The sequence below is a fragment of the Streptomyces sp. BF23-19 genome (assembly GCF_041106355.1).
GTDB lineage: Bacteria > Actinomycetota > Actinomycetes > Streptomycetales > Streptomycetaceae > Streptomyces > Streptomyces virginiae_A.
Map to the genome: position 1 here is coordinate 1 of NZ_JBGBPT010000018.1, position 55,820 is coordinate 55,820.

Annotated in this window: 54 protein-coding genes, 1 pseudogene and 1 riboswitch; of the genes and pseudogenes, 31 read left to right on the top strand and 24 right to left on the bottom strand. The window is 69.9% G+C overall.

Features of this window, described 5'->3' with window-relative positions; translation table 11 throughout:
* Nucleotides 1-120: 120 nt before the first annotated feature.
* The 10 genes from AB8A24_RS12925 to AB8A24_RS12970 all read left to right on the top strand — a co-directional run bounded on the left by AB8A24_RS12925 (nt 121) and on the right by AB8A24_RS12970 (nt 10,267).
* On the top strand, nt 121-711 hold the full coding sequence (locus AB8A24_RS12925; protein ID WP_030718774.1) for a CDP-alcohol phosphatidyltransferase family protein: 591 nt from the start codon (nt 121-123) through the stop codon (nt 709-711).
* Between the two features lie 100 nt (nt 712-811).
* A complete protein-coding gene (locus tag AB8A24_RS12930; RefSeq protein WP_328964163.1) occupies nt 812-3,307 on the top strand; it encodes a mannose-1-phosphate guanyltransferase in 2,496 nt (831 codons plus the stop codon).
* A gap of 110 nt (nt 3,308-3,417) precedes the next feature.
* Nucleotides 3,418-4,326, top strand: coding sequence for a DUF881 domain-containing protein (locus tag AB8A24_RS12935; RefSeq protein ID WP_030718779.1), 909 nt, complete (start codon nt 3,418-3,420; stop codon nt 4,324-4,326).
* Nucleotides 4,323-4,655: a small basic family protein gene (locus tag AB8A24_RS12940; RefSeq protein WP_030010496.1), complete on the top strand. Its 333-nt coding sequence runs from the start codon at nt 4,323-4,325 to the stop codon at nt 4,653-4,655. Before AB8A24_RS12935 ends, AB8A24_RS12940 begins: the two co-directional genes overlap by 4 nt.
* Before the next feature lie 5 nt (nt 4,656-4,660).
* Nucleotides 4,661-5,599 (top strand): DUF881 domain-containing protein, encoded by a 939-nt coding sequence (locus AB8A24_RS12945; protein WP_369475653.1) that lies wholly within the window; start codon nt 4,661-4,663, stop codon nt 5,597-5,599.
* A gap of 82 nt (nt 5,600-5,681) precedes the next feature.
* A complete protein-coding gene (locus AB8A24_RS12950) occupies nt 5,682-6,629 on the top strand; it encodes an FHA domain-containing protein (RefSeq protein WP_328966056.1) in 948 nt (315 codons plus the stop codon).
* A 19-nt stretch (nt 6,630-6,648) separates the two neighbouring features.
* The gene (locus AB8A24_RS12955; RefSeq protein WP_030718784.1) at nt 6,649-7,422 is read left to right on the top strand and encodes a MerR family transcriptional regulator; all 774 of its coding nucleotides are present in this window, start codon (nt 6,649-6,651) and stop codon (nt 7,420-7,422) included.
* Between the two features lie 51 nt (nt 7,423-7,473).
* On the top strand, nt 7,474-7,947 hold the full coding sequence (locus tag AB8A24_RS12960) for a bifunctional nuclease family protein (RefSeq protein ID WP_030009777.1): 474 nt from the start codon (nt 7,474-7,476) through the stop codon (nt 7,945-7,947).
* Between the two features lie 180 nt (nt 7,948-8,127).
* Nucleotides 8,128-8,766, top strand: a complete 639-nt coding sequence (locus tag AB8A24_RS12965; RefSeq protein WP_369475657.1) for a MerR family transcriptional regulator — start codon at nt 8,128-8,130, stop codon at nt 8,764-8,766.
* 43 nt (nt 8,767-8,809) lie between these two features.
* Entirely contained in the window at nt 8,810-10,267 is a 1,458-nt protein-coding gene (locus AB8A24_RS12970) for a DNA polymerase IV (RefSeq protein WP_369475659.1), read from the top strand.
* Between the two features lie 57 nt (nt 10,268-10,324).
* Here AB8A24_RS12970 and AB8A24_RS12975 read toward each other — a convergent pair whose 3' ends face one another.
* Nucleotides 10,325-10,690: a PRC-barrel domain-containing protein gene (locus AB8A24_RS12975; RefSeq protein ID WP_328964167.1), complete on the bottom strand. Its 366-nt coding sequence runs from the start codon at nt 10,688-10,690 to the stop codon at nt 10,325-10,327.
* Between the two features lie 112 nt (nt 10,691-10,802).
* Nucleotides 10,803-10,901, top strand: a riboswitch (glycine riboswitch).
* A 192-nt stretch (nt 10,902-11,093) separates the two neighbouring features.
* Between AB8A24_RS12975 and gcvP the strand changes: the two genes are divergently transcribed.
* Nucleotides 11,094-13,979, top strand: coding sequence for an aminomethyl-transferring glycine dehydrogenase (gene gcvP / locus AB8A24_RS12980; RefSeq protein WP_369475661.1), 2,886 nt, complete (start codon nt 11,094-11,096; stop codon nt 13,977-13,979).
* Nucleotides 13,980-14,060: 81 nt separating this feature from the next.
* Here gcvP and AB8A24_RS12985 read toward each other — a convergent pair whose 3' ends face one another.
* Together AB8A24_RS12985 and AB8A24_RS12990 are read right to left on the bottom strand one after the other, a co-directional pair.
* Nucleotides 14,061-14,249, bottom strand: coding sequence for a DUF5999 family protein (locus tag AB8A24_RS12985; RefSeq protein WP_030009772.1), 189 nt, complete (start codon nt 14,247-14,249; stop codon nt 14,061-14,063).
* Nucleotides 14,250-14,510: 261 nt separating this feature from the next.
* The gene (locus AB8A24_RS12990; protein ID WP_328964169.1) at nt 14,511-15,131 is read right to left on the bottom strand and encodes a hypothetical protein; all 621 of its coding nucleotides are present in this window, start codon (nt 15,129-15,131) and stop codon (nt 14,511-14,513) included.
* 487 nt (nt 15,132-15,618) lie between these two features.
* Between AB8A24_RS12990 and AB8A24_RS12995 the strand changes: the two genes are divergently transcribed.
* The 3 genes from AB8A24_RS12995 (at nt 15,619) to AB8A24_RS13005 (ending at nt 18,914) form a co-directional block, all read left to right on the top strand.
* Entirely contained in the window at nt 15,619-17,151 is a 1,533-nt protein-coding gene (locus AB8A24_RS12995) for a glutamate-cysteine ligase family protein (RefSeq protein WP_328964170.1), read from the top strand.
* A gap of 144 nt (nt 17,152-17,295) precedes the next feature.
* Nucleotides 17,296-18,096, top strand: a complete 801-nt coding sequence (locus AB8A24_RS13000; RefSeq protein ID WP_328964171.1) for a CPBP family intramembrane glutamic endopeptidase — start codon at nt 17,296-17,298, stop codon at nt 18,094-18,096.
* Between the two features lie 89 nt (nt 18,097-18,185).
* On the top strand, nt 18,186-18,914 hold the full coding sequence (locus AB8A24_RS13005) for a hypothetical protein (protein ID WP_328964172.1): 729 nt from the start codon (nt 18,186-18,188) through the stop codon (nt 18,912-18,914).
* A 47-nt stretch (nt 18,915-18,961) separates the two neighbouring features.
* Here AB8A24_RS13005 and AB8A24_RS13010 read toward each other — a convergent pair whose 3' ends face one another.
* Nucleotides 18,962-19,792 (bottom strand): PhzF family phenazine biosynthesis protein, encoded by an 831-nt coding sequence (locus tag AB8A24_RS13010; protein WP_369475665.1) that lies wholly within the window; start codon nt 19,790-19,792, stop codon nt 18,962-18,964.
* Between the two features lie 277 nt (nt 19,793-20,069).
* Between AB8A24_RS13010 and AB8A24_RS13015 the strand changes: the two genes are divergently transcribed.
* Nucleotides 20,070-20,690, top strand: a complete 621-nt coding sequence (locus tag AB8A24_RS13015) for a PadR family transcriptional regulator (RefSeq protein WP_369475667.1) — start codon at nt 20,070-20,072, stop codon at nt 20,688-20,690.
* Between the two features lie 97 nt (nt 20,691-20,787).
* Here the strand turns inward: AB8A24_RS13015 and AB8A24_RS13020 are convergent, their stop codons facing one another.
* A complete protein-coding gene (locus AB8A24_RS13020) occupies nt 20,788-21,216 on the bottom strand; it encodes an SRPBCC family protein (protein ID WP_328964175.1) in 429 nt (142 codons plus the stop codon).
* A 172-nt stretch (nt 21,217-21,388) separates the two neighbouring features.
* Here AB8A24_RS13020 and AB8A24_RS13025 point away from each other — a divergent pair, with 172 nt between their 5' ends.
* Both AB8A24_RS13025 and AB8A24_RS13030 read left to right on the top strand, forming a co-directional pair.
* Entirely contained in the window at nt 21,389-22,375 is a 987-nt protein-coding gene (locus tag AB8A24_RS13025) for an EamA family transporter (RefSeq protein ID WP_328964176.1), read from the top strand.
* 161 nt (nt 22,376-22,536) lie between these two features.
* On the top strand, nt 22,537-23,499 hold the full coding sequence (locus AB8A24_RS13030) for an EamA family transporter (RefSeq protein ID WP_328964177.1): 963 nt from the start codon (nt 22,537-22,539) through the stop codon (nt 23,497-23,499).
* On the opposite strand, the gene AB8A24_RS13035 is transcribed toward AB8A24_RS13030, so the two are convergent.
* Nucleotides 23,481-24,200, bottom strand: a complete 720-nt coding sequence (locus AB8A24_RS13035) for a pyridoxamine 5'-phosphate oxidase family protein (protein ID WP_328964178.1) — start codon at nt 24,198-24,200, stop codon at nt 23,481-23,483. The two genes, AB8A24_RS13030 and AB8A24_RS13035, sit on opposite strands and share 19 nt — an antisense overlap.
* A gap of 28 nt (nt 24,201-24,228) precedes the next feature.
* Here AB8A24_RS13035 and AB8A24_RS13040 point away from each other — a divergent pair, with 28 nt between their 5' ends.
* Nucleotides 24,229-25,572, top strand: coding sequence for an aminotransferase class I/II-fold pyridoxal phosphate-dependent enzyme (locus AB8A24_RS13040; RefSeq protein ID WP_369475670.1), 1,344 nt, complete (start codon nt 24,229-24,231; stop codon nt 25,570-25,572).
* Nucleotides 25,573-25,595: 23 nt separating this feature from the next.
* On the opposite strand, the gene AB8A24_RS13045 is transcribed toward AB8A24_RS13040, so the two are convergent.
* Nucleotides 25,596-26,603 carry a DMT family transporter gene (locus AB8A24_RS13045; RefSeq protein WP_328964180.1) on the bottom strand — a complete coding sequence of 336 codons (1,008 nt, stop codon included), beginning with the start codon at nt 26,601-26,603 and terminating at the stop codon, nt 25,596-25,598.
* 74 nt (nt 26,604-26,677) lie between these two features.
* Here AB8A24_RS13045 and AB8A24_RS13050 point away from each other — a divergent pair, with 74 nt between their 5' ends.
* Nucleotides 26,678-27,607 (top strand): LysR substrate-binding domain-containing protein, encoded by a 930-nt coding sequence (locus AB8A24_RS13050; RefSeq protein ID WP_369475672.1) that lies wholly within the window; start codon nt 26,678-26,680, stop codon nt 27,605-27,607.
* Between the two features lie 9 nt (nt 27,608-27,616).
* Here AB8A24_RS13050 and AB8A24_RS13055 read toward each other — a convergent pair whose 3' ends face one another.
* Nucleotides 27,617-28,042: a pyridoxamine 5'-phosphate oxidase family protein gene (locus AB8A24_RS13055; RefSeq protein WP_369475748.1), complete on the bottom strand. Its 426-nt coding sequence runs from the start codon at nt 28,040-28,042 to the stop codon at nt 27,617-27,619.
* A gap of 130 nt (nt 28,043-28,172) precedes the next feature.
* On the opposite strand from AB8A24_RS13055, the gene AB8A24_RS13060 reads away from it, so the two are divergent.
* From AB8A24_RS13060 to AB8A24_RS13095, 8 genes are all read left to right on the top strand, one after another.
* Nucleotides 28,173-28,787 carry a cysteine hydrolase gene (locus tag AB8A24_RS13060; RefSeq protein ID WP_369475674.1) on the top strand — a complete coding sequence of 205 codons (615 nt, stop codon included), beginning with the start codon at nt 28,173-28,175 and terminating at the stop codon, nt 28,785-28,787.
* Nucleotides 28,788-28,805: 18 nt separating this feature from the next.
* Nucleotides 28,806-29,654, top strand: coding sequence for a HipA family kinase (locus tag AB8A24_RS13065; protein ID WP_030009795.1), 849 nt, complete (start codon nt 28,806-28,808; stop codon nt 29,652-29,654).
* Nucleotides 29,651-30,034 carry a DUF3037 domain-containing protein gene (locus tag AB8A24_RS13070; RefSeq protein WP_328964183.1) on the top strand — a complete coding sequence of 128 codons (384 nt, stop codon included), beginning with the start codon at nt 29,651-29,653 and terminating at the stop codon, nt 30,032-30,034. The genes AB8A24_RS13065 and AB8A24_RS13070 overlap by 4 nt, the downstream gene beginning before the upstream one ends.
* A 207-nt stretch (nt 30,035-30,241) precedes the next feature.
* Nucleotides 30,242-31,003 carry a 3-oxoacyl-ACP reductase FabG gene (fabG, locus tag AB8A24_RS13075; protein WP_328964184.1) on the top strand — a complete coding sequence of 254 codons (762 nt, stop codon included), beginning with the start codon at nt 30,242-30,244 and terminating at the stop codon, nt 31,001-31,003.
* 28 nt (nt 31,004-31,031) lie between these two features.
* A complete protein-coding gene (locus AB8A24_RS13080; RefSeq protein WP_030770413.1) occupies nt 31,032-31,793 on the top strand; it encodes an SDR family oxidoreductase in 762 nt (253 codons plus the stop codon).
* A gap of 152 nt (nt 31,794-31,945) precedes the next feature.
* Entirely contained in the window at nt 31,946-33,529 is a 1,584-nt protein-coding gene (locus tag AB8A24_RS13085) for an ABC transporter substrate-binding protein (protein ID WP_328964185.1), read from the top strand.
* Between the two features lie 112 nt (nt 33,530-33,641).
* On the top strand, nt 33,642-34,310 hold the full coding sequence (locus AB8A24_RS13090; RefSeq protein WP_328966058.1) for a uracil-DNA glycosylase: 669 nt from the start codon (nt 33,642-33,644) through the stop codon (nt 34,308-34,310).
* A 95-nt stretch (nt 34,311-34,405) separates the two neighbouring features.
* On the top strand, nt 34,406-34,993 hold the full coding sequence (locus tag AB8A24_RS13095; RefSeq protein WP_369475751.1) for a hypothetical protein: 588 nt from the start codon (nt 34,406-34,408) through the stop codon (nt 34,991-34,993).
* A 23-nt stretch (nt 34,994-35,016) separates the two neighbouring features.
* Here AB8A24_RS13095 and AB8A24_RS13100 read toward each other — a convergent pair whose 3' ends face one another.
* Both AB8A24_RS13100 and AB8A24_RS13105 read right to left on the bottom strand, forming a co-directional pair.
* Nucleotides 35,017-35,556, bottom strand: coding sequence for a hypothetical protein (locus tag AB8A24_RS13100; RefSeq protein ID WP_328964186.1), 540 nt, complete (start codon nt 35,554-35,556; stop codon nt 35,017-35,019).
* A gap of 119 nt (nt 35,557-35,675) precedes the next feature.
* On the bottom strand, nt 35,676-36,200 hold the full coding sequence (locus tag AB8A24_RS13105; RefSeq protein WP_369475677.1) for a DinB family protein: 525 nt from the start codon (nt 36,198-36,200) through the stop codon (nt 35,676-35,678).
* Nucleotides 36,201-36,283: 83 nt separating this feature from the next.
* Here AB8A24_RS13105 and AB8A24_RS13110 point away from each other — a divergent pair, with 83 nt between their 5' ends.
* Nucleotides 36,284-37,189 (top strand): Gfo/Idh/MocA family oxidoreductase, encoded by a 906-nt coding sequence (locus tag AB8A24_RS13110; protein ID WP_328964188.1) that lies wholly within the window; start codon nt 36,284-36,286, stop codon nt 37,187-37,189.
* On the opposite strand, the gene lnt is transcribed toward AB8A24_RS13110, so the two are convergent.
* The 4 genes from lnt to AB8A24_RS13130 form a co-directional block, all read right to left on the bottom strand.
* Nucleotides 37,113-38,702 (bottom strand): apolipoprotein N-acyltransferase, encoded by a 1,590-nt coding sequence (gene lnt, locus AB8A24_RS13115; RefSeq protein ID WP_369475679.1) that lies wholly within the window; start codon nt 38,700-38,702, stop codon nt 37,113-37,115. The genes AB8A24_RS13110 and lnt overlap by 77 nt on opposite strands.
* Nucleotides 38,703-38,768: 66 nt before the next feature.
* Nucleotides 38,769-39,236 (bottom strand): nuclear transport factor 2 family protein, encoded by a 468-nt coding sequence (locus AB8A24_RS13120; protein WP_328964190.1) that lies wholly within the window; start codon nt 39,234-39,236, stop codon nt 38,769-38,771.
* A 69-nt stretch (nt 39,237-39,305) separates the two neighbouring features.
* A complete protein-coding gene (locus AB8A24_RS13125) occupies nt 39,306-39,482 on the bottom strand; it encodes a hypothetical protein (protein ID WP_181382610.1) in 177 nt (58 codons plus the stop codon).
* Between the two features lie 113 nt (nt 39,483-39,595).
* Entirely contained in the window at nt 39,596-40,042 is a 447-nt protein-coding gene (locus AB8A24_RS13130) for a hypothetical protein (RefSeq protein ID WP_369475682.1), read from the bottom strand.
* A 243-nt stretch (nt 40,043-40,285) separates the two neighbouring features.
* Here AB8A24_RS13130 and AB8A24_RS13135 point away from each other — a divergent pair, with 243 nt between their 5' ends.
* A complete protein-coding gene (locus tag AB8A24_RS13135; RefSeq protein WP_369475683.1) occupies nt 40,286-40,840 on the top strand; it encodes a DNA-binding protein in 555 nt (184 codons plus the stop codon).
* A 106-nt stretch (nt 40,841-40,946) separates the two neighbouring features.
* Nucleotides 40,947-41,393 (top strand): hypothetical protein, encoded by a 447-nt coding sequence (locus tag AB8A24_RS13140; RefSeq protein WP_328964193.1) that lies wholly within the window; start codon nt 40,947-40,949, stop codon nt 41,391-41,393.
* Nucleotides 41,394-41,490: 97 nt separating this feature from the next.
* Here AB8A24_RS13140 and AB8A24_RS13145 read toward each other — a convergent pair whose 3' ends face one another.
* From AB8A24_RS13145 to AB8A24_RS13185, 9 genes are all read right to left on the bottom strand, one after another.
* Nucleotides 41,491-41,970 carry a hypothetical protein gene (locus AB8A24_RS13145; protein WP_369475685.1) on the bottom strand — a complete coding sequence of 160 codons (480 nt, stop codon included), beginning with the start codon at nt 41,968-41,970 and terminating at the stop codon, nt 41,491-41,493.
* Nucleotides 41,971-42,073: 103 nt separating this feature from the next.
* Nucleotides 42,074-45,673, bottom strand: a complete 3,600-nt coding sequence (locus AB8A24_RS13150; RefSeq protein WP_369475687.1) for a hypothetical protein — start codon at nt 45,671-45,673, stop codon at nt 42,074-42,076.
* Between the two features lie 44 nt (nt 45,674-45,717).
* Entirely contained in the window at nt 45,718-48,009 is a 2,292-nt protein-coding gene (locus AB8A24_RS13155; protein ID WP_369475689.1) for a hypothetical protein, read from the bottom strand.
* 54 nt (nt 48,010-48,063) lie between these two features.
* On the bottom strand, nt 48,064-48,963 hold the full coding sequence (locus AB8A24_RS13160; RefSeq protein WP_369475691.1) for a hypothetical protein: 900 nt from the start codon (nt 48,961-48,963) through the stop codon (nt 48,064-48,066).
* Between the two features lie 222 nt (nt 48,964-49,185).
* The gene (locus AB8A24_RS13165) at nt 49,186-49,383 is read right to left on the bottom strand and encodes a hypothetical protein (protein WP_369475693.1); all 198 of its coding nucleotides are present in this window, start codon (nt 49,381-49,383) and stop codon (nt 49,186-49,188) included.
* 321 nt (nt 49,384-49,704) lie between these two features.
* A complete protein-coding gene (locus AB8A24_RS13170; protein ID WP_369475695.1) occupies nt 49,705-50,658 on the bottom strand; it encodes a DUF3945 domain-containing protein in 954 nt (317 codons plus the stop codon).
* Nucleotides 50,659-51,015: 357 nt separating this feature from the next.
* Complete coding sequence (locus AB8A24_RS13175) at nt 51,016-52,185, bottom strand: hypothetical protein (RefSeq protein WP_369475697.1); 1,170 nt, start codon at nt 52,183-52,185, stop codon at nt 51,016-51,018.
* Nucleotides 52,182-52,589 carry a hypothetical protein gene (locus AB8A24_RS13180; RefSeq protein ID WP_328964201.1) on the bottom strand — a complete coding sequence of 136 codons (408 nt, stop codon included), beginning with the start codon at nt 52,587-52,589 and terminating at the stop codon, nt 52,182-52,184. The genes AB8A24_RS13175 and AB8A24_RS13180 overlap by 4 nt, the downstream gene beginning before the upstream one ends.
* A gap of 176 nt (nt 52,590-52,765) precedes the next feature.
* Complete coding sequence (locus AB8A24_RS13185; RefSeq protein WP_369475698.1) at nt 52,766-53,341, bottom strand: hypothetical protein; 576 nt, start codon at nt 53,339-53,341, stop codon at nt 52,766-52,768.
* A gap of 978 nt (nt 53,342-54,319) precedes the next feature.
* Between AB8A24_RS13185 and AB8A24_RS13190 the strand changes: the two genes are divergently transcribed.
* Nucleotides 54,320-54,604, top strand: coding sequence for a hypothetical protein (locus AB8A24_RS13190; protein WP_328964203.1), 285 nt, complete (start codon nt 54,320-54,322; stop codon nt 54,602-54,604).
* Nucleotides 54,605-54,983: 379 nt separating this feature from the next.
* On the opposite strand, the pseudogene AB8A24_RS13195 reads toward AB8A24_RS13190, so the two are convergent.
* A pseudogene (locus AB8A24_RS13195) lies at nt 54,984-55,623 on the bottom strand (IS5 family transposase); the annotation flags it as partial.
* Nucleotides 55,624-55,820 lie beyond the last annotated feature (197 nt).

Genomic DNA, 55,820 nt, shown 5'->3' on the forward strand with positions numbered 1-55,820 from the left:
AGCACCAGCCCTTATGGGGTCGGTGCGGGGCTTTTCTGCGTTCAGGACACGTGTGCGGTCTCCTGTAGGGTCAGGGGGCATCGAACGACCGATTTCTACAGTCACAGTGGAGGCCCCCGGGTGGAGGTCCAGGAGACTCGGGTTCAGACTGACCGAATTTTCACCATTCCGAACATCCTGAGCATGGCTCGCCTGGCCGGCGTGCCCCTGTTCTTGTGGCTGATCCTCGCGGAGTACGACGGGTGGGCTCTTGCCGTCCTCATGCTCAGCGGGATCAGCGACTACCTCGACGGGAAGCTCGCACGGCGCTGGAATCAGATCAGCAAGCTCGGCCGGCTGCTCGATCCCGCCGCCGACCGGCTCTACATCCTGTCGACCCTCTTCGGTCTGACTTATCGCGAGATCCTGCCGCTGTGGCTCACCGGAGCGTTGCTGGCGCGCGAGCTGATGTTGCTGGTCATGGTGTGGATCCTGCGCCGTCACGGATATCCGCCGCCGCAGGTCAACTTCCTCGGCAAGGCCGCCACCTTCAACCTGATGTACGCGTTTCCCTTGCTCCTGCTCAGTGACGGAAGCGGCTGGTTGGCCTGGTTGGCCGCAGTTTTCGGATGGGCGTTCGCCGTATGGGGTACAACCCTCTATTGGTGGGCAGGAATCCTTTACGTGGTTCAAGTCCGCCGTCTGGTGAAGGCTGACTCCACGGCCGATTGAGCCCGCCCGGCGCCGGATGACGCGGAGGAGTTGCGAAGTCACCGACCGAGACGGGTGAGGGTCGGTACGACTGTCGTCTCTCAAGGAGGACTCTTCCGACATGAAGGCCGTCGTGATGGCCGGTGGCGAGGGCACGCGTCTTCGCCCCATGACTTCGAGCATGCCCAAGCCGCTCCTGCCGGTGGCCAACCGGCCGATCATGGAGCATGTGCTCAGGCTGCTCAAGCGGCATGGGCTCAGCGAGACCGTGGTCACCGTGCAGTTCCTGGCGTCACTCGTCAAGAACTATTTCGGGGATGGCGAAGAGCTCGGAATGGAGCTCACCTATGCCCACGAGGAGAAGCCACTCGGCACTGCCGGCAGCGTGAAGAATGCCGAGGAGGCCCTGAAGGACGATGCCTTCGTCGTCATTTCCGGCGATGCGCTCACCGACTTCGACCTCACCGATCTGATCCGCTTCCACAAGGAGAAGGGCGCCCTCGTCACGGTGTGCCTGACCCGGGTGCCGAACCCACTGGAATTCGGCATCACGATCGTGGACGAGCAGGGCAAGGTCGAGCGGTTCCTGGAGAAGCCGACCTGGGGACAGGTCTTCTCGGACACCGTCAACACGGGCATCTACGTCATGGAGCCCGAGGTCTTCGACTACGTGGACCCGGATGTCTCCGTCGACTGGTCCGGCGATGTCTTCCCCCAGCTGATGAAGGAAGGCCGGCCCATCTACGGCTATGTCGCCGAGGGCTACTGGGAGGACGTCGGTACGCACGAGAGCTACCTCAAGGCGCAGGCCGACGTGCTCGAGGGCAAGGTTCAGATCGAGATGGACGGCTTCGAGATCTCCCCCGGGGTCTGGATCGCCGAAGGGGCCGAGGTGAGTCCCGACGCCGTGCTGCGCGGGCCGCTGTACATCGGGGACTACGCCAAGGTCGAGGCCGGCGCCGAGATCCGCGAGCACACCGTCATCGGGTCGAACGTCGTCGTCAAGGGCGGAGCCTTCCTGCACCGGGCCGTCGTCCACGACAACGTGTACATCGGGCCCCACAGCAATCTCCGCGGCTGCGTCATCGGCAAGAACACCGACATCATGCGGGCTGCGCGGATCGAGGACGGCGCCGTCATCGGTGACGAGTGCCTCATCGGTGAGGAATCGATCGTTCAGGGGAACGTGCGGGTCTACCCCTTCAAGACGATCGAGGCCGGCGCCTTCGTCAACGAGTCGGTGATCTGGGAGTCCCGCGGCCAGGCGCATCTGTTCGGGGCGCGTGGGGTCTCCGGAATCCTGAACGTGGAGATCACCCCCGAGGTGGTGGTCCGGCTCGCCGGCGCCTACGCCACGACCCTGAAGAAGGGGGCGACCGTCACCACGGCCCGTGACCACTCCCGAGGAGCCCGAGCGCTCAAGCGGGCCGTGATCTCGGCGCTCCAGGCCAGCGCCATCAACGTACGGGACCTGGAGAACGTACCGCTGCCGGTGGCGCGGCAGCAGACCGCGCGCGGCAGCGCCGGCGGGATCGTCCTACGGACCTCGCCGGGTGTGCCGGACTCCGTGGACATCATGTTCCTGGACGAGCGGGGAGCGGACCTCTCGCTCCAGGGGCAGCGCAAGCTGGACCGGGTGTACGCGCGCCAGGAGTACCGGCGGGCGTTCCCCGGAGAGATCGGAGACCTGCAGTTCCCGGGCAGTGTCTTCGACGCCTACACCGGCTCGCTGCTGCGGCGGGTGGACACCACCGGCATCGCCGATGCCGGGCTCAAGGTGGTCGTGGACGCCTCGAACGGAAGCGCCGGACTGGTTCTGCCCAGCTTGCTGGGTCGGCTCGGTGTGGACGCGCTGACGATCAATCCGGGGCTCGACGAGTCCCGGCCGACCGAGACCAGGGATTCCCGGCGGGCCGGGCTGGTGCGGCTGGGGGAGATCGTGGCCTCGGCGAGGGCCGCCTTCGGGGTGCGGTTCGACCCGGTGGGCGAGCGGATCTCGCTGGTGGACGAGCGCGGGCGGATCATCGAGGACGACCGGGCGCTGCTGGTGATGCTCGACCTGGTGGCCGCGGAGAAGCGCAGCGGCAAGGTCGCGCTGCCGGTGACCACGACGCGAGTGGCCGAGCAGGTGGCGGCCTACCACGGTACGCAGGTCGAGTGGACGACGACCTCGCCCGACGACCTGACCCGGGTGGGCCGGGCGGAGAACACCATCTTCGGTGGCGACGGCCAGGGCGGCTTCATCGTTCCCGAGTTCAGCAGTGTCTTCGACGGCTCGGCCGCGTTCGTCCAGCTGCTCGGGCTGGTGGCGCGTACGCAGCTCACGCTGAGCCAGATCGACGCACGGATTCCGCGGGCCCACGTGCTCAGGCGGGACGTGGCGACACCCTGGGCGGTGAAGGGGCTCGTCATGCGGCGGGTCGTGGAGGTGGCCGGAGACCGTCAGGTGGACACCACCGACGGGGTGCGGGTGGTCGAGGCCGACGGACGGTGGGCGCTGGTCCTGCCGGACCCGGCGGAAGCGGTCACCCACCTGTGGGCCGAGGGCCCCGACGACGGCACCGCACAGGCCCTCCTCGACGAGTGGGCGGGCGTGGTGGAGGGCGCCGGGCACTGAGGTGCCGGGCGTGCGATGACGTAGGGCGGACGTCCGGGGGCCGGGTACGGGAGTGCCGGCCCGGCCCACCGGATGGACGCATTGGGTGACTGCGCTGCCGACATGCGACGATGTGCGGCATGTCGCAGCCGCCCCACAACCGGACTCCGGCGTCGCCGGCCCCTGCGCGCCCGGACGCCTCCATGTCGCTGCTGACGCACGTGATGGACCACAGTCTCGACGAGGGCTACGCGGAGGCCGCGGCCCGGCGCGAGGCGGAGGGCACGGCGGGCCTGCCACGCACCCTCAAGGCGAAACTGGGGCTCGCCGCCGGGCTCGTCGTCACCGCCATGGTCGTCACGCTCGGTGCGGCCGAGGCACGGATAGCGGCGCCGGTGCTGGCCAAGGAGCGTCAGGAACTGATCGACCGGGTGGAGCGGGCGGACGACCGCACGCACGGCCTGGAGCGTGACATCGACCGCCTCAGGACCGATGTCGCGGCCCGCCAGCGCGCGGCGCTGAAGCAGCCCGGCGGGGGCCAGGGCGAGCTCGTGGCCCTGCTGGCGGGTGCCACGGAGGTCCGCGGGCCGGGGATCAAGCTGGTGGTGGACGACGCGAAGGGCGCCTCGTCGGGCGGCGGTGGCAAACCGCGCGAGAGCTCGGGCTTCTCGGACACCGGCCGGCTCCGTGACCGGGACATGCAGAAGATCGTCAACGGGCTGTGGCAGTCCGGGGCGGAGGCCATCTCCATCAACGGCCAGCGGCTGACCGAACTGTCGGCGATCAGGGCCGCGGGTGACGCGATACTGGTCGACAACAGGCCGCTGGTGCCGCCGTACGAAGTACTGGCGGTGGGGGACAAGAAGCGGCTCGGCACGGCCTTCCAGGACTCGGCGGACGGACAGTACCTGCACGTGCTGCAGGAGAGCTACGGGATCCGTTCCGCCCTGTCCCCGGCGGACGACCTGCGGCTGCCGGCCGCGTCGAGCCTGACCGTACGTACAGCTACACCGGCAGAGCAGCAGAAGGGTGCATCGTGATCGCGGTACTGGGCCTCTTGGCCGGAGTGGTGGCCGGACTTCTGGTCCGGCCCGAAGTGCCGGCCGTGGTGGAGCCATATCTGCCGATCGCCGTCGTGGCGGCGCTGGACGCGGTGTTCGGCGGCCTCCGCGCGATGCTGGACGGCATCTTCGTGGACAAGGTCTTCGTGGTGTCGTTCCTGTCGAACGTGGTCGTGGCCGCGCTGATCGTCTTCCTCGGTGACAAGCTCGGGGTCGGTTCGCAGCTGTCCACGGGTGTGGTCGTGGTCCTCGGCATCCGCATCTTCTCCAACGCCGCGGCCATCCGCCGGCACGTGTTCCGGGCGTGAGGCCGATGAGTACGAACGACAACCCGGAGGAGCCGGAGGGCACGGGCCGGCCGCCGGAGCCCCCGAAGTCCCCGGAGCCCCAGAAGTCTCCTGAGCCGCCGCAGTCCGCGCAGCCGCCGCAGACCCCGCAGCCGCCGCGGTCTTCGGAGCCCGGGCAGCCCCCGCAGCCCCCGCAGGCACCGGAGCCCTCGGAGGCTTCCGCGGAGGCGCCGGCGCAGCCCGAGGAGACCGGTCGGCAGCGGCTCGCGGCCGGGCTGTGGCCCCCGCGGGTGAGCCGGGCCCAACTGATCGTCGCGCTGCTCCTGTTCGTCCTGGGCCTCGGTCTGGCGATCCAGGTCCGGTCCAACAGCGACTCCAGCGCGCTGCGCGGGGCCCGCCAGGAGGACCTCGTGCGGATCCTCGACGAGCTCGACGGGCGGACCAAGCGCCTGGAGGACGAGAAGCAGCGACTGGAGGACCAGCGCAAGGAGCTGGAGAGCAGCTCCGACCAGGCCGAGGAGGCTCGCAGACAGACCGTCGAGAAGGAACGCCAACTCGGCATCCTGGCCGGTACCGTGGCAGCCCAGGGGCCGGGCATCACGCTGAAGATCACGGATCCCACGGGTCAGGTGCAGTCCGACCAGCTGTTGGACACGCTGCAGGAGCTGCGGGCGGCCGGGGCGGAGGCGATCCAGATCAACGGGGTGCGCATCGTGGCAAGCTCGTACTTCTCGGACGAGGACGGCGGGGTCGCCATCGACGGTAAGAAGATCACACAACCCTATGAGTTCAAGGTGATCGGCAAGCCCCAGGATCTGGAGCCCGCGCTGAACATCCCCGGCGGTGTCGTCCAGACGCTGGAGAAGGAGCAGGCCACCGTCGCCGTCACACGGTCGGCGAAGATCGTTGTGGATGCCTTGCGGGCTGCGAAGCAGCCTGACTACGCTCGGTCGTCATCGTCATGATGCGGAGTGAAGAGTGGAGCGGCCCACGCGGGCGGACGCCTGCGGGGGGTCGGCGCACCGAAGTCGCGGTGCGTGGTGGAAACTGTCTGGTGGTTACGGACGTTGTGAGAATGTCCGGGTCGGCAGGTGTCTGCATTCGGAGTTCGTCCTGCCCCACGGGCGGGTCTATTTCGGTCAAGGGGAATCGCCCGTGAAGTTGTTTGAGAAGTTGTTCGGCAAGAAGAACCGCGAGGAAGGCGGCGCGGCACGGCACCGCGCCGGGCAGGGGGACGTGGAAGGGCAGGGCGACCGGCCGCTCTTCCGCGACGAAGTCGCCGGCGCGGGTGATGTTCCGGGTGCCCCCGGCGCGTCGTCTGTTGACCCTGCTGGTACCGGACGCATAGGTTTCGGTGAACCATCAACCTCAAGTGCGGGTGGAGGGTTTACCCCCGACCCGTATGCCACCAATGCATCCGCGGGGTACCCGCGGCGCGAGGAGCCGTCCATGTCGGCCGAGCAGATTTGCAGCAGGTGCGGACACCGCAGCGATGCGGCCAGTCGGTTCTGCTCGAACTGCGGTGCGCCGCTGCGGGCGGGTCTGACGCCGGAGCGTGCCTCGGAGACCACGTCCACGATCTCGATCTCGGGCCTCGAGGCCTACGAGGCCGAGGTGTCGGGACAACCGCACGTGTCGTCCTCCTCGCTGTCCCCCGAGGCCCAGGCCGCGGTGGAAGCGCTGCCCCCCGGTTCCGCTCTGCTCATCGTGCGGCGCGGCCCCAACTCCGGGAGTCGTTTCCTGCTGGACGGTGAGCTGACCACGGCCGGCCGCCACCCGCAGAGCGACATCTTCCTGGACGACGTCACCGTCTCCCGGCGCCATGTCGAATTCCGCCGGAGCCAGGAGGGCGGCTTCACCGTCGCCGATGTCGGCAGCCTCAACGGCACGTACGTGAACCGTGAACCGATCGACTCCGTCGCTCTGCAGAACGGCGACGAGGTGCAGATCGGCAAGTACCGGCTGGTCTTCTACGCGAGCCTGCGGGGCATCTGACCCTTTTAGGGAAGGTTCCATGCTGCGTACCCCGACCGGCGGTGCCCCGCGAAGTGGCACCGCCGGCACCGCCGGCCCGGCCGGGCGGCTGGTGAGCATCGGCACGGTGCTCACCACGCTGCGTGACGAGTTTCCCGAAGTCACCATCTCGAAGATCCGTTTCCTGGAGGCGGAGGGACTCGTCGAGCCCCGACGCACACCTTCGGGATACCGCAAGTTCAGCACCGAGGACGTGGAGCGGCTCGCGCGCATCCTGCGTCTGCAGCGCGACCACTACCTGCCGCTGAAGGTCATCCGTGAGCAGCTCGACGCGCTCGCCCGTGGGGAACAGATCCGCATCCCGGCGCCCACCGCGCACGGGGACTCCGCCGACCCGTCCGGACCGGCGGCCGTCTACGGCGAAGTGGGGCGGGAGCGCCCCACCGTGGCCCGGGTGGGCCGGGCTGAGCTCCTCGCGGCCGCCGGGGTGGACGAGGTGCAGCTGGTCGAGTGGGAGTCGTACGGGCTGCTCGCCGAGGGCGCGGACGGTGGATTCGACGCCGAAGCGGTCACCGTGGCCAGGCTGGTGGCCGACCTCGGCCGCTTCGGGCTGGAACCGCGGCACCTGCGAGCGATGAAGGCCGCCGCGGACCGCGAGGCGGGGCTGGTGGAGCAGGTCGTCGCACCGCTGCGCCGGCATCGCAACCCGCAGACCAGGGCTCACGCGGAGGCCACCTTGAAGGAGCTCGCGGGGCTCTCCGTACGGCTCCACGAGGCCCTCGTACAGACCGCTCTCGGGGTTCGGCTGCCCTGAGGTGGGGGGCCCGACTACCCAAACCTGCCGAGCAGGTCCTAGGGTTGCTGTGTGAACGAGCTCGACGTTGTGGGTGTCCGGGTGGAAATGCCCTCCAACCAACCGATCGTGCTCCTGCGTGAAGTGGGAGGCGACCGGTACCTCCCCATCTGGATCGGTCCAGGGGAGGCGACCGCCATTGCCTTCGCGCAGCAGGGGATGGCCCCTGCCCGACCGCTGACGCACGACCTGTTCAAGGACGTGCTGGAGGCGATCGGCGAGGAGCTCACCGAGGTCCGGATCACGGATCTGCGGGAGGGCGTCTTCTACGCGGAGCTCGTCTTCGCCAGCGGGGTCGAGGTGAGTGCGCGCCCTTCCGACGCCATAGCCCTCGCCCTGCGGACGGGGACGCCGATCTACGGCAGTGACGGCGTGCTGGACGACGCCGGAATCGCCATTCCGGACGAGCAGGAGGACGAGGTGGAGAAGTTCCGCGAGTTCCTCGACCAGATCTCGCCGGAGGACTTCGGTACCGGCCCGCAGTGAGATGTCGGCCGCGTCGTCCTCGGGGATCTTCAGCCCATTCGATTAGCCTTTCCCCGCAAAGGGATACGGGAAACCACTCTCAGGGTGATTATCACTCGGCGTGCCGAGTGTGGCGATCGTTGACGCACCCCTGGTGACTGCCTACCTTCAAGGTGGGCAGGTCAAGGACGGAGGGTCGGCGTGAGGATCACGGGCGACGGTACGACCGGGGGCACCCCCGCACGGAGTGAGGCTGGGCCGTACCCGCTGCACGGCGGTGCGGTCGGTTCCGCGCGCCGTCAGCCGGAGTCGACGCCGGTCGGACCGGTGAGCGGTGACCCGGAGCCCGAGCAGATCGGCTACCGCGGGCCGACGGCGTGCGCCGCGGCCGGCATCACCTACCGACAGCTCGACTACTGGGCCCGGACCGGGCTGGTGGAGCCCAGCGTGCGGGCCGTCTACGGGACGGGGACGCAGCGGCTCTACAGCTTCCGCGACGTCGTGGTCCTCAAGATCGTCAAGCGCTTCCTGGACACCGGGGTGGCGCTGCAGAACATCCGCACGGCGGTCCAGCACCTGCAGGACCGCGAGTTCTCGGACCTCGAACGGATGACGCTGATGAGCGACGGCGCCACCGTGTACGAGTGCACCTCGCCGGACCAGGTCGTGAGCCTGCTCCAGGGCGGGCAGGGCATCTTCGGCATCGCCGTGGGCGTGGTGTGGAGCGACGTCGAGAGCGCGCTGGCACAGCTGCACGGGGAGCGGGTGGACACCGGCGAGACCCTGGTCCGGCACAACCCGACGGACGAGCTGGCCGCCCGCCGCAACCGGGCCGTGTGACCCGAGCCGAGGCGTTGTCAGTGGCGTAGGGCAGCATCGGGCTGTGAGAGCCGCGCCGACCATCCTGCATCTGGACATGGATGCCTTCTACGCCTCCGTGGAGCAGGCGTCGAAGCCGAGCCTGCGGGGCAAAGCGGTCATCGTCGGCGGCCTCGGGCCACGTGGGGTCGTCGCCACGGCCTCGTACGAGGCCAGGCGCTTCGGGGTGCACTCCGCGATGCCGATGGGGCAGGCGCGGCGGCTCTGCCCGAACGGCGCGTACCTGATCCCCCGCTTCAGTCTCTACCGGCAGGTCAGCGACGTGGTGATGGCCCTGTTGCGCGAGCTGTCGCCCCTGGTGGAGCCGCTGAGCCTGGACGAGGCCTTCGTGGACCTGGAGGCGGGCGGGGTGGCCTTCGACTCGCGCGGCGCGCGGGAGACGGGGGAGCGGCTGCGGGCGGACATCCGGGCCGCCACAGGGCTCAGCGGGTCGGTGGGCCTGGCCGGGTCCAAGATGCTGGCCAAGGTGGCCTCCGAGGAGGCCAAGCCGGCCGGGCTGCTGCTGATCGAGCCGGGGACGGAGCGAGAGCTGCTCGCGCCGATGTCGGTACGGACCCTGCCCGGGGTGGGGCCGGCCACGGGCGAGCACCTGCGCCGGGCCGGGATCACCACGGTGGGGGAGCTGGCGGAGGCCGGGGAGGACGAGCTGGTCCGGATGGTCGGCCGCTCGGCCGGTGCCGGGCTGTACCGGATGGCGCTCGGACTGGACGACCGGCCGGTGGTCGCGGAGCGGGACGCGAAGTCGGTGTCGGTCGAGGACACCTTCGACGTGGATTTGCACGACCGGGTCAGGATCCGCGGCGAGGTGCAGCGGCTCGCCGACCGGTGCGTGCGGCGGCTGCGGGATTCGGGGCACTCAGGACGCACCATCGTGCTCAAGGTGCGCCGGTACGACTTCTCCACGCTGACCCGGTCCGAGACCCTGCGGGGGCCCACGGACGACCCGGCGGTGGTGCGGGAGGCGGCGGCGCGGCTTTTGGAGGGTGTGGACACCACGGGCGGGGTGCGACTGCTGGGGGTCGGGGTGAGCGGCCTGGCGGACTACACGCAGGAGGACCTGTTCGCGCAGTCGCTCGCCGCTGAGCCGGACGGGGCGGACGGGACGGGCGGGGCCGATGTGGCCGACAGGACGGGCAGGACGGGCAGGACGGACGGGGCCGGAGAGGGAGCTGTGGCGGCCGGTGCGGCCGAGGTGGAGGCCGAGGGTCCCCACGGGGCCGCGGAGCCGCCCGGGGAGCCGGAGCAGGCCCCCGAAAGGCGCTGGACGGCCGGGAGCGACGTACGGCATGCCGTGTACGGGCCCGGATGGGTGCAGGGCAGCGGGGTCGGGCGGGTGACCGTGCGATTCGAGCAGCCCGGATCGGAGCCCGGCCGGGTGCGAACCTTCCGGGTGGACGACCCCGAGCTGGAGCCGTCCGATCCGCTGCCGCTGGTGGGGGACGGACCCGAGGGAAAGCCCTGAGGGACGGACCCGAGGGAAAGCCTTGAGGGACAGCCTTGTGGGAGGGCCCGGCTCCGCTCAGCTCTCGTCACCCGCCAGGCGGCCGAAGTCGCGGTTGAAGTCCGTCGGCAGGGTCGTGTCCAGTCCGTAGTGGTGGTAGAGCTGCAACTCCTGTTCCGGGGAGAGGTGGCGCCCGACACCGAAGTCCGGGGCGTCCCTGATCAGGGCGCGTTCGAAGGGCACCCGCAGGGTGTCGCCCACCAGCTCGCTCGGCTCCAGAGGAACGAACGCGTCCCGGCTGAAGAGCCCCGTCCGGACCGCGGCCCATTCCGGGACGCCCGTGGCATCGTCGAGGTAGACCTCGTCGATCGTGCCGATCTTGGTGCCGTTGCGGTCGAACGCCTTGCGGCCGATCAGGCTGCGCGGATCGATGTCGGTCTGCACGGTCCCTCCAAAAGGTCGCAACTGCTCCGTAATGACTACAGAAGTGCATATTCGCAGCGGAGGCCACTCGGGGAGGGTCCAGATCCTCGCTGGTACGCTGGTGAACGGCTGTCGACCCTGTGCGGGAGAGTCCTCCGAGTGAACAAGACGGAGGCGCCGAAGGAGCAAATCCTCCCCGGAATCTCTCAGGCATACGTACCGCACGGACGAGGCCACTCTGGAAAGCAGGGCGGGTACCGGGCGCAGTGCCGGTCCCCCTCCTCACCGACGGTGAAAGCCGGATCCTCGGGAGACCCCCGTGACTCCGGTGAAACTCTCAGGTGCAGATGACAGAGGGGGAGGCCGTCCGGGTGCCCGCGCCGTGGTGCCCCTCGCAGGTCATACGACCAGGAGGCCTCCGTACATGACCGCCAACCGCATTCCGCTCTCCCAGCTGGAGCGAGGCATCCCCTTCGAACAGCGCCACATCGGCCCGGATGCCGAGGCGCAGGCGAAGATGCTCGCCCAGGTGGGCTATGGCTCCCTGGACGAACTGACCGCTGCCGCGGTCCCGGATGTGATCAAGACCGCCGAGGCGCTCGACCTGCCCGAGGCGCGTACCGAGGCCGAGGTGCTGGCCGAGCTGCGTTCGCTGGCCGACCGTAACCAGGTCCTCTCCCCGATGATCGGTCTCGGCTACTACGGGACCTTCACGCCGCCGGTGATCCTCCGCAACGTCATGGAGAACCCGGCCTGGTACACGGCGTACACGCCCTACCAGCCGGAGATCTCCCAGGGCCGCCTCGAGGCGCTCCTGAACTTCCAGACGGTCGTCGCCGAGCTGACCGGGCTGCCGACCTCGGGCGCCTCGCTGCTCGACGAGGGCACCGCGGCCGCCGAGGCCATGACCCTGGCCCGCCGCGTGGGCAAGTCCAAGGGCAACGTCTTCCTGGTGGACGCCGACGCGCTGCCGCAGACCATCGCCGTCATCGAGACCCGCGCCGAGCCGATCGGCATCGAGGTCGTCGTCGCCGACCTGTCCGCCGGTATCCCGGCCGAGGTCGCCGAGCGCGGCATCTACGGTGTCCTGGTCCAGTACCCGGGTGCCTCCGGTGCCGTCCGGGACATCAAGCCGGTCATCGACCAGGCCCACGAGCTCGGCGCCGTCGTCGCCGTCGCCGCGGACCTGCTCGCGCTGACCCTGCTGACCTCCCCGGGTTCGCTCGGCGCGGACATCGCCGTCGGCACCACCCAGCGCTTCGGCGTCCCGATGGGCTTCGGCGGACCGCACGCCGGCTACATGGCCGTCCAGGACAAGCACGCCCGCTCGCTGCCCGGCCGCCTCGTCGGCGTCTCCGTGGACGCGGACGGCAACAAGGCCTACCGCCTCGCGCTCCAGACCCGCGAGCAGCACATCCGCCGTGAGAAGGCCACCAGCAACATCTGTACCGCTCAGGTGCTGCTCGCCGTCATGGCCGGCATGTACGCCGTCTACCACGGCCCGGACGGCCTGCGGACGATCGCGAACCGCACCCACCGCTACGCCGCGCTGCTCGCCGCCGGTCTGACGGCCGGCGGGGTCGAGATCGTGCACGGCTCGTACTTCGACACCATCACCGCCCGCGTCCCGGGCCGTGCCGCCGAGGTCGTCGCCGCCGCCCGCGAGGGCGGGGTCAACCTGTTCCAGGTCGACGCCGACCTCGTCTCGGTCGCCTGCGACGAGACCACCCTGCGCGCCGACATCGAGGCCGTCTGGGCCGCCTTCGGCGTCACCGCCGAGATCGAGGCGCTCGACGAGACCACGGCCGACACGCTGCCCGAGGGCCTGCTGCGCTCGGACGCGTACCTGACGCACCCGGTCTTCCACCAGCACCGCTCCGAGACCGCGATGCTGCGCTACCTGCGCAAGCTCTCGGACAAGGACTACGCGCTGGACCGCGGCATGATCCCGCTGGGCTCCTGCACCATGAAGCTCAACGCGACCACCGAGATGGAGCCGGTGACCTGGCCCGAGTTCGGTCAGCTGCACCCCTTCGCGCCGGCGGAGCAGGCCGAGGGCTACCTCACGCTCATCAACGAGCTGGAGGAACGTCTCTGCGAGGTGACCGGCTACGACAAGGTCTCCATCCAGCCGAACGCCGGCTCCCAGGGTGAGCTCGCCGGTCTGCTGGCCGTCCGCGCCTACCACCGCGCGAACGGTGACGAGCAGCGCACCGTCTGCCTGATCCCGTCCTCCGCGCACGGCACCAACGCCGCCAGCGCCGTGATGGCCGGTATGAAGGTCGTCGTCGTCAAGACCGCCGACGACGGCGAGGTGGACGCGGCCGACCTGCGCGCCAAGATCGAGCAGCACCGCGACGAGCTCGCCGTGCTGATGATCACCTACCCCTCGACGCACGGTGTGTTCGAGGAGCACGTCGCCGACATCTGCGCCCAGGTGCACGAGGCCGGCGGCCAGGTCTACGTCGACGGCGCCAACCTGAACGCCCTGGTGGGCCTGGCCAAGCCGGGTCACTTCGGCGGCGACGTCTCGCACCTGAACCTGCACAAGACCTTCTGCATCCCGCACGGCGGCGGCGGTCCGGGCGTCGGCCCGGTCGGTGTCCGAGCGCACCTGGCCCCGTACCTGCCGAACCACCCGCTGCAGCCCGCCGCGGGACCGGAGACCGGCGTCGGCCCGATCTCGGCCGCTCCGTGGGGTTCGGCGGGCATCCTGCCGATCTCGTGGTCGTACGTGCGCCTGATGGGTGGCGAGGGCCTCAAGCGCGCCACCCAGGTGGCGGTGCTCGGTGCCAACTACATCGCCAAGCGCCTGGAGCCGCACTACCCGGTGCTCTACACCGGCCCGGGCAACCTGGTCGCGCACGAGTGCATCATCGACCTGCGGCCGCTGTCGAAGGCCACGGGCGTGAGCGTGGACGACATCGCCAAGCGTCTGATCGACTACGGCTTCCACGCGCCGACCATGTCCTTCCCGGTCGCCGGCACGCTGATGATCGAGCCGACGGAGTCCGAGGACCTCGCCGAGATCGACCGCTTCTGCGACGCGATGATCGCCATCCGCGGCGAGATCGAGCGGGTCGCGGGCGGCGAGTGGCCGGTGGACGACAACCCGCTGGCCAACTCCCCGCACACCGCGGCGGCGCTGGGCGGCGAGTGGAACCACCCGTACACCCGGGACGAGGCCGTCTTCCCGGGCGGGGTCACGGCCGCCGAGAAGTACTGGCCGCCGGTGCGCCGCATCGACGGTGCGTTCGGCGACCGCAACCTGGTGTGCTCCTGCCCGCCGCTTGACGAGTACGACGCCTGACATGAGTAAGGGGCCGGTCCGGGAGGAGTCTCCCGGACCGGCCCCTTCGTCGTTCTACCGGCGGCCGGACAGCTCGATCGCCTAGGCCGCCGCGAGCGGGCGGTGCGGGGCGATGATCTGGCCGTCCGGCAGCAGTTCACCGGTGTCCTCGAAGAGCAGGACGCCATTGCACAGCAGGCTCCAGCCCTGCTCCGGGTGGTTGGCCACCGGGCGTGCGGCCTCCCGGTCGGCGGATTCGGCTGACGGGCAGGCTGGCTGGTGCTGGCACATGGATGCGTTCTTTCGCTGCGGTGTGGTCTGTGTGCTACGGCTCGATGCGTGATTCATGGCCGTCCCCCTGGGTCATCCCCGCACCCGCGGGGAGCGTGTCATCAGTCTTCCCCCATGACAGCTGCTTCGCAGGTATTTCCCTGCAGCTGTCCTCACAGATTGATGACGCATCACTCGTGCGGGCGGTTCAGGCCAACTCCCCTGTCATTTCGGATGGTTCGCAAGTGGCCCGGAGGGACTAGGTCGAATGGGTGATTCGGGTCAGGCGGCTGGCGCGGCCAGGGAGGAGGGCGCCGCCGTCGGTGCCGGGGTCAGCCGACGGGTCAGTACGGGCAACAGCTCGGAGACCGGATGCGGCCGGTGCGCGGCGATGCCGGGCGGGGCCGGGGCGAGGGGCACCAGCAGGTCCTCGCCGGCCGGCAGCCCGGCGGCGGCGTCCGCACCCACCGCCCCGTGCAGCCACAGGGTCAGCATGTAGAGCTCCGGTACCGACAGCAGTCGTGGCTGGTAGCCGGTCGTGAGGGACTCCGCCTGGCGCAGGGCGCGTTCGGTGGCCGCGACGTAGGGGCCCTCGAAGAAATGGGAGAAGACCCAGCCGTCGGGAGTCAGCCGGGTGTCGGCCGCCGCGACGTAGCGGTCCCCGCTGCGGATCAGGAACCGCCAGCCCGTGAGCCGGGTACGCGGCGGCCTGCCGCCGGCCGCGAGGTTGGACATGCCCAACCGGTCGAGGACGTGGACCGGAAGGGGGAGTTCGGCGGTCAGCGGCCCCTGGATCGCACGCAGGGCCGGGGTGTGCGCCTCGTGGACGGCGGTGGGGGAACCGAGTGCCGCGAGGACGCTGCGCAGGGCGGGCGCGGGAGCCGGAGGGACATGCAGCGGCATGGTGGGTCGCCTCTCACTTGGGAGACCGGTGGAACGGGGGCAGGTGCGGACTCGCATTCTGGGGCCAGAGGGGGGCCGAGGGGCAATGGCCGCGCGCCAACTCTCTGCCTCGTTTGCGGAGTTTATACGACATGTGTTCACACAGTGTTTCGGCTAGCTGTCCCGCCTATTGCCGGCAAGGCGCTAACCGGACCCGCTGACATGGCATTCATGCCGGATGCACGCGAACATGTCGCGCTGACCTCGGAGGTTACCGGACGGGGGCTCGGCTGGAAAGCGTCGGTTATCCGAACAAGGCAAAGTCGGGGCGGAATTTGCATAGCGCGACTTGCCAGGTGAATGTGCCGAAGCGCCCTTCGGCCAAACCGGCGCGCGCTCCTCGCCACGCACGCCCCTCGGGCGTTATGGATCACGCTGCCGGGGCATCATCGACCGTAACGCGCGCCTGGGTGTCACGGGCCAGGCCCACTCGAGGAGGGACGCTTCGATGGGGGAGAAGGTCGTGGCAGGCGGATTCGACCTGTCCGATCGGCAGCGGTATCGAAGGAAGCTCCACGAGTGTCTGGAGGGACTGGAGCGGCTCCTGGCGGAGAAGAGGTTCGATCGCCCCAAGAACATGATGGGACTGGAGATCGAGCTGAATCTCGCGGGTGCCGACGGGATGCCGAGAATGGTGAATGCCCAGGTGCTGGAGCGGATTGCGAGCACCGATTTCCAGACCGAACTGGGAATGTTCAATCTGGAGGTGAACGTCCTTCCGCACCGGCTCGGCGGCCGGGTATTCGACCAGCTCGCCGAGGAACTCAGCGCCGGGCTCGGCTATGCCCACAGGCAGGCCGCGGAGATCGACGCCGGGGTGGTGATGATCGGCATTCTGCCGACGATCTCCCGCGCGGACCTGGTCACCGCGAACCTCTCGGCGGTGGACCGCTACTCGCTGCTCAACGAGCAGATCCTGATGATGCGCGGGGAGGACTTCACGCTCGACATCGACGGCGTCGAACGGCTGATCTGGACCTCCGGGTCGATCGTGCCGGAGGCCGCCTGCACTTCCGTACAACTGCATCTGCAGGTGACCCCGGCGCGGTTCTCGGCGGTGTGGAACGCGGCGCAGGCGGTGGCCGCGGTACAGATAGCCGTAGGCGCCAACTCGCCCTTCCTGTTCGGGCGTGAGTTGTGGCGGGAGTCGCGGCCGCCGCTGTTCACGCAGGCCACCGACACCAGGCCGCCCGAGCTCCAGGCGCAGGGCGTGCGGCCGCGCACCTGGTTCGGGGAGCGGTGGGTGGACTCGGCGTACGAGCTCTTCGCCGAGAACGTCCGCTACTTCCCCGCCCTGCTGCCGATATGCGACGAGGAGGACCCCCTGCGGGTGCTGGCCGAGGGCGGGGTGCCGGGGTTGCAGGAGCTGGTCCTGCACAACGGCACCGTCTACCGGTGGAACCGGCCCGTGTACGGGGTCGCCGACGGGGTGCCGCACCTGCGGGTGGAGAATCGGGTGCTGCCGGCCGGGCCCACCGTCGCCGACGTCGTCGCCAACGCCGCCTTCTACTACGGGCTCGTACGCACCCTCGCGGACGAACCGCGACCGGTGTGGACCCGGCTGCCCTTCGCCGAGGCGGAGGCGAACTTCGACGCGGCCTGCCGGTACGGGATCGACGCGCGGCTGCGGTGGCCGCGCCGGGGCCGGGCCGGGGGGCTGGCGAGCGTGCCCGCCGTCCGGCTGGTCCTGGACGAGCTGCTGCCGATGGCGGCGGCGGGGCTGGACGCCTGGGGCATCGAGCCCGCGGACCGGGACCACTACCTCGGCATCATCGAGGAGCGCTGCCGGCGCCGGGTGAACGGGGCGACCTGGCAGGTGGACACCTACCACCGGGCGCTCGCCGCCGGACTGGAGCGGGACGAGGCGCTGGCGGCGACGACCCGGCGGTACACGGAGCTGATGCACAAGGGCGACCCGGTGCACACCTGGCCGGTGGGCTTGGCGGAGGAGGTGAGCGCCTCGGTGCCCGTCGCCCGCTGACCGGCCGCGCGCCCGAGACCGTCCCGCGATCCCCGTGATCCCGGTGATCCCCGTGATCCCGGTGATGGCCCCGCAGTGATCCACCCGGTCCGCCGAGGAGGCAGTATGGGGTGATCGCAACGGGATGGCAGGACGGAGTCGGGCGTGCGGACGGAGCCGGAGCCGGTGTTCTTGGAACTGGACGAGGACGGGCGGCGGAGCCTGCTGCGCACCGAGACGCTGCTCGTCCTCGCGCTGTCGCTGGGCGCGAGCGGGGTCTCGGCGCTGATCAGCTTCATCGGCTCGCTCACCAAGCCCGGCGGCCTCAAGGACCAGGCGGCCACGCTCAACGGCTCCTACGCCCCGGGCCGGCCCTGGCTGGACCTCGCCTGGCAGCTGTTCGGCATCGCGAGCGCCCTGGTGCCCGTACTGCTGGTGGCGCACCTGCTGACCCGTGAGGGCGCTCCCGGGCTGCGGGTACTGGGCTTCGACCGCACCCGCCCCTGGTGGGACCTGGGCCGGGGTGCCCTCGTCGCGGCCGGGATCGGCAGCGCCGGGCTGGCCTTCTACCTGGGAGCCCGGGCCGGCGGTTTCAACCTCACGGTGGTGCCCGAGGCGCTGCCCGACGTGTGGTGGAAGTTCCCCGTACTGATCCTCTCCGCACTGCAGAACGCCGTCGTGGAGGAGATCATCGTGCTGGCCTACCTGCTGCGCCGGCTGGGCCAACTGGGGTGGTCGCCGATGGCCGCGCTGCTGGCCAGCTCGGTGCTGCGCGGCTCGTACCACCTCTACCAGGGCATCGGCGGCTTCATCGGCAACGTGGTGATGGGCGTCGTCTTCGTCCTCGCCTACCGGCGCTGGGGCAGGGTGGGACCGCTCGTCGTCGCGCACGCGCTCCTCGACCTCGTGGCCTTCGGCGGTTACGCCCTGCTCGCGGGCAAGGTGGGCTGGCTGCCGACACCGTGACCCGGCGCGGGGCCACCCGATCGGCCCTTCCGGGCGGTGGCGGGCGTCGGGGCGGTGCGACGCTGGAGGCGAGCAAGGAGGCGCGCCCGGTGGCTCTTCTGGACACCTTGGTACCGTTCGCGCCCTTCTTCGTGCCCGTGGTCACCGGCCTGGTGGGCGGCATCAGCCTCCTCATCCGCGACCGCCGCGAGGCGCGCAGCACGGACCACCACTACCGCAGGCGCCTGGAGAAGGCCCAGCTGGAGATCCAGTTCCTCTCGGGCTGGATCCAGGCCAAGCAGGCGGCGCCGACCGACTCCGTGCCGGAACCGGAGCCGGGGCGCTGGCTGGACGAGTGCTACGCGTCGGTGCGCCGGGCCAAGGCGGACACGGGCGGCCGCCACCGGACCGGGCCGGTCACCCTGCGGCGCCTGCTGCTGCTGGGGGAACTGAGCGGCCCGGCGAAGACCGTGCGGGTCGTCTACTGGATCTCCCTCGTCCTGTTCAACGCGGCGCTCGCGTGGTCGGTGAACGTGCTCATCGCCGGCGTACCCGGGTTCATCCATGAGGAAGGCGCCTCCGAGGCCGAGGAGATCGCCTCCTATCTGGGGCTGGCGGGCGTCCTCTTCGTCGTGTCGGCCGCCCTGTGGGGATGGACGGTGCACCTGGGCACGGCCGAGCCGACACAGGTCTACCGCAAGCGGATCGACTCGGCCGCCTGGGTGGAGCACGAGGAGAAGCGGCGGACCGCCGCCCGCGCGAAGGCCGATGCGAAGGCCGATGCGAAGGCACGGAGGGCGGCGCGGTCGAAGGGCGACGGGGGCGGGCACGCGGGCTGAGCCGACCCGGGCGGTCCCGCGTCCGTGCCCCCGGGTCACCCCGTCGGTCAGGCGGCGGGCGGCGACGCGAGAAGTTCGCCGTCGACGACGGTGACCGCCCGGCCGGTCAGCAGGGTGCGGTCGCCCGCCAGGGTCACCCGTACGAGACCGCGCCGCGCGCCGCCCTGGAGGCCGGTCAGCTCGGTGCGGCCCAGCCGCTCCGCCCAGAACGGGGCGAGTGCGGTGTGGGCGCTTCCGGTGACCGGGTCCTCGTCGATCCCGAAGGCGGGGAAGAAGCCGCGGGAGACGAAGTCGTACCCGAGGGAGGGATCCTCGGCGGGCGCGGTGACGATCACACCCCGCCGGGCGAATGCGCGCAGGGCCGCGTGGTCCGGCTCCAGCTCGCGGACGGTCTTCTCGTCGGCGAGCTCGACGACGAGGTCGCCGACGTGGGCGGGGGGGTCGGGCACGGAGAGGATCGGGGGGCCGCCGAGGGCGTGGTCCACGGCGGCCGGCGCCGGCACCGGGGTGAGCGAGGACGTCGGGAAGTCCATGGTGATCGTGCCGTCCTCGGCCGTCTCGGCGGTCAGGATGCCGCAGCGGGCGGAGAAACGGATCAGTCCCGTGGCGAGGCCGTTGGTGGCCAGTACGTGCGCGGTCGCGAGGGTGGCGTGGCCGCACATGTCGACCTCGGCGGCCGGGGTGAACCAGCGCAGCGCCCAGTCGGCGTCCCCGCCGGGCGGCAGGGGGTGGGCGAACGCGGTCTCGGAGAGGTTCATCTCGCAGGCGACCTGCTGGAGCCAGGCGTCCGTGGGGAACGCGGTGTCGAGGAGCAGGACTCCGGCGGGGTTCCCGTGGAAGGGACGGTCGGCGAAGGCGTCGACGATTCGGATGCGCATGTCCCGACGGTAGGACGGTTCCTTGATCGTCGACAAAGGCCAATCGGGGGTGACTGGCCCTGTCGGGTCAGGTCCGGCGGAGGGCCGGTGTCCCGAACTCCCGGCGTGTCACGGGTTCGTCGTGCCGAAGGGCTCGTCGTGCCGGCGTCGGCCGGCGGTGCCGTAGGACGATTCCGATGGGTTCCGATATATCGTTGACACATCGCGAGCCGTCGCCGATAGTGGAGGCATCGGACAACCGATGAACAGACGACAACGTGACGAAAGGAGCGCAGTCATGCGTTCACACGGACAGCACGGACACGACCACGGCCATGACCACGGACGGGGCCACGACCACTGCGGGCCCGATCGTCGGGAGGGTTTCATGGGGCGGCGCGCCGCCTTCGGCCCGTTCGGGCCGCCTTTCGGCGGAGGTCCCTTCGGTGGCCGCGGCGGACGCGGCGGACCGCGGGGCCGGGCCCGGCGCGGCGATGTGCGCGCCTCGATCCTGGCGCTGCTCGCCGACCGGCCGATGCACGGCTACGAGATGATCCAGGAGATCGGCGAGCGCAGTGGCGGGGCCTGGAAGCCCAGCCCGGGTTCGGTCTACCCGACCCTGCAGCTGCTCGAGGACGAGGGGCTCATCACGAGTGCGAGCGAGGGCGGCAAGAAGCTGTTCACGCTCACCGAGGCGGGCCGCACCGAGGCCGAGTCGGGTCCGGACGCCCCCTGGGCGGATGCCGGGCGCGGCTTCGACTTCGAGGCGATGCAGGAGGTCCGGACGGCCGGCGTCGGCCTGATGGAAGCCTTCGGGCAGGTCTTCAAGACCGGCTCCCCGCAGCAGCGGGAGAAGGCGCTCGGCGTCATCAACGACGCCCGTAAGAAGCTCTACCTGATCCTGGCCGACGAGCACTGAGCCCGACCGGCCCCGGCGTGCCACGGCACGCCAAGGCGCGCCCCGCGAGACGAACTCGCGGGGCGCGCCTTCCTGTGCGGCGGGGGCGATCCGGCCGTCAGACGACCAGGCCGGCCAGCTTGCGCAGCGACTCGTTCAGCGCTGCGGTGGCCGAGTCCTTGAGCTTGCCCGCCATCAGGGAGACGGCGGCCCCGGTGAACTCGCCGTCGATGCGGACCGTGGTGGCCTCGCCGTCCGGGATCAGGGTGTACCGGGTGAGGACCGCCACGCCCATCGGGCCCTTGCCGGTGATGGCGAAGAGGCGCTCGGCCTCCAGCTCCGAGACGGTCCAGACGACCTCGGCGGGGAAGCCCATCATCTTCATGTTCTCCGCGAAGGTGGCGCCCACCGCGAGGGTCTCGGGTCCGCCCTTGGGGAAGTTCGTGTGGGTCATGCTCCACTTCCCGTACGCGTCCCAGTCCGTCAGCTGGGACCAGAGCTGCGCGGCGGACGCCTCGATGCGTGATTCCGCGGTGACTTCAGCCATGCGACCACCCCTTCTCGTCGGGTACGTGCGGCGGAAGGTAGCCCCGGCGGGCGGAACATTCAATACTGACGACCTGTCAGATATGGCCGGGGTCGACGAGCCGTGATCTCGACTCCGTCTCAACAGGTGTCATCCCGGTGACGGTCCTGACCCGCCCTGTCATGATGGCTGGATGCAAGCGTCAGGGAGAAATGCCGGACTGGGCCTGGCCCTCGTCTCGGCGTTCGCGTTCGGTGGTTCCGGAGTGGCGGCGAAGCCGCTGATCGAGGCGGGTCTGGATCCCCTCCACATGGTCTGGCTCAGGGTGGCCGGGGCGGCGCTCGTGCTGTCCCCGCTGGCCTGGCGCCACCGTGGCCTCGTGCTGCGCAGGCCCGCGCTGCTCGCGGGCTTCGGGCTGATCGCCGTCGCGGGTGTGCAGGCCTTCTACTTCGCCTCCCTGTCGCGCATTCCCGTCGGCGTGGCCCTGCTGCTGGAGTACCTGGGGCCGGCGCTGCTGCTCGGCTACATCCGCTTCGTGCAGCGCAAGCCCGTGACGCGCGGGGCCGCCGCCGGCGCGGCCGTGGCCGTCGTCGGCCTGGCCTGCGTGGTCGAGATCTGGGCCGGGCTGAGCCTGGACCTGCTCGGAGTGCTCTTCGGCCTCGCCGCCGCCTGCTGCCAGGCCTTCTATTTCGTCTTCGCCGACCAAGGAGCCGACGGGGAGGACGCGCCCGACCCGCTCGGGGTGATCGCGTACGGCATGCTCGTCGGCGCCCTCGTGATGACCGTGATCGCCCGGCCCTGGGAGATCGACTGGCAGGTGCTGGGCGGCGAGGCCTCCGTGGGCGGCACGATGGTGCCCGCGCCGGTGCTGCTCGCCTGGGTGGTGCTGATCGCGACCGTCTTCGCCTACCTGACCGGTGTGGTCTCGGTGCGCCGGCTCTCGCCCCAGGTCGCGGGCGTCGTGGCCTTCCTGGAGGCGGTCGTCGCCACGGTGTTCGCCTGGATCCTGCTCGGCGAGCACCTCTCCACCTGGCAGATCGTCGGCGGCGGTCTGGTGCTCGGTGGCGCCTTCATCGCGCAGTCCTCCCGACCGACCCCGCCCGTGCCGGTCCTGGCCGACCCGGCCGCGGCCGATCAGGCCGTACCGGCCCGGGAGACGACCCCGGTCGGCAAGGGATAGGGTGGCCGACATGTATTCGACCGTGCTTTCGCCGCCCACCGCCTAGCGCGGGCGGCGCCACCACAACAGGTACCCGGCCCGGGACGCCCCTGGGCGGGTCCGTGCTGCTCGCGAAGCGATGACCTGCTTCTTTCATCCTTCACGCATGCGCGGAGACTTCTGTGTCGAACCATTCGCCCGCTGCCGGGCGCAGTCTGCTGTACCTCGTCGTCGCCGGAGCCGCCTGGGGCACCGCCGGGGCGGCCGCCTCCCTCCTCTTCCTGGCCAGTGACCTCGGCCCGCTCGCCCTGTCCTTCTGGCGGTGCGCGGGCGGGCTCGTGGTGCTGCTCGGCGTGCTCGCCGTACGCGGGTCCAGGGCCGTCCCGGGGCGGGTGCGGCCCTCGGCGGCTTCGCTGATCGGGACCGGGCTCCTCTTCACCCTCTTCCAGGCCGCCTACTTCGCCGCCGTGCGGGAGACCGGGCTCGCGGTGGGCACCGTGGTCACCCTCGGCGCCGGGCCCGTGATCATCGCGCTGGGGGCCCGGTACTGGATGGGCGAGCGGCTCGGCCGCGGTGGCGTGACCGCCGTCGTGGGCGCCCTGGCCGGGCTCGCCGTACTGGTGCTGGGCAGCGGCGGCGGCGAGGTGCGGCCGCTCGGTGTCGGTTGGGCGCTGCTGTCGGCCGCCGGGTACGCGGGGATGACCCTGCGGGCCCGGTGGCTCGGGCAGCGCGGGGCGGGCGGGGACCCGCTGGTGACCACCGCCTGGTCGGTCGCGGTGGGCACGGTGTGCCTGTTGCCGCTCGCCGCGGTGGAGGGGCTGTTGCCGCACACCGCCGATCTCGGACGGGTGCTCTGGCTGCTGGTGTACGTCGCCACCGTGCCGACCGCGCTGGCGTACGCGCTCTACTTCACCGGCGCCGCCGCGGTACGGGCCGCGACCGTGTCGGTGATCATGCTGATCGAGCCGGTGAGCGCGGCGGTGATCGCCGTCCTGCTGCTCGGGGAGCGGCTGACCGGCGCCGTGGTGCTGGGCACCGTACTGCTGCTGACGGCGGTGGGCGCGCTGATCGTGGCGGAGGCCCGTCGGCCGGCGACGACCGCGCCCACCCCCGAGCGGCGCGCCCCTCAGAGCGCGCTGAGGTAGTTCGGGACGGCGGTGCCGGGAGCCAGGTCCGCGTCCGGCACCGGGGTTCCGTACGCCGGGGCCACCGGGACCACGCCCGCCCAGTGGGGCAGGTCCAGGTCCTCGGCGTCGTCGTTCACCGGGCCGCTGCGGATCTTGGCGGACACCTCGGAGAGGTCCACGCGGATCACCGCGGTGGCGGCGAGTTCCCTGGCGTTGGCGGGCCGGACGTCGGCGGAGCGGCCCGGGACGACGGCGTCGACCATGGCGTCCAGGGCGATCCGGCACTCGGCCTCGTCGGTGACCTGGTGGGCGGTGCCGTGGACGACCACCGAGCGGTAGTTGAGCGAGTGGTGGAACGCCGAGCGGGCCAGGACCAGTGCGTCGACGTGCGTCACCGTCACACAGACGGGCAGGCCCGGGTCCGTACGGCGGGCCGCGAGCAGCGGGCGGGAGCCGGTCGAGCCGTGCATGTACAGCGATTCGCCGACCCGGGCGAACAGCGTGGGCAGGACCACGGGTGCGCCGTCGCGGACGAAGCCGAGGTGGCAGATGTAGGCCGCGTCGAGTATCGAGTGCACCGTCTCGCGGTCGTAGCGCGCCCGGTCGCGGGAGCGGCTGGGAACGGTGAGGTCGGTGGGCTCGTAGCTTCCGGTCGACCCGGTTCCGTCGGTCCTCTGCGTGCTCGTCCCGGGCGTCTCCGTGGCAGGCGTGGCGGTCATGGTGCGAACTCCATTGCACTAGTGCATAATGTTGTTTGTGCTAGGAGAGTATCGGATCACAGGACGTCGTGCAGCTGATATCGCCGCGGGCGTGGAGACGGGCGTGGCATCGGGCGCGCTCCCACCGGGTTCACCGCTGCCGCCGATGCGGGAGCTGGCGGGCGATCTGGGGGTGAACCCCAACACCGTGGCCGCCGCCTACCGGACGCTGCGCGAGCGCGGGGTCATCGAGACCGACGGGCGGCGCGGCAGTCGGGTGCGGGCCCGCCCGTCGAGCACGCCGCGGGACGCATTGCGGATGGCGGTGCCCGAGGGCGTACGGGACCTCGCCGAGGGCAGTCCGGACGTGTCCCTGCTCCCCTCGCTGGAGGGGCCGCTCGCGGCGGCCGCCCGGCGGTACGCGCAGGCGCCGACCCTCTACGGGGCGGGCCCGGTCGCTCCGGAGCTCGCCGAACTGGCCCGGGCCGGCTTCGACGCGGACGGGGTGCCGCCGGGGCCGGTGGCGGTGACCTCGGGTGCGCTGGACGCGATCGAACGGGTGCTCGGCGCCCATCTGCGGCCGGGCGACGCGGTGGCGATCGAGGACCCGGGATGGGGCGGGGCACTGGACCTGGTCCCGGCGCTCGGCCTGCGCGTACTGCCGGTGGCCGTGGACGACGACGGGCCCCGCGGCGACGCGGTGGCCCGGGCGTTGGAGGCCGGGGCGCGGGCCTTGGTGGTGACCTCGCGGGCGCAGAACCCGACCGGGGCCGCGGTCGGCGCGGAGCGGGCGCGCCGGTTGCGGGCCCTGCTGGCGGACCACCCCGAGGTGCTGCTGATCGAGGACGACCACGGGAACGGGTTCGTCGACCTGCCGTTGCATCCGCTGGGCGGGGTGACCCGGCACTGGGTACTGGTGCGCTCCACGGCGAAGGCCTACGGGCCGGACCTGCGGCTCGCCGTGCTGACGGGCGACGCGGTCACGCTGGACCGGTTGCGGGGTCGGCAGCGGCTCGGGCCCGGCTGGGTGAGCCGGCTGCTGCAGTACGCGGTGGTGGAGCTGTGGACCTCGGGCGCGGTGGACACGGCGACGGTGGCCCGGTCGTACGCGGGGCGGCGGGACGCACTGGTCGAGGCCCTGCGGCAGCGGGGGGTCCGGGCGCACGGGCGCAGCGGCCTCAACGTCTGGGTGCCGGTGGTCGACGAGACGGTGGTGGTGACGCGGCTGCTCGCCGCCGGTTGGGCGGTGTCCGCCGGGGCGATCTTCCGGGTCGAGGCCGGGCCGGGGGTGCGGCTGACGGTGTCACAGCTGGCGGTCGACGAGGTGCCGGGCCTGGCCGACGCGGTGGCCGCGGCGGTCAGTGTCGGGGCGGCGGGGGTGCGCCACGAGTGACCGCGGCGGACCTCCTGGCCGGGTCAGGCGGGCCTACGGGCCCCGGGGCGGGTCTGGGTGAGGGCCGCGCCGGCCAGGACGATCGCGGCGCCGACCGGGGTGTTCCAGTGCAGCTGCTCGCCGAGCACCAGGACGCCCGCCGTGGTGGCGATGACCGGGATGAAATAGGTGACCATCTGGGCGGTGGTCGGGCCGACCTCCGTCACCAGCCCGTACTGCATCTGCAGGGCCATGCCCGTGCCGAGGGCGCCCAGCGCGATCACCGACAGGGTCGGCCAGAGCGGGAACGAGGTCGGCGCCGAGGTGAACACGGCGCTCACCAGCGCCAGCTGCAGCGTGGAGATCATGAGCTGCCCGCCGGTCAGGGCCACCGGGGAGCCGGGGGTCCCGGCCAGCGTGCGGCGGACGTAGATCCAGCCGATGGGGTAGCAGAGGGACGCCAGCAGGGCGAACGCGGTGCCCTTGGCGTCGACACCGGAGAAGCCCTGCCAGGCACCGAGCACGGTCAGGACGCCGAGGAAGCCCAGGCCCAGCCCGGCGAAGCGGCGGCGCGTCGGGCGGTCCTCGGACAGGGCGACCAGCGACAGCGCCATGCCCCACAGCGGCGAGGTGGCGTTGCAGATGCCGGCCAGGCTGGAGGGGATGCTCAGCTCCGCATATGCGAAGAGCGAGAACGGGGCGGTGTTGAGCAGGAGCGCCGCCACGGTCAGGTGGCCCCAGGTGCGCAGGCCCCGGGGGAGCGGCTCGCGGCGGACCAGCAGCACGGTCAGGAGGGCGAGCGCGCCGAACAGGACCCGGCCCAGTGCCACCTGGAAGGGCGCGTACGCCTCCGTGCCGACCTTGATCAGGAGGAAGCTGAAGCCCCAGATCACCGAGAGGATCGCGAACCGGACCCGCCAGTCCAGCAGGCCGCCCCGGCGCCGGCCGGTGGTGGGGGCGGCGGTGGTCGCGGTAGGGGAGACCGGGGAGGTGGATGCCGGCGAGGTGGCGGCGGCCGGGAGGGTCGGCCCGGGGGTGGTCGGTGCGCTCATGCCCCTTACTTTGCTCGTATCAACTTCGTAGGACAAGCGAAAGTTTCTCGGGGTGACGCCGTAGCATTGCTTACATGTTGAACCTGGAGCGCCTGCGCACCCTGGACGCCCTCGCCCGCCACGGCTCGGTCAGCGGCGCGGCCGACGGCCTCCACGTCACCACGTCCGCCGTGTCCCAGCAGCTGGCCAAGTTGGAGCGCGAGGTCGGACAGCCGCTGCTGGCCAGGAACGGACGCGGGGTCCGGCTCACCGACGCCGGGCGGCTGCTCGCCGACCACGCTGCCCGGATCATCTCCCAGGTGGAACTCGCCCAGGCCGACGTCGAGGCCCAGCGGGGCTGCGCCGTGGGCGAGTTGCGGATCGGCGCCTTCCCGACCGCCATGCGCGGGCTGCTGCCCCAGGCCCTGGCCGCACTGCGGGCCGGGCATCCGGAGCTGCGGGTCCGGGTGCGCGAACAGGAGCCCGAGGAGAGCATGGCGGCCGTCGTGCGCGGGGACCTCGACCTGGCCCTGGCGATCGACTGGAACAACAAGCGGATGCCGGTGCCCGCCGAGCTGACCCGGACCCACCTGCTGGACGACACCGTCGACATCGCGGTCCCGGCCGGCCACCGGCTGGCCGACCGGACCGGGAGCCCCGGCGCGGCCGGGATCTCCCTCGCCGAATTCGGCGACGACGACTGGATCTCCTGGAACGAGGGGCAGTTCTGCCACGAGTGGCTGGTCTTCACCCTGCGCGGTACGGGCATCGAGCCGCGCATCGCCCACATCGCCGAGGAGCACCACACCCAGCTGGCCTTCGTGGAGGCCGGACTCGGCGTGTGCGTGGCGCCGAAACTGGGCCGCGGCCCGGTGCCGCCGGGCGTGCGACTGCTGCCGGTGTGCGACAGCGTACGCCGCCACGTGTACGCCGTCTGGCGCGCGGACGCCGACCGCCGGCCCTCCATCCGGGCCGCGGTCGACAGCCTTCGGCAGGCGGCCGCCGACCTCCACCGAGGGCGCTGACGGTGTCCGCTACAGCTTGCGGAAGTCCCAGGAGACCACCGACTCCGGCGTGAGGCGGATCCAGGCGTGCCGCCCGTCGTACGGCATCTCCTCGATGCCGAAGTTCTTGACCGGGAAGATCCGCTCGGCCTCCGCGAGCTCGGGGCAGGGCTCGCCGGTCCGCGGGGCCTCACCCACGAAGACGGCGCTGCCGGACAGTTCCACCCCGCGCAGTTCGTCGTACGACTCGCCGGAATCCACCACCACCGAGATCCTCGGATCCTTGCTCAGGTCGGACCAGCGGCGGCTGCGCGTGATCGAGTACAGCCACAGCGAGCTGCCGTCCCACGCGAACCACAGGGCGCCCACGTGCGGGCGCCCGTCGGGGGAGACCGTCGCGACCCGGCAGGTCTTCTGCTCGCGCAGGAAGACGTCCACTTCCTCGTCGCTCATCATGATGCGCCGGCCCCGCCGCTGCGAGGTTCCGGTTCGTGCCCCGTCCACGTCCATCCGTCCTGCACCCCTTCACATCTGACTGTGTGTCAGGAATCATGAGGGCTCTTCCGTCGCCACGCCAGGGGGAGCCATGCCCGATCTCGATCCCGCCACCACCGCGCTGCTCACCGTCGAGTGCCAGAACGGGGTCGTGGGCGAGGAGAGCGCGCTGCCCGAGCTCGCCGAGGAGGCCCAGGACTCGGGGATGCTGGAGCGGGTGGCCGCGCTGGTCGACGCCGCGCGCGGGGCCGGCGTACAGGTGCTGCACGCGGTCGCCGAACGGCGGCCCGACGGGCTCGGCGCGAACACCAACGCCCGGCTGTTCCGGGCCGCGGGGCGGCTGCCCGTGCGCCAACTGACCGGGAGCCGGGCCGTGGAGGTCGCCGCGCCCATCGTGGTCGCCGAGCAGGACTTGGTGGTGCGCCGGCTGCACGGGCTCTCCCCGATGGCCGGAACCGATCTCGACGCCCTGCTGCGCAACCTCGGCATCCGCACCCTCGTCGTCACCGGGGTCTCCTCCAACATCGCCGTCCCGAACACCGTCTTCGACGCCGTGAACCTCGGCTACCAGGTGGTGGTTCCGGCCGACGCCATCGCCGGGGTGCCCGCCTCCTGCACCGCCGAGGTGATCCGCAACTCCCTCGCGCTGGTGGCGTCCGTCACCACGACCGAGGAACTGCTCATGCGGTGGGCCCCCGCGGCCTGACCGCCGTAATCTGGGCGGATGCTGTCCGAAGTGATCGCGACCCGTTATGTCACGCCCCTGCGTGAGGGCGGCTCGCTCCCAGGGATCGTCGAAGCCGACGACCTCGGTACCTACGTCATGAAATTCACCGGAGCCGGCCAGGGCCGCAAGACCCTGGTCGCCGAGGTCATCTGCGGCCGCCTGGCCCAGCGGTTGGGGCTACGGGTCCCACGGCTGGTGCAGATGCAGCTCGACCCCGTGATCGGGCTCGGAGAGCCCGACCAGGAGGTCCAGGAGCTGCTCAAGGCCAGCGGCGGGCTCAACCTCGGCATGGACTACCTGCCCGGCTCGATCGGCTTCGACCCGCTGGCGTACCAGGTGGACCCGGTCGAGGCGGGGCGCGTGGTCTGGTTCGACGCCCTCATCAACAACGTCGACCGCTCCTGGCGCAACCCGAACATGCTGGTCTGGCACGGGGACGTCTGGCTGATCGACCACGGCGCCACCATGATCTGGCACCACAACTGGCCCACCGCGGCGGCCGCGGCCGCCAAGCCCTACAACGCCTCCGACCACGTACTGGCCCCCGTGGGCCCGGACATCGCCGCGGCGGCCGCCGCGCTCGCGCCGCTGGTGACCGAGGAACTGCTCACGGAGGTCGCGGCCGACGTCCCCGACGAGTGGCTGGTCGACGAGCCGGGATTCGACTCCACCGACGCGCTGCGGCGCGCCTATGTGGAGGCGTTGCTGCCGCGCGCGGCCACGATCCACGAGAGGATCTCGCTCGAGGCGGAGGTGAAGACGCCCGCCGGACCTCCCGGCTGGCTCACCGACCACCTGCCGGAATGGCCCCACAAGACCCACAAGAAGAAGAGCGACAGCGAGTGACCAAGCGGGACGTGTTCGAGTACGCGCTGGTGCGTGTGGTGCCCCGGATGGAACGGGGCGAGTGCTTCAACGCCGGCGTGATCGTCTACTGCCGGGCGCACACCTACGTCGCCGCGCGCACCCACCTCGACGAGGCGAAGCTCCTCGCGCTGGACCCCGGGGCCGATGTGGCCGGGGTACGAGCCGCCCTGCGCGGGGTCGAGGGCGTGTGCGGCGGCGGGTCCGACGCGGGGCAGGCGGCGGGTGACGACGCGGGGCGGCGGTTCCGCTGGTTGATCGCGCCGCGGAGCACCGTGGTGCAGCCGGGTCCGGTGCACACCGGCCTGACGGCCGATCCGGCGGCGGAGGTGGAGCGGTTGCTGGACCTGCTGGTCCGCTGACGTCGGGCCGGGGCCCCGCCCCCGGACGCCCGCCCCCGGGACCTGGCTCCTGACCCCCGCCCGGCGCCCCCGCGGCTGCGACGCCGACGGGGTCGACCCGCCTGGCGTTGACACCGGGTGCCAGGGCTCCTAGCGTCTCCTCAGCTGAAGCTACTAAGCGGTTGCTCACCTCTGGGTGACCGCCTCTCAAGGGCGAGGAGATCCAGCATGTCCACCACCGAGCAGCGCGTCGCGATCGTGACCGGAGGGGCCCGGGGCATCGGCGCGGCCACCGCCGTACGGCTGGCCGCCGAGGGCCGTGCCGTCGCCGTACTCGACCTCGACGAGGCGGCCTGCAAGGACACCGTGGAGGCCATCAAGGCCGCCGGCGGCAGGGCCCTCGCGGTCGGCTGCGACGTCTCCGACGGCGCGCAGGTGGAGGCGGCCGTCGCGCGCGTCGCGAGCGAGCTCGGCGCCCCGACCATCCTGGTCAACAACGCGGGTGTACTGCGCGACAACCTGCTGTTCAAGATGACCGAGACCGACTGGGACACCGTCATGAACGTGCACCTGCGCGGTGCCTTCCTGATGTCCAAGGCCTGTCAGAAGCACATGGTGGAGGCCAAGTTCGGCCGCATCGTGAACCTCTCCAGCAGCTCGGCGCTGGGCAACCGCGGCCAGGTCAACTACTCCGCCGCCAAGGCCGGCCTGCAGGGCTTCACCAAGACCCTCGCCATCGAGCTCGGAAAGTTCGGCGTCACCGCCAACGCCGTCGCCCCCGGCTTCATCGCCACCGAGATGACCGCCCAGACGGCCGCCCGCGTCGGCATGGGCTTCGAGGACTTCCAGGCGGCCGCCGCCACCCAGATCCCGGTCCAGCGCGTCGGCCGTCCGGACGACGTCGCCAACGCCATCGCCTTCTTCACGGGCGAGGCCGCGGGCTTCGTCTCCGGCCAGGTCATGTACGTGGCCGGCGGCCCGCTCAACTGACGGTTCCACGAGAGGCAGGGCGTAGGACATGACGTACAGCGGTATCGACAGCGGCAAGGTCGCGCTGATCACCGGGGCGAGCCGGGGTATCGGCTACGGCGTCGCCGAGGCGCTGGTCGCCCGCGGCGACCGGCTCTGCATCACCGGCCGCAACGAGGAGGCCCTCAAGGAGGCCGTCGAGCGGCTCGGTGCGGACCGGGTGATCGGTGTGGCGGGCAAGGCGCACGACGAGGCCCACCAGGCCGTCGCCGTCGAGCGCACGATGGAGGCCTTCGGCCGCGTCGACTTCCTGGTGAACAACGCCGGCACCAACCCCGTCTTCGGGCCGATCGCGGACCTGGACCTCGGGGTGGCACGCAAGGTCTTCGAGACCAATGTGATCTCGGCGCTCGGCTTCGCCCAGCGGACCTGGCACGCCTGGCAGAAGGACAACGGCGGCGCGATCGTGAACATCGCGTCCATCGCCGGGGTCTCCGCCTCGCCCTTCATCGGCGCCTACGGGATGAGCAAGGCCGCCATGGTCAACCTCACCCTCCAGCTCGCGCACGAGATGGCGCCCGGGGTGCGGGTGAACGCGATCGCGCCCGCGGTGGTCAAGACGAAGTTCGCGCAGGCGCTCTACGAGGGCCGGGAGCAGGAGGCGGCGGCGGCCTATCCGCTCGGCCGGCTCGGGCTCCCGGAGGACATCGGCGGGGCGGCGGCGTTCCTGACATCTGCACAAGCGGAATGGATCACCGGGCAAACTCTCGTCGTCGATGGCGGGATGTTCCTCAATGCCGGGGTCCACTGACCGATAATCGGACGTATTTGCCTCCGAAAGGGAGGTAAATGCGTAACGAATATGCACGGAACCGGTCAAGTGCCTCACGAAACCAACCCATTGGATTCGTGGGGCACTGCGGTAGGGTCTGCCGCACCCCTGGCTGATCGAGGAGCGTGCACGTGTTCAACCGGACCAGATGCCTGCAGATCTCTGCGGCCCTTGCGTCCATATCCCTGCTCGCCGGATGCGGCCTGCTGTCGGAGGACGACGGCGACGATATGAAGAGGATCGTCGTCGGTACCACGAGCGCACCGAGCACCCTCGATCCCGCGGCCGCGTGGGACGGCTCCTGGGAGCTGTACCGGAACGTCTACCAGACCCTGCTGGCCTTCCCGACGGGCTCCAGCAAGCCCCAGCCCGACGCGGCCCAGAGCTGCGAGTTCACGGACGCGGCGAGCCAGGCCTACCGGTGCACCCTGCGCAAGGGCCTGAAGTTCTCCAACGGCGAGCCGCTCGACTCCAAGGCGGTCAAGCACTCCCTCGACCGGATCAGGACCATCGGCTCCAACGTCGGCCCGAAGGGACTCTTCGGCACCCTCGACAAGATCGAGACGCCGGACGCGCTGACGGTCGTCTTCCACCTGAACACTTCGGACGCCACCTTCCCGTACGTCCTCGGCTCGCCCGCCGCCTCGCTCGTCGCGCCCAAGGACTACCCGGCCGACAAGGTCCGCGAGGGCGACAAGGTCACCGGCTCCGGCCCGTACGTGCTCGACTCGTACAAGGAGGGCGCCGAGGCGGTGCTCACCACCAACACGAGCTACACGGGCTTCGCCAACCGCAAGAACAAGGCCGTGACCATCCGCTACTTCGCGGACTCCCCGAAGATGGTCGCGGCGCTGAAGGCGAAGGAGATCGACGCCACCTACCGAGGCCTGTCGGCCCCGGAGATCACCGACCTCCAGACCCCCGCGGCGCACGCACTGGGCGTCCAGGTCGTCGAGAACGTCGGCGCCGAGATCCGCTACCTGGTCTTCAACCCCAAGGACCCCGCGGTCGCCAAGCTCCCGGTCCGCCAGGCCATCGCCCAGATCGTCGACCGCGGTGCGCTCGTCTCCAAGGTCTACCAGGGCACCGCCGAGCCGCTGTACTCGATGGTCCCCAAGGGGGTCGTCGGCCACAAGACGCCCTTCTACGACAAGTACGGCGGGGCGGACGTCGCCAAGGCCAAGAAGATCCTCAGGGACGCCGGGATCACCCAGCCGGTCGAGCTGACCTTCTGGTACACCACCGACCGATACGGCTCCTCGACCGCCGACGAGTTCACCGAGCTCAAGCGGCAGCTGGACGAGAGCCAGCTGTTCCGGATCACCCTGCGCAGCCAGCCCTGGAAGACCTTCCAGACCGGCTACAAGAGCGGTGAGTACCCGATCTTCGGCCGCGGCTGGTTCCCCGACTTCCCGGACCCGGACAACTTCATCGCGCCGTTCGTCGGCAAGGAGAACGCGGTCGGCACCCCGTACGAGCCCAACGAGATCCTGACCGAGCTGCTGCCGAAGACCCGCCGCGAGGGCGACCGCTCGGCCGGCGTGCAGGAATTCGAGCAGGCCCAGAAGATCTTCGCCGAGGACGTCCGGCTGCTGCCCCTGTGGCAGGGCAAGCTGTATGTCGCGGCCCGTGAGGACATCGCGGGCGCCGAGCGGGCGCTGGACCCGCAGACCGTCATGCAGATGTGGGAGTTCTACCGCAAGACCAGCTGGTAGTACGTGCACCGATGCGTCGGCCGCCATGGGCGGCCGACGCATTGTCAGTGGGTCCCGGTAGGTTCTGGAGCAGTTGCACGAACTTGTACCGGAGGTTGTCGCCGTGACCCAGATGCTGCCCGAGTCCTGGCTCCCCGTCCTCGGCGGAGAACTGGACCAGCCCTACTTCAAAGAACTCACCGAGTTCGTCGAGAAGGAACGGGCGAACGGGCCGGTCTACCCGCCCCGCGAGCAGGTGTTCGCGGCCCTGGAGGCCACTCCCTTCGACCGGGTGAAGGTCCTCGTCCTCGGCCAGGACCCCTACCACGGCGCCGGTCAGGGCCACGGCCTGTGCTTCTCCGTGCAGCCCGGGGTCAAGACCCCGCCCTCGCTGCGCAACATCTACAAGGAGATGAAGGAGGAGCTCGACCTGCCGATCCCGGACAACGGATACCTGATGCCGTGGGCCGAGCAGGGCGTCCTGCTGCTCAACGCGGTGCTCACGGTCCGGGAGGCCGAGCCCAATTCGCACAAGGGCAAGGGCTGGGAGAAGTTCACCGACGCCGTGATCCGCGCGGTGTCCGAGCGGCCCGACCCGGCCGTCTTCGTCCTCTGGGGGGCCTACGCCCAGAAGAAGCTCCCGCTGATCGACGAGGACCGGCACGTGGTCGTCAAGGGCGCTCACCCCTCCCCGCTGTCCGCCAAGAAGTTCTTCGGATCCCGGCCCTTCACGCAGATCGACGAGGCCATCGCCGCCCAGGGACATGAGCCGATCGACTGGCGGATTCCCAACCTCGGCTGACCTCCCCCCGCGCCTCGGCGCCATTGCCGGTACCTCCGGCTAGCTTCTAGATGATCAGACCGGAGCAGGTCTGGCAGAGCAAGCCGGAGGCCGCCGTGACGGAGCAGCAGGAGGCGTCGGAGGACGCCGTCATGACCAGGATCGGCCAAGCGGTCATCCTGCTGCACGCCGGGGACCGTGAGGAGGCCCGCAACCGGCTCGGGGAGATCTGGTCCGAGATCGGCGAGGAGGGGGACTCCCTCCACCGGTGCACCCTGGCCCACTACATGGCCGACGCCCAGGACGATCCGGCCGACGAGCTGGCCTGGGACCTGCGCGCCCTGACCGCTGCCGCCACCGACGGGCCGGGTGACGGGCCGGACGACGGGCCGGACGACGGGCCCGGGACCGGGCCGCCCCAGGACGGGCGGCCCGCACGGGGGGAGTCGCATCCGGCGATGCGCGTGTTCTACCCGTCCCTGCACCTGAGCCTGGCCGCCGACTACGTGAAACTGCAGCGGCCGGAGGCGGCCCGGATCCACCTGGCCCGGGCCCGCGCGGCCACCGCGGCGCTGTCCGACGACGGGTACGGGAACGGGGTACGGGCCGCCATCGCCCGGCTGGAGCGGCGGCTGGCCGAGGAACCGGGAGCCGGGCCGGGGCCCGGCCCCGGACCCCGGCCGTTCCCCGAGCAGTCCCCGTAGGACACCCCTGGGCCCGCGCTCGGTCAGTCCCCGTGGTCGCCCGAGCAGATCCGGGCCTCCGGACTGTCGGGATGCCAGTGGCCGTGCCTGCGGCCCAGCGCGCACACATCGGCCGGCCGCACCGGAAGCTTGCGGATCAGCTCACGCTCCACCTCGGCGTCGGGCCGGGGACGCTGCGGACGGCCGCCAGGGCGCCCGGAGACGGGCTCGGCGGCCCGTCGGGGCTCCGGGATGTCCGGGACCGGCGGCGCCTCCCGTACGGGCCCACCGGAGCCGCCCGGTACGGGGCGCTGCGCCGACCGCTGGGCGGGCGCGGGGGCCGCCGGGGCCGCAGGCGCCCCCGGGGCGTTCTCCACCGCCTCCAGCGCCTCCAGGGCGGGCGCCCGGACGACCACGGAGGCGGCCCCGGGCCCGCCACGCGGCTCATGGCGGGGCGATTCCCCGGCGGCGGGGGCCGCCGCGGGCTGCACGGGTCCGGGGCTCACATTCACACAGCCGGAGACCGCCGAGACGGCGCAGGCGACTCCGAGCAGCAGCGTTGTCGTGGTTCGGGTTGGATGCACCCGCGCAACTCTGCTGTGCGAGGACCCCGTTGCGAAAACCCGCAGCCGATATTCACCCCGCACGGGTGACGGACCCACCCGCCGTACAGGGCCTGGCGGGTGCCTCCGCAGGAGACGACCTAGTCGCCGGTGGCGCCGTCGATCTGCTCGCGTACCAGGTCCGCGTGGCCGTTGTGGCGCGCGTACTCCTCGATCATGTGGGTGTAGACCCAGCGCAGGCTGAACACCTCGCCCCGGTGGTGGCTCTCGGCCTGCGAGACCAGGTCCAGCGAACGACCCGCGGCAGCTTGGCGGGCCAGCTCGACCTCGGTCTGCCAGACCTGCTCCGCCTCGGCCCAGGTGGCCTTCTCGGTGAACTGGAAATCGCCGTCCGGGTCCTCGCTCGTGCAGTACAGCTCGGGGAGGTCCTCGCCCAGCATGACCTCCCGGAACCAGTACCGCTCCACCTCCGCCATGTGCCGTACGAGGCCCAGCAGGCTCAGTTCGGAGGGCGCGAGCGGGGTACGGCGCAGCTGTTCGTCCTGGAGCCCCTCGCATTTCCAGGCGAGGGTGGCACGGTGGTAGTCGAGCCATCCGTCCAGCATGTCCCGCTCGTCGGCGGTGGTGGCGGGTTCGTTGCGATGTGATCCTGAACTGATGGTCATGGGGCTCATCCTCGGCGAACAGAGCCCCTGCCACCAGGTATTAAGCTGCGGGAATCCCACAAGGAACCAATCTGGAGGCCCCGGTGAAGGTCGGCTGCATCGGACTCGGCGACATCGCGCAGAAGGCGTACCTGCCCGTCCTCACCACCCGCCCGGGCATCGAGCTGCACCTGCAGACCCGTAACCCCGACACCCTGGGGCTGGTCGGCGACACCCACCACGTCCCGGCCGCCCGCCGGCACACCGATCTCGACGCGCTGCTCGCCGAGGGGCTCGACGCGGCCTTCGTGCACGCCGCCACCGTGGCCCATCCCGAGATCGTGACCCGGCTGCTGGAGGCCGGCGTGCCCACCTACGTGGACAAGCCGCTCGCCTACGAACTCGCGTCGTCGCGACAGCTCGTGGAACGGGCCGAGCGGCTCGGGGTCTCCCTCGCCGTCGGCTTCAACCGCCGCTTCGCGCCCGCCTACGCGCAGTGCGCCGACCACGCCCGCGAGCTGATCGTCATGCAGAAGAACCGGGTCGGGCTGCCCGAGGACCCGCGGACGCTGGTGCTGGACGACTTCATCCACGTCGTCGACACCCTGCGGTTCCTCCTGCCCGGCGAGGCCGACCACTTCGACGTGCGGGCGGTGGTGCGCGAGGGGCTGATGCACCAGGTGGTGCTCCAGCTGTCCGGCGCCGGATTCACCGCCCTCGGCATCATGAACCGGCTGTCCGGCTCCACCGAGGAGATCCTGGAGGTGTCCGGGCGCGACACCAAGCGGCAGGTGGTCAATCTCGCCGAGGTCATCGACCACAAGGGCCAGCCGACCGTGCGGCGCCGCGGGGACTGGGTCCCCGTCGCCCGGCAGCGCGGCATCGAGCAGGTCGTCGACCACTTCCTGGAGGCGGTCGCGGCGGGCACCACGCTCAGCGCCCGCGACGCCCTGCGAACCCACGAGATCTGCGAGCGGGTGGTGAGCTCGGCTCTGGAGCAGGCCTCCTGAGGGAACGGCTGCCCGCCACCGCGCAGTACACCGCGAGGGCGGCGAGGGCCGCGGCCACCGGCCAGTCCCCGAAGCGGACGTAGAGGGTCGTGCCGCGGGCGAGCGGGACCTCGTACACGGCCGCCGTGCTCGCGGAAGTGGGCAGGGCGGTCCCGACCCGCGCGCCGGACGGGCCGTTCACCACGCTGATGCCCGTCAGGGTGGCGTGCACCATCGGGCGGCCGTTCTCGGCCGCCCGCAGCGCGGCCAGCGAGGCGTGCTGGGCCGGGGCCCAGCTCTCCTGGAACGAGGAGGTCGCCGACTGGGCGACGAGCAGGGAGGCCCCGTCCAGGGTGAGGCGCCGGCTCATGTCGGGGAAGGCCGACTCGAAGCACACCAGCGGGCCGACCCGGACGCCGCCGGGCCCGTCCGGGCGGGCGGGCAGGTCCATGACCACCGGGGCGTCGCCGCGCACACGGTCCTCGCCCGCCGCCTTGCCGACCGAGGTGGCCCAGCCGAACAGCGCACGCGCCGGCACGTACTCCCCGAAGGGGACGAGCCGCATCTTGTCGTACCGGTCGCCGGTGGGGCCCTGGGGGCCCACGAGGACCGCGCTCTTGTAGATTCCCTCGTGGTCCGCCCGCCGCGCGTCCACGTTCACCAGCAGCGGAGCCCCGACCTCCGCGGACAGCGCGGCCAGCCGCCGGGCCAGGTCCGGGCGGGCGGTCAGGTCCGCGCCGACGCTGCTCTCGCCCCACACCACCAGATCGACCCGCTGGCCGGCCAACGGCCGCGTCAGCCGCTCACCGGCGTCGAAGCGCCGCTCCGCGCTGTCCGGCCCGTCCGCCACCGGGCCCGGCTGTACGACGGCCACACGGAGCCAGCCCGATTCCTCGGGCCGCGCCGCCCACACCCACACCGCTCCCGTCAGCACCGCGCAGCCGGTCATCCCGGCCACCGCCGGGATCCGCGCCCCCGGCACCGCGATCAGCAGCACCAGCGCGCAGTTCACCGCCACCACCAGCAGGCTGACCAGCCACACCCCGCCCACCGAGGCCAGCCGCAGCGCCGGCGCCACCTGCCACTGGCTCGCGCCCAGCAGTCCCCACGGCCCGCCCAGCCCCTGCCAGGACCGGACCAGCTCCGACAGCAGCCACCCCGCCGGTACGAGGACGAGCGCGCAGCAGGCCCGGCCCGCCGACGGGGTCCCGCCAAGGAGCGCCCGCACCAGCAGGGCCCAGGGGATCCAGAGCAGCCCGAGCAGCGCGGCCACCAGGAGCAGGAACACGTGCAGGCTGGGCAGCAGCCAGTGGTGGACGGCGAGGATGAACCCCGCGCCGCCGAGCCAGCCCTCCAGCACGGCCCGCCGCGCGGTGGGGGCCGACCGCAGCAGGAGCATCCAGGGCACGAGGGCGGCGTAGGCGAACCACCAGAGCGCGGGGGCCGGGAAGGCGAGGGCCGGTAGCGCCCCGGCGACCACGGCGGCGGGCGCACGCCATCGAGGGGACCACCACCGCATGCGCATCATGATCATGGCGTGCCTCCGCTTCCAGTGTGGCAGTGCCGGACGTCCGGGCCAGTCGACCGGCTCCGGTCCGACTCAGGCGGTCATGTGCCGCCACTTCTCGTGCACCGTGACGCGGGTGAGCCGCCAGCCGTCACGGGTGCGGGCCAGCGCGAAGTCGTAGCGCCCGGCGGCGACGAAGTTGGGTGAGGTGACCGCGGGGTCGGAGTCCGGCCCCGCCAGCCGCATCGGATTGAGGAAGTCCGCCCGGACCTCGGCGCTGTCCCCGGGGGAGCCGCCCAGGTCCTCCACCCGGATCAACCGGTTCACGATCAGGTGCTGGCGGACGGGGAACAGGGTCATCGTCTCCGCCAGCCAGTCCGCGACCTCCGCCACCGAGCCCTCGATCCCGCCGGCCGAGCTGTAGTCGACCCTCCCGGAGGCCGTGAACAGGGCCCGGTACGCGGCCCAGTCACCGTCGTCGACGGCCACCGCGTAGCCCGTGACCACCTCGTCGATCGCCAGCCGGTCCATCACCGTCGCGAGATCCACACGCTGAGTCATCGGGTCAGTGTGGGGCTGCGCGGGCGGGAGGCCAAGGGCCGTGCGCCCATCGGATCTTCCCGCGGGCGGTCAGTGACCGGAACGGGACTCCCGCTGCCGGACCACGACGAGGAACGCGTCGCTGTCCAGGTCCATGACCACCTCCGCCGGCACGCCCTCGCGCATCCGCTGCGCCGCGTACTCCTCGGCGGGCCAACTTCCCCGCGGACTTCCGGCGGGAAACCGCTCCAGCACCACTCGACCCATGGGGCACCCCCTGCGTTCGCCTTCCACTCTCTTCAGGCACAACGACGCACAGGCCGCCCGGGAACGTTCCCGAGCGGCCTGCGGTTCACGCGAAGAGGTGGTGCGGAGCCCGGCTAGGAGCCGGACTCGCCCGCGTACGGGCTCAACACGTCCGTGCCGATCAGCACGAACAGCACGATGCCCAGGAGGCCCATGCGGGTCTCCACGGCGATGCGACTGTGTCGATCTTCGTCGAGCCACTCCTTGCCGCCGTGGCGAAGCAGGAACGGCCGCTTCCCGGCGTACGCGGTCGCAGGGACCTCTGGAAGGGGGCGGCGGGAGATGGCCGGCTGGGGCCGGCCCAGGCGAATCCTCGCGAACTCCTCGGAGGCTGGTCGCCCGCGCGAGACCGGCCGCCAGTAGGAGTAGCTGAAGTTTGTGTTGGCCAGCAGCCCGCCGCTGATCGCTGGGAACAGGTACTCGTGGTCATGGGTGGCGAGGAGCGCCGTGTGCAGCTCCGCGATGAATCCGGGGAGGGAGAGATTTCGATGGGATTCGTACTTTGGTGGGAAGAGCTTCACCGGCCCCTTACCGAACTCGCGTTGGAACTGCCACTGGACGCGCAGCGCGGGCAGTGCCGTTGGCCCGTAGCGCTCCAGGGCTTCTTTCCGCCGATCAAGGTCGGGGTCTGAGGTCGGCCAGTTCGGGTGGCAGAACTCGCGGCGCAGAGCGCCTCCGGGGCGCCTCGTGCCGGCTCGTGACGGCGTACGTGCTCGAAAACCGCTCGTGCTCGGCAGGCCGCATGGTCGTGAACAACCCTTGCTGTGTCCGACGCCATCACCCACTACGGCCAGCTGCGCGAGCTGACCATCGACGAGCTGGCCTACGTGCTCTTGATGCTCGATCACCCGATCTCGGCCGACGCCCTCGCGGAGATGGAGCGATGTGCTCGTCCCGTGACCGTCGACGGTCTCGTCGCGATCGCCTATGTGCTCGACACGACCCCCGCGGTGCTGCTGTCGCACATCCCTATCGACATGCCGGAACCCGAGGGGCCTTTCGCCACCGGGCTCCCGAGTGACGTCGACCCAACCGAGCTTCGTGCCTGGATCGAGGGGGAGACCAGGCTCGACCGCGAGTCGCGGGTGCGCGGGTGGGAAGAGCGGGCCGGCCGCCTCAGGGTCAGGTCGGCACACCACGAGGAACAGCTGCAGGGAGCGTACGCAGAGCTGCGTGAACTCGGCGACCTGGCAGTCCAAGAAGCAGACGCCCCGCCCGTGCAGCGTCGGCAGTGGCGCATCCAGGACGGCGAACACGCGCTCAATCAGGCCGAGTTCGCGCCAGCGCTGACTGAGCATCGGCTCGACAACCTCCGATAAGGCACCTGACAGACGGTCCCGATCCGCCAAAGTCACCTATCCATAGGTTATTTTGACTGGCCTTGTGTCTCAAGCCGACTTCCATAACGAACGAAGGGGAAACGCCATGAGGATCAGCACTGCACGTACGACGCGGGCCAAGATGACCGTGTCCATCGCGGCCCTGGCCGCGGGCTCACTCATACTCACCGCCTGCAGCGGAAGCAGCGACGGCGCCGGCAAGCTCGACGGTACCTACTACGTCAAGGACATCAACGGCACGTCCGACCTCGGCCAGCTGGTCGTCAAGGGCAACAGTGTCTCGCATCATGAGTACAACTGCGATGGTGTCTACGAGAAGCCGAGCGTGACCAGCACCGGCGAGTTCAACAAGGATCAGTCCCAGATCATCTGGACGGTCGCCGGAGACGACACCCGCAACGAGCGGACCGGCAGCGAGTCCATCGCAACCAGCGAAACCTCGATCAGCATCAGCGGTAGCGCGTACGTGCGTGACAACTCCGATGCTGGCAAGGCTCTGTTGGACGGCTTCAAGACCAAGTGCAAGAAGTAGCGTCGACGTCCCGCTCGGCCGGCCGAGCAGCGCAGAACCCCGTGGGCATCGCGCCCACGGGGTTCTGTCCTTCCTCGGCTGGTCAAGCCTCTGACGTCTACTCCTGAAGGTGCAGCGCCCGGTATTCCTCGATCGTCTCCGGCGGCCGGCCGTACTTCGGGGCATGCCGCTCGACGAAATCGAGTTCGGCCCATGCCTCTGGCCTCCGAATCCTCGACTGGGCCACCACGACGAACACCACGGCGCTGACGCCGATGTTGGACAGACACCACCCAGACAGCAGCACCATCAGCACCACAGGCAGATCATCCTCGATCTCCATGGTGACCAAAACGCCCAAGCCTGCGCCGTTGACCAGAAGGCCCGACACGTACCCCTCGAACGTGCCGGCCAGACGCGCCAGGATCCTCGGCTCGTCGCGATGCCGCACGGCGCGCACCATCTCGCCGACGAACACTACGGTAGCCACAGCCGCCGCAGTACTCAGTGCCAGCTCACGGATCCCGGTGACCCACCATCGCGCCGAGCTCCACCAGCCACGCGGGAACTCGCCGCGAAGCCTCGACCCGAGCTTCATGCCCCCTCCTTCTCCTCACGCTGCTCAAAGGGCGACGCACCCGGTGAGGATGATCGTTCTCACCGGGTGCGTCAGGCCTCCACGCTCGCCCTCGATCGGACGATCAGTCCCCCTCGCGCCGCTGCCGCTGCCGCGGCTTCGGGGTCTCCACGCTCTGAGGGGTCGGATCGGCAACCCGAGGCGGAGGCGGAACCGGAGCCTGCCGCGGCGCAGGAGCCGTCGCAGGAGCCGGTGCAGGAGCTGGCGGCCGCGGAGCTTGAGCCGACGGGGCGGGCGTCGGGCGCGGCGGCGACGCCGGGATCGAACCCGGCTGATGCGCTGCATGTGTCCGAGCCGGAGTCGGAGTCGGCGCTCCAGGGGTCGACGTCGACGTCGGGATCGAACCCGGCTTGCGCGTTGTCGGTGTCCGAGGCGGAGTCGGCGCTCCAGGGGTCGACGTCGACGCCGGGATCGAACCCGGCTTGCGCGTTCCCGGTGCCCGAGCCGGAGCCGGCGCTTCAGGCGCAGCCGGATTCTGACCCACAGCCGGGGCGCTGGCCCCTGGCTGCCTCGGAGCCGAGGCACCGTCGCCGCGGGCGTTGATGACGGACAGCGGCCGGTCACCGTTCGCCTGCGCCACGGCCTGCTCCTGCTGTGCCAGCGGCCCGATGGAGGTCTGGGCCTGAGCCGGGGGAGGGGTGCCCTGAGCGGCGCGTGTCCGACGCGTGCTCGGCGCATCCGGGTGCGTCGGAGCAGGACCCGGGGCAGGCACAGCGTCGCCGCTGAAGTGTTGCGGTGCAGCCTGCGGGTTGCCGCCCTGTTGGTTCTGCGCACCCTGGGAACCCGTGCCGAACTGCGTCGGTCCCGTCTGACCGGCGACAGCCTTACCGTTTCCGCTGGTCGGGACAGAACCTGCGCCGCCGGCGCCGCTCTGGCCCTGAGCATCACCACGAGAACTCGACGGCTCCGTCGACGAGGAAAGTACCTCACCGCGGATGACCTTGTCCGCGCTGTACCCGAGGTTCGAAAGGCCACCCTGGTTGCTCAGACCCTGCGCCGTCTGCTTGTCCGAGTGCGAGCTGCCCGCTCTGCCACTCGTCAGCTGCAGCGGACCACCCTTGTCGGTGTGTCCGTCGCGACCGGGCGTGCCCAGAGCACCGGCGGGACTGATGCCGCCCGGCAGAGCCTTGACGCCGTCACTGCCGCCGCCGGAGCCACTACCACCAGGACCACCATCGAGCGCCGGACTGTCCGGGCCATCCGGTCCGTCCTGCCCGCCACCCTCGAGGGCCAGCTGCTGCTTACCGGACGTCAACTCCATGGCGTCACCGTTCGTGCCGCCGGCGTTCGTCGACGCCGTCTTGCCCGTGGGCTTGCCTGTGGGCTTGCCCGTGTTCGGGGACGCCGGACCGCTGGTCTTGCTGTCGAACCCGTTGGCGAGCTTGTTGCCCATGGCCATACCCGCGCCGGCCCCCGCACCCGAGGCCAGAGCCGGCATCAGCCCACCCTTGTCCGGCTTCGGCGTGCTGTTCGTCTCGAGGAACTTGTCCACGAGCTTGGTGACCACCTCGTCCATCGCCTGCAGCACTGTCTTGCGCACCCGTAGCAGGGCGAAGGTGATGCCCATGATCATCAGCGAGGAGATCAGGGTCAGGACCACCACGATGATCCCGCCGAGCGCAGGGCTGCCCCACAAGCCACCCGGGCTCATGAAGCTCGACACGGGGCCGGCCAAGATGTCCGGGACCGAGATCAGGAACTCCGAGACGAACTGGTAGACGAACAGCGTGACGAGGACTTCCAGGATCATCGCCGTGGAGTAGACGATCACCTTGGCGATCGCCTGCATGGCACCCAGCGTCGCGAACGGTACGGCGGCCACCAGGCCGAAGGTCCGCTTGATCGCCCCGGCCAGCATGCCGATGGCGTACCAGAAGCCGAGCAGGACGATGGAGCCCAGGACCGTGGCCGAGTTGCTCCAGTACATGAACTTCGCCGGCCCCGTGCCCACCTGGCTGACGGCCATGTGGTTCTCGCGGGTGAACCCGCTGGTGGCGTTGTTCGACGAGTACATGGCCAATGAGCTGGGGTTGAACCCGGTGTTGAGGTAGTTGTACGCCGCCAGGGGAGACAGGTTGCATGAGGAGGGTGTCTTGCCCACCGCAAAGCCACAGCCACCCTTCGTCCCCCTCGTGGTGAAGACCGTCGAATCCTTACCGGGACTAGAGGAGGTCAAGCCCGTACCGTCGGTCGAGATCACCGGGTGATCGACCGGCTTCGGCCCGTTCTCCTCACCGAACTCCTTCACGTCGCCGTAGCTTTTCTTCTCGACAAACCAGAGCTTCTTGGTATCCGAGCTCTCGTCCAGCTGCGTGATCGAGGTCTTGATCCCCGACTCGAAGTCGGAGGCTGCGATCTCGTTGCTCGCGATGTACTTGCCGATGATCCCGAAGGTCGAGAACACCGCTTTGAAGTCGTCCGAGGCACGGCCTCCGGTGACGGAGACGGTGCCGTCCTTCCAAGCCGACTCGGCGTCCTTGGCCTTCGTCCCGATATTGATGCCGTTGAACGTCGCCCCGTGGGACTGCTTGTTGATCGCCAGCGCACTCGTGCGCACAGCCATCATCGCGTCCGGGCTGGCCTGGTCATCGTTCCAGGAAACAGTGGCCTCTTCCGGAATCCCCAGGCGGTCGTTCATCATCCACGCCTCGAAGTCGACGTACGTGCTCAGCACGACGCGCGTCGGGCCGGCGTGTTGGCCAAGAACGGAGTCGTCGAACTTTCCGAGCACACTGGAGTACATCGACCCGACGAGCGGCAGGCCGACGCCGATGAAGACGACGCGCACGATGAGCTTCTTGATCGCCGAGCCCCGGTCCATCTTCTTGAACATGACCAGGCCGATGAGCAGGACGCCGATGAAGATCGGCACGAGCGCCTGCCACGAGATATCGACGAGCAAGCCGTACCAGCCGCTTACCCAGTGCTGCAGACCCAAGAGCGGGCCGCCTCCGGTATCGCCTCCGGTCATACCCTCGGCAAAAGTCGGATTCACCGCCGCGACCGCGCTGTAGAACCACACGAAGGGGTTGATGAGCTTCAGGAACTGGATGATGACGTAGAACAGCGTGCCGACCGCCAGCGCCAGGGCGTAGAGGACCCAGATGATCGACCCCCCGATCACGCTCACGATCTGGCCGCCGATGCCCGAGGACATCGTGTCCAGGCCAAGGTCGTTGTTGGCCGCCCCGAAGTGCGCGTAGTCGAGCATGCCCGAGTACTTGGCGTTGCCCTTGCCGTCTTTCGCGGCCAGGGTCTCGTAGGTGACGGTCTGCGAGGACCCCGACACCTCGGCGAAGAACCAGCCCACGATGTCGCCCAGGCTGAACTCCGGGTCGGCGTAGCCGAGAATGGAACCGCCCGAGGCCGGGCTGGACGTGACCGGCTTCCAGTTCTCGTGCATGCCCTTGTCGTTCTGCGGCGAGTTCTTCTCGCTGAAGTACGAGCTCGCGTTCGAGGCCAGCTGGTAGAGGCTGTAGTTGTCGGGCTCCTTCTTGTCGTCCGCAGACGCCGGCGAAGACGTCGCCATCATGAAGACCGGCACGAGCAGCGCCGCCAGGAGCATGAGGGCGAGCCCGTGCGCGAGCCTGCCCGGGCGGACTGCCCCCACGCTGTGGCCGGCCCAGGCACGCAGCCTCGCCACCGCCGTGATCGTCCCGTTCATGGTCTCTCCTCTACTCCTCGTCCTCGTATCAGTGCTGACCTCGCTCATGTCTTTTCCAGCTTCTTGGGCCTGGGCCTTGTTGCTGGTCGCTTTGCGTTGTTCTCGGGATGCCGCAGGCTCTTGCCGTCGTTGCGCTTGATCGCGTCAGCGTGGCCCGCGTCAGCCTCACCGCCGTCGCCCTCGCTGTGCTTCCGGACGCTGGTGAGGTTCGCGCCCGGTGCCGGCTTGTCGTGCATGATCGAGTCCATCCGCGCCGTCTCTTCGGCCCTGGCCGCCTCCCGTCGGACCTGCCTGCGTTGGGCCTCGCGGTAGGGGTTGATCCCCAGTGCCAAATCCAGGTGAAAGACCACGTTGGAGACGCCCCGGCGCAGGTACGTGAGGTTCTCGTCCTTGGTCGTGATGAGCCGGGCGAGATCCGGCGGGATCCGCTGGTGCAACTGCTTCTGGTACTCCGCCACTGTTTTGTCGCGCATCGGGCCGAAGAGCGTGTAGTCCGCAGCGTCGAACTTGTTGAAGTCGCTGTCGGCCAGCATCTTGTCGACGTCGTTGTAGCTGTAGACCACCCGGCCGCCGCGCTCGTGCATGTGGTCGAACTGGTCCTTGAGGTACTTCTTCACCCGGTCGTCGATGTGCTCGGTGCCGTGGATGATCACCGTGTCGCCGAGCCCCAGCTGGCCGACGGCGAAGCCGACGATGTTCACCAGCTGCGCCATCGCCACGCCCTTGCCGCGGCGCATGAGCCGCGAGAAGTCGTAGACCACGCGCCGCGAATCCCGGACCCCGTCCACGGCCGAGGCCGTGTGGTTGTTGAACAGGTCGCCGTTGGTGCTCAGCATCGCGTTGGCGATGCCTCTGAGCACGTTGTAGGCGCGCAGCTGGTCCGGGTCGGTCTTGCTGGAGTTCAACAGCGCCTTGTGCGCGGTCGCCAGGTAGGAGACGAACATCTGAAGACGCGGCACCTGGGTGTGCGGGATGTTCACCACGCGCAGGCGGTTACGCTGCTCCTTGGCGTTGTGCCGCCACATGCCCTGCTCGATGTAGAAGTCCGTGGCAGTGTCTTCGAGGGCACTGCGGATGATCGAGCCCACGGCACCATCGGTGCTCTCGTAGAGCTGCTCGAACATCAACTTGAGCTTCTCCATCTGCGCGGAGAAGACCGTCAGCTCGTCCTCCTCCTCGCCGAACATTTCGAACATGTTCACGTCGCCCTGATTCAGGTCCACGCGGGAGGTGAGCCGCTCGAACCTCGGGCCGAGCTTGTCGAGGTTCGCCCCGTCAAGGACGAGGTGGACGACCTGGCCGTTGTTCAGCAACGTCGCTTGCGAGATCTTCGAGCACCACATGTTGGCCACCCGCTGGCGGTCGAGGTACTCGCTGAGGGTGGCGTCGGCGACGATCACGTGGTGGTCGTAGGCGTTGACGTCCATGAGCACGGCGCTGTTGTTGACGTCGCCGACCATGTAGCCGACGTACTCGCCGCCCTTGTCGTTGAGGCCGTTGGTCACCAGCGAGTACGAGCCGGCCAGCTCGGTCGAGGTGAAGTGGAAGCCCTTGCCCTTCTTCTTCTCGTTGTTCTTCCACAGGCTCGAGAGCTCCTGGCGCTGCTCGCCGGCGTAGGGCGCAGCCTTCAGCGTGCCGAAGCGGTCGATGTACAGGCGCGTGACCCGGTCGATCGTGTCGTCCAGGGTCGTAAGGTCCGGGGCCTTGAGAAAGAGCCGGTTGTGCACCGAGAGGTAGCTCGCGCCGTCTTGGAGCTCTCCGATCGTGACCCCGAGGTCACCGGAGATCTTCGCGGCCTTGCGCTTGGAAGAGGTCGTACCCGTCTCCTCCTGCTCGTTGGCATCGAGCCGTTCCAGCTTCTCGGACTGTTTCGTATAGGAGTCGATCCACTTGTCGTCCATCCGCTTGACCTGCTCGAGCACGACCGCGGTGACCCGCTCGTCCAGGCCGTCCGGGATCCGATCGATGCCCCAGAAGGCGGCGAAGTTGTCGTGCGCGGCGTCGTCGTGGAAGTACGCCAGGATGCAGGCGACCGAGCCGTCGACCTCGAAGTAGTCGGAGCGGAAGAGGTACTTCTCCTTCGGCTTCAGCGCGAGCAGGTGCGGATAGGCGCCGAATGTGCCCTGGAGGTGCTTCACCTCCCGGCGACGCTGCCACCAGTTCTTCTTCGGCTCGGCGGCTTCGTCGGCCACGCCGTGAGCTGCCGCGGTGTTCCGCACGCCCTCAGCCTGAGCAGCGTCGTCCGCGGGCAGATCACCGACCAGGAGCTCCGCGCTCTCATTCGTCTCGTCAGGCTTCTTTCCCGGGATGCCGAGCTGTGCCCGGACTTTCGTCATCAGCGCCATGGTGTCCTTCGTTCGTTCCTCGTCGTGTGGGTCGGCCTGGCGCTGTCAGTTCAGCGACGTCTTGAGATCGAGCAGTTCGTCGTCGATGCCCTGGTAGAAGACCCGCAGCATCGGCTCGGCCTCCTCGCGGTCGAGCATCGCGGCTTCCTTGATCATGAGGGTGGAGCCGCCGACCTCGGCCTGGAGGACTTGGTGTCCCTTGCGCAGTGCGTCGGTGTTCTTACCCTTGAGCAGCAGGTACTGGTGGATCGAGGGGAACTTCCCGCCCACGTGCTGCGTGAGGATGTCGTACTGCTCGTTCTGCAGCTCGATCAGATCGGGGTCACGGATCTGAAGGGCCTGGTTGCGCTGCTCCAGGTTCGCCACCTGGTGGTAGATCCGCTGCGGCTCCTTCGTTGTGATGAAGCTGTGCTCGCAGGCCGTCTCGACCTTGCGCCAGAAGGAGTCGACCCGGTCGAGGATCCCGATCCGGTCCTCGTCGAAGAGCAGATAGCTCGCTGAGCCGACGACCAGGTAGACCCGGCCTTCGCCGCCGTCGGAGAAACGGATCAGCCCGTCCTCGTCGATCCCGTCGATGCCGACGATCGAGTAGAAGTCCGTGGGGTTCGAGCTGCGACGGGTGAGGACGTGGCGGGCCGTGCGGGGCAGATACGCAAGGAAGGCCGGCACCCGCATGATGCGCAGCTCCTTCGTCTTCATCAGCCCGCCGAAGTAGGCGATCGCCGCCAGTCCCCAGAGGACGAAGAACGCGATGGCGACTGGGCCCGAGCTCGCGACGAACGTCGACGTGCTGAACCACAGCAGGGCGAGGATGCCGCCGGCGAAGAAGAGCAGCTGCTTGATCGGGGAGGGCTTCGCCGCCCAGCCGCCCTTGCTGAGCGTGATCTCGTGATCCAGAAAGCTCCTGTTCAGCGAACTTGGCACCTTGTAGGACAGCTTCGCCATGAATCTCCCATCCCCCTTGCGACCGCAATGGCCATTGCTCGACCTATCGAGAAGTCTTCATACATGAGGCGCGCGAATGGCATCCTATCTTAGATAAGCCATTCGAAACGAGCGCGAAAGGGGCTCGGGTGGTGGCGTGGGGCGAGTCTGACTAGTGGATCCGGGTCATCGAGTGTCGTTTGGGCGGCTGACAGATCAGTCGCACCGCGGAAGCGGTGACGCTCAGTCCATCGCTTCCGCCTCGAAGCGCGGAACGTCGTCGCCTAGGCCGAGCACGGCCAACGCATCGGCGGAGCCGCTCTGGTCGAGGCCTTCCTGACGAACCGGCATCCCGTCGAGCACTGCCTGCTCCGAGTGCCGAGGGGGTGTGTGCCCGGCGCCGCGCAGCGTCTCCTTGGCCGGATCGAGCACCGAGAACACTCGCGCGTGGTGCACTTGACGCACCACGCGCGCATACACCAGAGCGTCGGGGTGCCGGCCGTGGCCGTGACGAGCCGCTGGACCGGCCCCGGGACCGCCGGCGCCTCGTGGTGCAGGCGCTCGCTCAGCAGGGCGAGCTGCTCGTTCAAACCCTCCAGAGCCCGGACGGATCCCGCTGCGGGTGCCGCGCCGGCATCCTGAAGTCGTCCAGCTACACGATTTCGCGCATCGTTCCCATCGCATCCTCGTTCCTGTCGTGAAATGGCGGCAGCGGGCCCCGAGGTCCGGGACCCGCTGCTACTCGTCAGTGCCCGGCCGACATCAACCGAACGACGGGACGATCTTCTTCTTGCCGCCCTCCTTCTTCCAGGAGATGCGGGCGTCGAAGGTCTTGCCCTTGGCAGAGACGAAGCCCGTGCCCTGGATGGTCTTACCGGCCGCCAGGTCCTTGCGCTGCGCATCGGTGAAGGTCACCTGGCACCAGGACCGAGGTGGCTCGTCGTCGGAGCCGAAAACAGGGGTGATCTTCCTGGCCTTCGCGTCCCAGGTGACCTTGCAACCGAAGGTCCCGCCAGTCCGCGCGCTGACGAAGTCGTCGATCTCCAGCGCCTGGCCCGCCAGGAGCGCCGCGACCTCCGCCGGCGTGAACGTCCGGCCAGACCACTTCGTCGGCTTGTCCGGCACCTCCAGCTGGAACCCGACGAACTTGCGACCCTTGAAGGCGCCGACGCCGAGCGCACCGGTGGCCGGGAAGGGCTTGTTCTCCTTCGGCCTCGCCTCGAACGAGATCGTTTCGCCCGCGAGCAGCTTTGCCACCTCGTCATCGCTGAACTCGTGGCCCGACCAGACCTTCTTGAAGGCGACCTTCGTCGGGCCACCTGGCGCGGCCTGCCACACGCCCTCGGCGCGGGCGGCGCCGACCTGCTCCTCCAGGCCCAGCTCGGCGCGCATGGACGAGGCGTTCTTCGTCATCGTGGCGATGTCCTCGCGCACCCAGTCGGCGACGACGGCCAGGCGCTCCTCGGCGGTAGCGATCCCGGCGGCGATGTCGCGCATGTCGGCGTAGACCTTCTCGGTGAGCCCGAGATCGCCGATGCGCGTGCCCGGCAGGAGCCTCCAGCTCATTTCGCCGGCCTGCGCCAGCCTGAGCTTTTGTCCCTTCTCGGTCAGCAGCGGGTACTTCGCCTCGTCGTTGGTGACCTCCGAGTACGTCGAGGTGCGGGTCGCACCCGTACCCACGTCGCGCTTCTCCAGCTGCTTCATGAGCCACTTCATCGTCGGGTGCTCGGGGCGCTCGTTCGCGCCCTCGAAGATGAACGGCTCAGCGTTCCGGCCCAGGCCCTTGCCGGACCCGTTCCCGTCGCCCTCGTCCGCCCGTCGACGCGTCTTCCCGGAGCTTCGAGGGGATCTCCTGCTCGCTCCGGTAGCGGCGCTTGAACGCCCACGCCCCTTCGCGCTGCGTCCGGCATCCGCGCGGCGCGTCCTCGGGGCGCGAGGCCGGCGCGGCCATACCCGTACACCGCGGAGTGCAGTACGAGCCGAGGCACACCCGGGTCCTGGACGCAGAGACCCGACAACCCCACGCCTTGCAGCGCTGACGGACGGGAAAGAGCTTCTCCCTGCTCGTCGCGGTCATCGGAACGGCCGCCCTTCCCGCTCGCGTTCGAGCCTCAACTGCTTCCTGGTCGCCTCACGGGCCATGTCCCGGAGATGGATCGCCTCCTTGTGCGTGATCGGCGCGTCATGAAGGTTGTGCGAGCCCCGCAGGAAGTTCTCCGTGCGGTCGGCGATGGAGTATGCGAGCGCCTGCTCGATCACCGCGCTGGTCTGGCGCACCTCGCCCAGCTCGTCGCGCAGCTTGCGCAACAACCCGTCCCGCTCGCGTTCGACAGCCTCGATGCTCATCAACCGTGTCAACACGCCGCCCAGCAGCGGGTCGCGGGAGCGGAACAGCTCCACGGCGCGCTCGGTGGCAGGATCGGCATCAAGGTGCAGGTCGAGCTGTGCCAACAGGAACGCCATCACCAGCGTGCCCTGGCTCAGCCGCCGGCTGAACCCCCGAGCGGCGCTGTCGCTCACGCCCAGCTCACGGACTGCGGCTGCTCGCAGCTGCTCCCGCAGCGCGTTCATGACGCTGTCGGGCAGTGCCTTGATGTGCGGCTGGCTCTGCACGCCGGCGAGCCGGAAGCCCGACTGGGGGAGCGCGGCGGTCTCGGCTGTACTGCCCGAGCCCCCCTTCGAGGGCGCGCTCTGCACGGCGCCCTGATCACCGGTGAACTGCGGCGATCCGGGCCCCACCCGCTCGGGTTCGTCCGGTGCGGCGACGCCGTCATGAGCAGCGATTTCGGCTGTAGCAGCGCCCTCCACGTCCGGCTGTGCCCCGGGAGCGGAAACGGCATCGGCCGCAGGACCCGCCGGCACACCGCCCGGGAGCACCCCGTCAGCGGTGTTCTGTCCGCCGCCGGCGCCACCGCGCTGATCGGATCGACCGGCCCGCTCGGAGTCGCCAACGTCGGGCTCGCGGTCCGGCTCCAGGTTCGGGCGATCTGTTTCGGCTTCCCCATCGAGATCAGCCTGCGGACCTTCAACCTCGAGTTGGGAGTCGATGTCGCCGGTCTCATCGAACTGCGCCTCCGGCTCGGGTGTTGCCGCCTCAGGCTCAGGCGGTGCGGCCTGAGCCTGGACGCGCTTCAACTCCTCGCTCCCACCACGCCGGTAGGCGTCGAGGAAGGACGTGTCCACATCCATCACCTCGTCGGTGGGCGTGGCCGCCTCCAGCATCTCTGCGAAGTCCCGGTTCATACGAGCTCACCGTCCTCCTCGTCGAGCAGGTAGTTGTCGCCGCGGGTGAGCCCGATCAGCGAGTCGAAGCCCGTGGTGACGACGCGTTCGAGGTTCGCCGAGTTCGTGGCCAGCGCCGCGACCTGATCGACGAGCTCGTTGAGCCGCGCGATCTCCAGGGTCGGCAGGTCATAGTCGAGGTTCTCGCGCCGGATCTTCTCGACCACCGCCTCGGCCACGTACTCGCTCACCGAGGAGAACCCGCGCTTGTCGGCCCAGTACTCCGCGCGCTGCTTGTCGTCCGAGCTCAGCCGGACGAACATGCCTTGGCGGCCACCGCTGCTGCTCTGTGTCCCGCCCGGCAGCTTCTTCTTCGCGCCGCGCACAGGTTGCGTCGTCTTTTCCAACTCGTGTGCGGCAGTCATCTGCGGCTTCTCCATGCCTTGCCAATCCGTGAAGTCGCCTTATCGACGCTAGTGGATAAGGCATCTGCCACTCTCTATGTTTCCTGTCGAGCATCGGTAGAGTCGAAGACGTGCCCAGTCGCCCCCCTCGCCACGCATTGCCGCAGCCGGTGGTCCTCTGTCTGATGGGCGCCCGCTCAGGAGGCGGGCAGGGGAGTTGGCGTCGCGTTCGTCGTGCAGTCGACAAGTTCCTGGGTGAACCTCGGGGACTGCCAGATCGCCTTGTCCTTGTCGTTCGGCAGGTGTTCGACGATTGACCCGGTGCCGAGCGGCGCACCGCCGGCGAAGAAGTGCAGCGCCTCCTGGCCGAAGCCTGCCTTGTACACCAAGGTCGACAGACACTGGCCGGCCGCCGCGTAGGTCTTCTTCTGGCTCTCGTCACGGGCGTAGGAGGAGAACATCGAGACCAGGCCCTTGGTGAGCTCGATGGACGAGCTGACTGGCTGATCCGCCCGGACTGGGTATGCCGGCTTCAGGTTCGGCTTGCCCACCACTGGCTTCGCGGCTGCCTCCGGCGGCGCGTAGTTCTGAGCCTTGGGGCTACCGCTGTCCGGAAGTGCGGCCTCGCTGATGCATCCGTCGAAGTCCTTGCGCAGTGAGCGCGAGGCCAGGAGCGCGGCGTCGTCCTCGCTCACCTTGTTCAGTCCGCCGATGACTGTGCCTATGTCGTCGCTGTCGGCCTTGACGATGTAGGCCAGCGCCTTCTCCGACATTCCCGCCTTCCGCACTGCGCTAGCCAGGCACGCTCCGCCGTCCTCTCCGGAGCTCCCGGCGCCTTGGAAGGCGAGCTTGTCCAGCGCCTTGCTGAGAGCTTTGTCAGCGACCTTGGCTGCGCTTGCGGTCGGGCTTGATGCAGGCGATGGCTGTGCCTCCTTGGCCGTTCCGCCGTTGCCGCTGGAGCACCCAACGAGCACGACGCCCGCAGTCAGCGCCGCAGTGGAGAGTCCAGCCTTCCCCGCCCTCCAGGTCCTCATCTCTTCTCGCCTCGCATCCCCTGTTGCCGACCAGTCTGATTGGATCCACTGATCTCTGAGGGTATCTCATTCGAGTGGTCATTGAATGATGGTCTGCGATGAGTCAGGATGTCGCTAGATAGAGGATGTAGAGGCTGTGCAGAGCGGGACTCGGGCGCGCGGAGTGCCTGCGGGCCTGTTTGGCGCTTGGGGGTCAACAGAGCTGATCCGGAGAGCTCTGCGATGGCGCCGTGCGCGTGTCGGCTACGGGTGGCCCCTGTCGGGCGGCTGTTCGTGGGCTTCTCATCTCCTCCCACGAAGGACTGCTCGCCATGACTGCTGTTGCTTCTGATCGGACCACCGCCGACGTCGATCTGCTGACGCTCACGCTGCACGTGAGTGATGAGCACAAGACCTGGTACCGACCGTCTTCGAGGGCGAGGACCCGGTCTACGTCGACAAGCAGGGCGCAGCCTGGCTGGGGGAACTGCCGTGCCTCGCAGTCGATATGGACGACTCGACCTGCTGCGGTCGGCTCCCTCGGACCTTCAACGCAGTGCTCGCGTCCATCGCCTGCGACCAGCAGCTCATGCAGGGGGCCACACTCTGACGCGCGTCCGCTTCCGGAAGGAGAGCGGCGGACATGACTATGCGTGCTGCGCACGTCCCCGCGCCCATGAAGCCAGGTCCGGTCGTCCTCCTCGCCGCCAACACCACCACGAAGGACGGAGACCCGACATGATGCTCGCGATCGGCGCGCTGCTCGGCTGCGCCGCCACTCTGCTCACCCTCGCCATCTGGCGCAGCCTGACCCGCACGCCGCACTGCGGGTGGTGCGCGACCGCCTCGAACTGGCCCACCTCCCGTCACGACGCCCTGCGCTGCCGCGGCTACGTCCAGGACCGCCGCCGCGAACGGCTGCGCGACATCAGGAACGGCCGCCCCGTCGAGGAGCCGAACCCATGGGGCGAGGCGTACCTACTCGAAGAAGAGATCGCCCAGCGAACGAAAGCCGACGCCTGAGCACCGAGACCACCACGGCCGCCGCCGACTTCGCCCAGGCGCTCGCCGAGCGGGCCGACGGATACCCGACCGACCCGCGGAGGGCACAGCGCCCGTGATCGCCACAGTCGCCGACCCGGCGACAGGCGAGCAGCACCCGGTCCCGATCGAGCCCGGCCAGCTCGACTGGGTGACCGCCCGGGTTCGGGGCGATCGGTCCACCTTCCGCTCCGCCCGGTGCCGCGGCAGTCTTTCACCCTGATCCGCCGGCTCGGTGTCGTGCCGTCCGTCATTCCTCGTCTTCGCAATGGCCCTGGTGGTCTGGTTCATCACCGCAACGCTCCGCGGGGTCAAGATCACGGATCTCGGATGGTCACGGCGTTCGGGGGGTGGTGTGGCCGATCCCGCGTCTACGCAGTTGGGCACGTATTGCGGGAGCTGTAGCCCTTGTCGCCCAGGACGTGGTCCGGGCGGGTTCGGGGTCGCCCGGGCCCGGCCCGGCGGACCTTGATGGTGTCCATGACCTCCTCGAAGCGGGGTGCAGTCGGCGGCGTTGCCGCCGGTGAGGACGAAGCCGAGAGGCCGGCCGCGGCCGTCGCGGGCCAGGTGGATTTTCGTGGTCAGTCCGCCTCGGGATCGTCCGAGGGCGTGATCACATATTTCGCCCCCCTGCCCTGCCCCTTTTTTCGGGCGCCCGCGGCATGCTGATGGGCCCGCGTGACCGTGGAGTCGACCGACACCAGCCAGTCGATGTCACCGGTCGCGTCCTTCTCGGCCTGGACCGCGGCCGGCATTCGCGTGAACGTCCCGTCCAGCGCCCACCTGCGGAAACGCGTGTACAGGGTCCTTCAGGGCCCGTACCGTGCCGGCACATCACGCCACGCCGCCCCCGTCCGCGGCTTCCACACGATCCCGTTCAGCACCCGCCGGTCGTCCAACCTTGGCCGTCCGGAGGACGACCGAGGCAACAGCCCGGACAGCGCCTCCCACTCCACATCCGTCAGCTCATGACGACGCACCATGCCGACATGATTTCCCATCAGAACCCTTTGAAGGCAAGCCCTAAAGCAGACCAAGTGAATGCCGAGCTAGGGGACATTTCGACGGGGTCTGGTCGGGAGTGGCCGGTAAATCAGCGAAGAACGCGAGTTTGATCGGCGAAGCCGATCCGGGACTGGGAATGACGAAGTGTTCGATCAGCGCGGCTGGTTCGGATGAAGCGTTGAGAGAGGAAATC

Bases quoted from the DNA above. Each gene is read 5' to 3' on its own strand.
- AB8A24_RS12990 (WP_328964169.1), bottom strand. From the start codon at position 15,131: ATGCCGCTGCATGTCCCTCCGGCTCCCGCGCCCGCCCTGCGCAGCGTC.
- AB8A24_RS13080 (WP_030770413.1), top strand. From the start codon at position 31,032: ATGACGTACAGCGGTATCGACAGCGGCAAGGTCGCGCTGATCACCGGG.
- AB8A24_RS13055 (WP_369475748.1), bottom strand. From the start codon at position 28,042: ATGATGAGCGACGAGGAAGTGGACGTCTTCCTGCGCGAGCAGAAGACC.
- AB8A24_RS13185 (WP_369475698.1), bottom strand. From the start codon at position 53,341: ATGTCGGAGAAGGCGCTGGCCTACATCGTCAAGGCCGACAGCGACGAC.
- gcvP (WP_369475661.1), top strand. From the start codon at position 11,094: ATGACCGCCAACCGCATTCCGCTCTCCCAGCTGGAGCGAGGCATCCCC.
- AB8A24_RS12930 (WP_328964163.1), top strand. From the start codon at position 812: ATGAAGGCCGTCGTGATGGCCGGTGGCGAGGGCACGCGTCTTCGCCCC.
- AB8A24_RS12955 (WP_030718784.1), top strand. From the start codon at position 6,649: ATGCTGCGTACCCCGACCGGCGGTGCCCCGCGAAGTGGCACCGCCGGC.
- AB8A24_RS13155 (WP_369475689.1), bottom strand. From the start codon at position 48,009: ATGACGAAAGTCCGGGCACAGCTCGGCATCCCGGGAAAGAAGCCTGAC.
- AB8A24_RS13065 (WP_030009795.1), top strand. From the start codon at position 28,806: ATGCTGTCCGAAGTGATCGCGACCCGTTATGTCACGCCCCTGCGTGAG.
- AB8A24_RS13040 (WP_369475670.1), top strand. From the start codon at position 24,229: ATGTTGTTTGTGCTAGGAGAGTATCGGATCACAGGACGTCGTGCAGCT.
- AB8A24_RS13125 (WP_181382610.1), bottom strand. From the start codon at position 39,482: ATGGGTCGAGTGGTGCTGGAGCGGTTTCCCGCCGGAAGTCCGCGGGGA.
- AB8A24_RS13020 (WP_328964175.1), bottom strand. From the start codon at position 21,216: ATGGCTGAAGTCACCGCGGAATCACGCATCGAGGCGTCCGCCGCGCAG.
- AB8A24_RS13180 (WP_328964201.1), bottom strand. From the start codon at position 52,589: ATGACTGCCGCACACGAGTTGGAAAAGACGACGCAACCTGTGCGCGGC.
- AB8A24_RS13060 (WP_369475674.1), top strand. From the start codon at position 28,173: ATGCCCGATCTCGATCCCGCCACCACCGCGCTGCTCACCGTCGAGTGC.
- fabG (WP_328964184.1), top strand. From the start codon at position 30,242: ATGTCCACCACCGAGCAGCGCGTCGCGATCGTGACCGGAGGGGCCCGG.
- AB8A24_RS13010 (WP_369475665.1), bottom strand. From the start codon at position 19,792: ATGCGCATCCGAATCGTCGACGCCTTCGCCGACCGTCCCTTCCACGGG.
- AB8A24_RS12985 (WP_030009772.1), bottom strand. From the start codon at position 14,249: ATGTGCCAGCACCAGCCAGCCTGCCCGTCAGCCGAATCCGCCGACCGG.
- AB8A24_RS13170 (WP_369475695.1), bottom strand. From the start codon at position 50,658: ATGAAGTGGCTCATGAAGCAGCTGGAGAAGCGCGACGTGGGTACGGGT.
- AB8A24_RS13025 (WP_328964176.1), top strand. From the start codon at position 21,389: ATGCAAGCGTCAGGGAGAAATGCCGGACTGGGCCTGGCCCTCGTCTCG.
- AB8A24_RS13035 (WP_328964178.1), bottom strand. From the start codon at position 24,200: ATGACCGCCACGCCTGCCACGGAGACGCCCGGGACGAGCACGCAGAGG.
- AB8A24_RS13050 (WP_369475672.1), top strand. From the start codon at position 26,678: ATGTTGAACCTGGAGCGCCTGCGCACCCTGGACGCCCTCGCCCGCCAC.
- AB8A24_RS12945 (WP_369475653.1), top strand. From the start codon at position 4,661: ATGAGTACGAACGACAACCCGGAGGAGCCGGAGGGCACGGGCCGGCCG.
- AB8A24_RS13145 (WP_369475685.1), bottom strand. From the start codon at position 41,970: ATGAAGCTCGGGTCGAGGCTTCGCGGCGAGTTCCCGCGTGGCTGGTGG.
- AB8A24_RS12935 (WP_030718779.1), top strand. From the start codon at position 3,418: ATGTGCGGCATGTCGCAGCCGCCCCACAACCGGACTCCGGCGTCGCCG.
- lnt (WP_369475679.1), bottom strand. From the start codon at position 38,702: ATGATCATGATGCGCATGCGGTGGTGGTCCCCTCGATGGCGTGCGCCC.
- AB8A24_RS12995 (WP_328964170.1), top strand. From the start codon at position 15,619: ATGGGGGAGAAGGTCGTGGCAGGCGGATTCGACCTGTCCGATCGGCAG.
- AB8A24_RS13175 (WP_369475697.1), bottom strand. From the start codon at position 52,185: ATGAACCGGGACTTCGCAGAGATGCTGGAGGCGGCCACGCCCACCGAC.
- AB8A24_RS13160 (WP_369475691.1), bottom strand. From the start codon at position 48,963: ATGGCGAAGCTGTCCTACAAGGTGCCAAGTTCGCTGAACAGGAGCTTT.
- AB8A24_RS13150 (WP_369475687.1), bottom strand. From the start codon at position 45,673: ATGAACGGGACGATCACGGCGGTGGCGAGGCTGCGTGCCTGGGCCGGC.
- AB8A24_RS13090 (WP_328966058.1), top strand. From the start codon at position 33,642: ATGCTGCCCGAGTCCTGGCTCCCCGTCCTCGGCGGAGAACTGGACCAG.
- AB8A24_RS13140 (WP_328964193.1), top strand. From the start codon at position 40,947: ATGAGGATCAGCACTGCACGTACGACGCGGGCCAAGATGACCGTGTCC.
- AB8A24_RS13015 (WP_369475667.1), top strand. From the start codon at position 20,070: ATGCGTTCACACGGACAGCACGGACACGACCACGGCCATGACCACGGA.
- AB8A24_RS13120 (WP_328964190.1), bottom strand. From the start codon at position 39,236: ATGACTCAGCGTGTGGATCTCGCGACGGTGATGGACCGGCTGGCGATC.
- AB8A24_RS13190 (WP_328964203.1), top strand. From the start codon at position 54,320: ATGATGCTCGCGATCGGCGCGCTGCTCGGCTGCGCCGCCACTCTGCTC.
- AB8A24_RS13045 (WP_328964180.1), bottom strand. From the start codon at position 26,603: ATGAGCGCACCGACCACCCCCGGGCCGACCCTCCCGGCCGCCGCCACC.
- AB8A24_RS13105 (WP_369475677.1), bottom strand. From the start codon at position 36,200: ATGACCATCAGTTCAGGATCACATCGCAACGAACCCGCCACCACCGCC.